We start from the raw sequence: 57671 nt of genomic DNA on the forward strand, positions 1-57671 counted from the left end.
ATTTACCCGCGAATACTTTGTTTCGGCACCAGACCAAATCATGATTATCAAATTGACAAGCAGCCAAAAAGGAGCTTTAAATTTTGATATTAATTCCAGTAGTTTGTTAAAATCAAATGTTTCTGTAAAGGATAATGTGCTTTCAATGAATGGTGTAGCGCCAATTTATGAGAATCCGGATTATCCCGTTGTACCTTCATTTCTCCTTGAAAAAGAAAGAGGAACAAGATTCTCTACTTTGATGAAAATCAAAAATACCGATGGGACAATTGTAAGCTCTGGTACAAGTTTAGGTTTAAAAAACGCAACAGAAGCTTTAATTTATGTGTCAATAGCAACCAGTTTTAATGGTTTTGATAAAAATCCGGCATCAGATGGATTGAATGATAAAGCTATTGCATTAGAAAATTTAAATAAAGCATTTGCAAAAGCATTCGATAAATTAAAACAAACCCATATTGATGATTATCAAAAATTCTACAATCGTGTTAGTTTAAATTTAGGAAAAACGGCAGCTCCAAATTTACCTACAAATGAACGTTTGTTGCGATATGCAGATGGTAAAGAAGATAAAAATCTCGAGATTCTGTATTTCCAATACGGACGTTATTTACTTATTAGTAGTTCCAGAACGATGGGAGTCCCTGCCAATTTACAAGGAATTTGGAATCCATATCTTAATCCACCATGGAGTAGTAATTACACGATGAATATCAATCTGGAAGAAAATTATTGGTTGGCAGAAAACACCAATCTTTCAGAAATGCATTTGCCTCTTTTGAGCTTCATAAAGAATCTTTCTGTAACTGGTAAAATTACCGCGAAGACTTTTTATGGAGTAAATGAAGGTTGGGCATCGGCTCATAATTCTGATATTTGGGCAATGACAAATCCCGTTGGGAATTTCGGAAAAGAAGATCCAAGTTGGGCTTGCTGGCCATTATCCGGGGCTTGGCTGAGTACACATATTTGGGAGCATTATGTTTTTACCCAAGACAAAAATTACCTAAAAAACGAAGGTTATCCAATCATGAAAGGAGCTTCTCAGTTCTTTTTAGGATGGATGATTACCGATAAAAACGGAAATTTGATCACATCTCCATCAACATCTCCAGAGAATAAATACATAGCACCCGATGGTTTTATTGGAGCAACAATGTATGGTGGAACCGCAGATCTGGCAATGATAAGAGAATGTTTTGATAAAACAATCAAAGCTTCAAAAGTACTAGATATTGATACCGAATTTAGATCACAACTCGAAGCGGCACTTTCTAAATTCTATCCCTATCAAATAGGCAAAAAAGGAAATTTACAAGAATGGTATTTTGATTGGAATGATGAAGATCCCAAACACCGCCATCAATCCCAATTATTCGGACTTTTCCCCGGCGATCATATCACTCCAGAAAAAACACCAGATTTAGCAGAAGCTTCTAAGAAAACGCTCGAAATAAAAGGAGACGAAACAACAGGTTGGTCAAAAGGATGGCGTATTAATCTTTGGGCAAGACTTTGGGACGGAAATCGCGCCTATAAAATGTTCCGGGAACTCCTTAGGTACGTTGATCCCGACGGAAAAAAAACAGAGAAGCCAAGAAGAGGAGGGGGAACCTATCCTAATTTATTCGATGCACATCCTCCGTTTCAAATTGATGGTAATTTTGGAGGTGCAGCAGCAGTTGCCGAAATGTTGGTTCAATCAAACGAAAATGAAATTCGATTATTACCTGCTTTACCCGATGTGTGGGAAAGCGGAACTGTAAAAGGTATTTGTGCAAGAGGAGGATTCGGAATTTCGATGGAATGGAATAATAAAATCCTAAAGAAAGTTACAGTATTCTCTAAAATAGGAGGAAAAACAACCCTCATTTGCGGAGACAAAAAACAAAATATTACTTTGAAAAAAGGGCAGAAAATGGAAATAAACTGGTAATAATAAATTTCAAGCCTAATAGGGTTTTAAAATCTGTTAGGCTTTTTTGATTGAAATTATTAGAAGTTATTTTTTTTCAGTTTCAAGAGTTTCGGCAGATTGTTTGGCATGCTCTTCTTTAAAAGTATCGTACCATTTTTCAATAGAAGGATATACAAAAGCTGCCACCTTTTTTATGGGATTATAAAAAAAGGATTTGTCCAGAGTTTCTTTTTTTGCAAATGTATTGTTGAAGTTTATTTTCTCAAAAAGAGCAATAAAAATACTTAGAATTAAGATTGTTTTCAAAACCCTGAAAAAACCTCCACCTAGTTTATTGACCCATCCTAAGAAAGCAAAATCGGCAATTCCGGTAAGGATTTTTGCTAAGAAATAAACACCAATAACTACCAAAATAAAAGTTAGAATAAAAGCAGTGATCTGGATTGTGTTCGGATTCCACGAAACGTGTTTTATGATTAATTCTTTCATTAATGATGAAAATTTTATTGCTAAATAAATCCCCAGTAATAAAGAAATAAAGGAAGCTACTTCTACAAAAAGGCCATTTTTAATTCCTTTGTATAAACTATAAGCCAAAAGTGCTCCCAAAATCATATCTAAAAAACTCATATTTTCTGTTTGTTTTAATGAAAGCGCAAATATAAAAGAATTATCAACTAGGTATTGTCAAATTTCAAGTTCTTATCTTTGTGGGCGGATTTATGTTTTTTAAATCCTATAAACGCCCCAGAACAGAGTTGAAGGGGGCAATTCATAAATAACAATATAAAAATGTCAAGAGATATACAACTTAAAGAACGCTGGGAACAGCTTGTAAATATACTTTCAGAACAATTTTCGCAAGGAGAAAATTTAGATTTAGATGCCATAATTTATTTAATTGGAGTGCAAGAACTCGGGAAATTACACCGTGAATTTAAAAAAGACGAAAAATTAAACCTCATGCATATTGCCATTTGTAGGTTATTAGAACCTTATGGTTTTTATGAATTTGAGTTTTTCGACGAAGAAGGATGGCCACACTACAAGGTAAAAGAAGAATTACCACCACTAAAAGCAGGAGAACAATCGGTTTTAATGAAAGAAGCGATTGTTAGTTATTTTTTAGAAAGAAAAGTTATAGAATAGGTTTCAGTCGCAGTCTTGGTCGCGGTTTTTAGAATTTACTTGATTGTACACCGAAAACTGCGACTGCGACTAAAGACTTTCAACTAAAATTACTAAATTTGTATTCTCAATTACGGAATGAAAATGATAGATAAGATAAAAGAATATATTGGGGAAGCTCAAGCTTTTTCAACAGAAAATAAGGAAGAGTTAGAAGCATTCCGCATTAAGTTTCTTGGAAAGAAAGGTGTTTTAAACGATTTTTTTGCTGAATTTAAAACGGTACCAAATGACCAGAAAAAGGAATTTGGACAGGTTATAAACGCTTTAAAAACAGCAGCCGAAGATAAAGTAAAAGCAATAGTTGAAGCTCTAGAAAGCAAAGAAGAAGTTAAAGGTATTTATGGGGATTTAACGCGTGCTGCCGAGCCAGTGATTATTGGTTCGCGTCATCCGATATCAATTGTAAAAAACCAGATTATTGATATTTTTGCAAACATAGGTTTTAACGTTTCCGAAGGTCCGGAAATTGAAGACGATTGGCATAATTTTACTGCATTAAACCTTCCAGAATACCATCCGGCACGTGATATGCAGGATACATTTTTCATACAAACAAACCCAGATGTTTTGTTGCGTACGCATACTTCATCGGTTCAGGTACGTTATATGGAGAATCACAAACCGCCTATTCGTACAATTTCTCCAGGACGTGTTTTTCGTAACGAAGCTATTTCTTCACGTTCACACTGTATTTTCCATCAGGTAGAAGGATTGTATATAGACAAAGATGTTTCGTTTGCCGATTTAAAACAAACATTACTTTATTTCACTAAAGAAATGTTCGGAAAATCTAAAATTCGTTTACGTCCGTCTTATTTTCCATTTACAGAGCCTAGTGCCGAGATAGATATTTACTGGGGATTAAAAACCGAAACCGATTATCGTATTACCAAAGGAACAGGTTGGCTGGAAATTGGTGGATGTGGTATGGTTGATCCAAACGTTTTGAAAAATTGTGATATAAACCCAGAAGAATACAATGGTTTTGCATTTGGAATGGGAGTAGAGCGTATCGCAATGTTGTTGTATCAAATTGGTGACATTCGTATGTTTTACGAAAATGACGTTCGTTTCTTAGAGCAATTTAAATCGAATATATAATTTAAGTCGAAAGTCATAAAGTCGAAAGTTTCAGAGTATGAGACTTTCGACTTTGTGACTTTATAACTTTAGACTAATATGAAAAAAGATATAATCATACCAGTAGTAGAGAATATTTTTCTGGCAGCAGTTCAGGAATGGAGCGACGATTTTATGGAGAAAGTATGGTATGCTTATCTTATAAATGACAGCGATTTTAATCTGGATAGTGTAATGGTCGTTTCAAAAGCCTTTGGAACAATCGATGGAGAAATGAAAAAAACGTCGCTTTTACGTCATGCTTTTGTAGAAGTTCCCTCGGTTTCGGTAGTAAAAATAGAAATGATAGAAAAAAGTGTGTTGGTTTTAAACAATGAGTTTATGGTTACTTTTTTCATCGGGAATACATTGTACGATAAGAAATTCATTTTTAAAGCACATTCAATCCACGAAGATTTCGCTGAAGAAGTACCTATTTTATTTATAGATGGTGTTATAGTGAAGTAACGAAAATAGATTAAAAGATGAAAGAGTCAAGACAAATAGAAGTCTTGACTCTTTTTTTTATTCTTATAATATAGTAGATACTCTATTTTTTTACCGCAAACCACAACTGAAAACCACAACTGTTTTTCTTGTAGCTATTTTTTACTGTAACTGTAAATTGCGACTCAAAACTGAATTAGTCCAGCACATCGGTAAGTTTTTTAAATACTGATTTAGCATCTTTTCCTTCGTATAAAACGGCATAAACGGCATCTATAATTGGCGTTTTTGCACCATATCCCTGATTCAGTTTATAGGCGCTTTTGGTCGCATAATAGCCTTCGGCAACCATGCTCATTTCCATCATAGCACTTTTTACAGTATATCCTTTTCCAATCATATTTCCGAACATTCGGTTTCTTGAAAATACGGAATATCCTGTAACTAATAAATCGCCCAGATAAGCGGAGTCATTAATGTTACGTTTCATTTTGTGTACTTTCTTAATGAATTTCTTCATTTCACGAATGCCATTGCTCATCATAACCGACTGGAAATTATCTCCATAACCTAATCCATGAGCGATTCCGGCTGCAATTGCGTAAATATTTTTAAGCATTGCGGCATATTCGGTACCAATAATATCATCGGATATTTTGGCTTTTATATAGTTTCCGGATAAGTTTTTGGCAACTACACTCGCTTTACTTGGATCTCCGCATGCAATCGTTAAGTAAGATAATCTTTCAAGAGCAACTTCTTCGGCGTGACATGGACCTGTAATAACACCAATGTTATAATAAGGAATGTCGTATTTTATATGAAAGTGTTCACCCACAATTAAGCTCGTTTCTGGAACGATACCTTTAATTGCAGAGAAGATTATTTTGTTTTCCAGAGAAACAGTAAGTTTTTCTAATTCGGCATTTAAAAAAGCCGATGGAATTGCAAAAATAATATAATCGGCATATTCTACTGCTTCGTTTATATTATTAGTAAGCTTTAGTTTGTTAGTATCAAATTCTACCGAACTTAAGTAATTCGGATTGTGTTTGTATTTATTAATGTGTTCAATAGCAGCGTCATTACGCATGTACCACGAAATTTCAGAAAGATTTACACATAACATTTTTGCAATAGCAGTAGCCCAGCTTCCACCACCAATTACGGCAAATTTTAAATTATCACTCATTATAATTATTAATTTTCATCAAAAGTACTTAATATTATACAAATAGGATAAAAAAATAATGCTAACAAGCTGTTTTGGTATCAAAAGACCATATTATGGAATCTTAAAATTATTCAATTACTATCTGAATTAGAGTTTTTGAGTAAAAATTTAATTTTTTTGCTTTTTTACACAATAAGTTTTTGATTTGTACGTTATAAATAATTATGAATTAGAAGTTTAGTTAAATGAAATTACAAGAAATTGAGTTAGTTAGTTTTGTTTTAGTATTGTGAAAAGGCGTCCTTATAAAGTATAAGAACGCCTTTTCTATTTTATTTAATATTTTAAAAAGGAACTTAATAGCTCATTTCTACAATAGATTTTACTTTATCCAAAGTAATTAATTGTTTTTCTCCTAAACCTTTCCAGCCTCTTTCTTCGAAACGATTTACTATAAAATCGGCTGTTTTATCATAGTCATTTGTGTATTGAGATAGTTTGGTGTCCATTCCCATAGTATGAAAAAAGGCTACAGTATGATTAATTGCTTCTTTTGCGACTTCATCATCCGATCCTGTTAGGTTAAAAATACGTCTTCCGTATTGTGCCAGTTTCCCTTTTTTGGTCTCGAACATTACTTTATATAAACTTGGTCCTATTATAGCCAATGTTCTCGCATGGTCAATACCATATAAAGCAGTTAATTCATGACCAATCATATGCGTTGCCCAATCGCTGGGAACACCTTTTTGGATTAATCCATTTAATGCCATTGTACAGCTCCACATAAAGTTTGAAGCCAAAGCATAATCGGTTGGGTTTTCAACAACTTTAGGACCAACTTCTATTAATGTTTGTAAAATACCCTCGGCAATTCGGTCTTGTAAATAACCTTCATGAGGATAAGTTAAGTACTGTTCCATAACATGCGTATATGCATCTACAACACCGTTTTGTAATTGTCTTTTTGGTAAAGAAGCAATTACAGTTGGGTCACAAATAGAGAATTTAGGAAACAAGGCACTACCACCAAAAGCTAATTTTTCCTGAGTAGCCTGGATTGTTACCACAGCACCAGAATTCATTTCGCTTCCTGTTGCTGGTAAAGTTAAAACGGTTCCAAATGGAACGGCATTTTCTTTAATCAACAAACGTTTTTGAAGAATATCAATTGGATTTCCATCAAAATTAACAGCAGCCGAAATAAATTTTACACCATCTATTACAGAACCACCACCAACGGCTAGAATAAAGTCTATTTTTTCGGCTTTAATAACAGCAACAGCTTTCATTAAAGTTTCAAAATGTGGATTTGGTTCAATTCCGCCAAATTCTACAATATCAAATCCTTTTAGGTTATTGATTACCTGTTCGTGAATTCCGTTTTTAAAGATGCTTCCACCTCCGTAAGCCAATAATATTTTTGCTCCTTGAGGAACAAGATCTTTTAGCTTTTCTATTTGTCCTTTTCCGAAAATTAAATTTGTCGGATTGTATAATTCAAAGTTTAACATAGTTTTTTTTAAAGTTTCTGAGATGCTAAGATTATGAGGTTCTAAGTCTTAGCAACTTTGAGCCTGCCTTAGAATCTTATTTAGTTAATTTTTGTAATAATTTTTCAGCAACTAATTTCGAAGACGCTGGGTTTTGTCCTGTAATTAATAAGCCATCTTCAACTGCGTATGGATGCCAATCTGGACCTTTAGAATAAATAGCTCCTTCTTTTTGTAATACATCTTCTAATAGGAAAGGTACAATTTTGGTTAATCCTACAGCTTCTTCTTCTGTATTGGAAAATCCGGTTACTTTTTTCCCTTTTACTAAAAATTCTCCATTTACTTTAACGTCTTTAAGAACTCCTGGTGCGTGGCAAACAAAACTTACGGGTTTGTGTTGGGTATAAAATGCTGAAATTAATGCAGCAGAGTTTTTATCTTCGGCTAAATCCCATAAAGGGCCATGTCCTCCAGGATAAAAAACTGCATCATAATCTGCTGGATTTACATCGGCTAATTTGATGGTGTGTTTTAATTTCTCTAATAAAACTTTATCGGTATCAAAACGTTTTGTGTCTTCGGTTGCCGATGCAGGATCTGCACTTTTTGGATCTATTGGTGGCTGACCTCCAAGTGGTGTTGCTATAGTTATTTCTACTCCTTTATCTGCAAGAGCATAATATGGTGCCGCAAGTTCTTCGGTCCAGAATCCGGTTTTTTCGCCTGTGTTACCCAATTTATCATGGCTGGTAACAACAAATAATACTTTTTTCATATGTTTTTTATTTACTTTTTGTGCAGTAGTTTTTGCACAGTTTATAGTTAATGCGATAATAACAAATAGAGCAATTTTCTTCATAATGTATTTAATTTTATACAAAATTAGAGTAATTGTGGTATTAGTAAAAATAAAATAAATTATGTTTGTGATAAATATATTTATATCATGGTTAATTTAGAATGGTACAGAACGTTTAAATCTGTCTATAAAAACGGTAATTTTTCTTTGGCAGCAAAAGAGTTATTTATTAGTCAACCAGCTGTTAGTCAGCAAATATCCATGTTGGAAGCACACGTTGGTTACAAGCTTTTTAATAGAAAATCAAAAGGAGTAGAACCAACCGACTACGCTAAGTTACTTAATAATTTGATTATAGATGCCTTAGACCGTCTTGAAAATGTAGAGAATGGGTTTCGTGCCAAAGCATCCGATGCAAATCGATTGATTTCTGTTGGAATTTCCAAAAATCTATTCGCCTGTTTAGGAAGTATTTTGATTTCTAAATTTGATTTTATCGATTTTAGTTTCCATGATAATGATACCCTTTTTGAATTGGTAGATGCCAAAAAACTTGATTTTGCAATTGTTACCAAGCAGTTTGATACTTTCGATACAATTCAGCAAGTTGTTGGTAAAATTAAACTTACTATGGTTGCGTCACCACAATTGGATGCAAGTGAATTTAAATTAAAACTAAAAACTAAAAATTTTCCTGAAATAGAACATTGGCTTAATGAACAGAAATGGTATAGTCACGATGCGAGAATTCCGCATATTAAATTGTTCTGGCTGCATGTTTTTAATAAAAAGAGACCTTCGATGGTTCCTAATTATATTATTCCTAATGAAGGTGAAATGTTAAGAATAGTTTCTAAAAATAACGGAATTGCTGTAACATGGAATTGTAATGCAAGAAAGTATATTAGTGAAAACAAACTCCAACTATTATGGGATAGTAAAGAAATGCCAAGTATTGATGTGTTTTTATTGTCGGGGAAAAATAATAATCTGGGACCTATTTTTGAGACTATTGCAGGAGAGTTAAAGCAAGTTTTAAAATGATTAATTTATTAAAGTTTATAGTGTTATATAGTTAGAACATAAATTATAAGATTGTAGACAAAAGTTACCGATATAATTGATGTAAGTAAATATAAGCACAACCAATTTGCGTTTCAGTTAAATGAACTTAAATCACGTTTATGGTTAAAACAATTTCATTAATATTTATAGTTTAATAGCTATTCGTTTTTAATGAATGTAAATAGTATTTATATTTGTGTAAAATTTACGCATTTGGATTATGATAGAAAATCAAAATATTAGAGTTGCTGTCGATGCGATTGTTTTTGGATATCAAAACAATCAATTGTATGTGCTTTTAATTCAGCAGAAATTCGGATCAAAAGAATCATATTGGGCTTTGCCAGGTGGTTTGGTAAAAAATGATGAGTCATTACAAGAGGCTGTAAAAAGAGAATTGAAAGAAGAAACGAACATCACTGTAAATTACTTTGAACAATTATTTACTTTTGGGGACGATATTTTTAGAGATCCGAGAAATAGAGTAATTTCTGTAGCTTATTTTGCATTAGTCGATTCTTCGAAGTTGAAGATTAAAGCCGATTCGGATGCCGAAAATGTGCAATGGTACAAAGTAGAGGAGATTCCTGCTTTGGCTTTTGACCATAATTTAATTCTAAAAAAAGCAATTGAACGATTAAAAGCTAAACTTACCTACGAACCTATTGGATTTGATTTATTGCCTAAAGAGTTTTTGTTTTCGGAATTGGAGAATTTATATTGTACCATTTTGGAGAAAGAAATTGATAGAAGAAATTTTCGAAAAAAGATCTTAAGCTATGGAATCATCCAGGAAACTGATAATTTTTCTCCCGTTAAGACTGGGAGACCTGCAAAATTATTTAGGTTTAATCAACAGAAATACAATGCGTTATTGAAAGAAGGATTTCACTTTGAAATTAAGTTTGCGTAATTTTTACACAAAACTATTGCGTGCTTAAATATTAAATGTATATTTGCGTATAATTAACGCAAAATAAAAAACCTATGATACTTAATTTAGACCCAAATTTTAGACCTTTCTCAGGTCAAAAAGAAATAGAATTTAAAAGTTTTACTTTTTCCGGAGGAGAACCACATATCAAGATCAATCCTGGTTTTGATGTTAGCAAAAAGATAACAATTACACATCGATTAAATTCATTCAACGATTTAGGATTGTTATGTTTAGCCGTTGATGCATTAAGAAGAATGGATGTGAAAGTTATTGACTTGTTTATTCCTTATTTTCCAGCAGCAAGACAAGATCGTGTAATGATTAAAGGGGAACCTTTATCTGTAAAAGTATATGCGGATGTTATTAATGCAATGAAATTGAACAAAGTATTTGTATTTGATGCACATTCTGAAGTTACTCCAGCCTTGGTAGATAATTGCGAGGTAATCCCGAATCATACTTTTATTGCAGCAGTTATTAAAAAAATTGGAAATGATGTTAAACTGATTTCTCCTGATGGTGGTGCTTTGAAAAAAATCTATAAAGTTTCTGAATTTTTAGGCGGAGTAGATGTTGTTGAATGTAGCAAAAGCCGCGATGTAAAAACTGGAAGATTATCTGGTTTTAAAGTTTATGAAGATAACCTGAATGGTATGGATTGTCTTATTGTAGATGATATATGCGATGGAGGAGGAACATTTATAGGTTTGGCACAAGAACTAGAAAACAAGAATGCCGGTAAACTATATTTGGCAGTAAGTCATGGTATTTTTAATAAAGGTTTTGAGGAATTAGGATCTTTATTTACAAAAATATTTACAACAAATTCTTTCAAAGATTTTGACGGAGAACCTGTTGAAGTAATAAAGTTTTTGTTATAAACTGTTTTTTTTAAGCTAATAAGTTTAAATAAGAGGGTAGAAATTTAACATTATACAATTAAATTTTAAAAACATGGAAGACGAATTAAAACCAAGATTTATTGAGTCTCTAAGAAGAAACAATGATCAAATAAGAGAAGATAGAGCCCGAACTATTGGAGAGGATTCCGAACTAATTTACAGACGTCGAGTTGAAGATATTGAATTAAAAATTAAAAGACTGGAAAGAGAACAAGAAGGTCTTATAGATATAAGCCCGTTGGATAAAAACAGTTTGACTTTTGCAGATTTTCAGCCAGAAGAATTTGTTCAAAAAGATATGGAATTATCTTTAATAATAAGAAATTTGAAAATTCAATTGGAGGTGACAAGAAAGAGATTTGAATATTTATTTGGTAAAACATTTTAATCATGGGAAGTACAAGATATGATTTTGATGCTCGGGATGACAGAGCAAAAAAAGCAGGATATGCATCAAAAGCTGCAAATGATATTTTTATGCAAAATTCTAAAAGAATGGCGCATGATTCAATGAATCCTAAAGGTATTTTTTATAGAGAAGCGAGAGATTCATCGGTACATCCTAATTCTGTTCCTATTATTTTGGGTCTGGATGTAACAGGAAGTATGGGACATATTCCGCACGAACTTATTAAAGAAGGACTTCCTAAATTAATGGGAGGAATCATTCAGGGTGGTGTTCCGGATCCGGCACTTTTGTTTTTAGGAATTGGAGATCATGAATGTGATGGTTATCCTTTACAAGTAGGTCAATTTGAATCTGGAGATGAAGAATTGGACATGTGGCTAACCAGAACATATATTGAAGGTGGAGGAGGAGGAAATGCAGGTGAGAGCTATCTTTTAGCTTGGTATTTTGCCGCATTTCATACAAAAACAGATGCTTTCGAAAAGAGAAATAAGAAAGGAATATTGTTTACAGTAGGCGATGAACCTTGTTTGGAGGTACTTCCTGCTTCGGCAATTAAAGAAATAATGGGTGCGGGTCAGGAAACCTATACACATATTGAATTATTAGAAGAAGCCAAAAAACGTTATGATGTATACCATATTAGCGTGTTACATTCGGATCAGGCAGGACGAGCACATGTTGGATGGAAAGCATTGTTAGGCCAAAATTGTTTATCTACAGGAGACCATAAAGAAATTCCTAATATTATAAAAGGAATTATTTGCGAAAAATTTAAAAAATCAACTTCTGGAACTGTAGACCCAGAAGGATTAGATAATATACAAATGCTTTAATTATGAAGAAAGCTAAAATAGTTATAGGTTTAGGTTTTGGTGATGAAGGGAAAGGTATTACTACCGATTTCCTATCACATCAAAACCCAGAATCTATAGTTGTTAGATTCTCTGGCGGTCAGCAGGCTGCACACACGGTAATGATCGAAGGTCAAAAACATGTTCACTCTAGTTTTGCTAGTGGAGCACTTCGCGGATTGCCATCTTATTTTAGTGAACATTGCACTATTCATCCCTCTTTTTTACTTAATGAAAGGGAAGAATTAAAAGCGAAAGGAGGCAATGTTGAACTTCACATTCATCCATTGGCAAAAATAACAACTCCATTTGATGTTTGGCAAAATAGGAATAATATAAAAAACATAGAACATGGTACTTGTGGTAAAGGAATAGGTGCAACAATGAAAAGGAATGAAGGTCCTTATAAATTGTATGCCATTGACTTGATCGCTCCACGGGAAATGCTTTTGGAAAAACTAAAAGGGATAGCTTATTATTATGGATTTGTAAAAGGGAGAGAAATAGAAAAAGAATTACATTATTTTTTAGAAATTATAGAGAGCATCGATTGGAATATAAGCGATTATAGTTATTTGAACACTTATAATAGTTTGATTTTTGAGGGTAGTCAGGGTATTTTACTTGACATGGATCATGGGGTATTTCCTAATGTAACCTATGCAAATACTACATCTAAGAATGCCTACGAAATATGTAAAAAACTCAAGATCGAAGATAAGAATATTGAGATGTATTATGTTACCAGAAGTTATTTAACAAGACATGGTCATGGCTGGATGAGTAATACAAAAAAACTGGCATTAATAAATAATGATGAAGAAACTTGTGTGTATAATGAATACCAAAAAGAATTGCGCACTGGAGATTTGGATTACGGGTTGTTAAATTATGCATTAAAATTAGACGCTGCTTATACTTCTTTTGCCAAAAAAAATCTAGTAATTACTTGTATGGATCAATTGGATACAGATTTTAGATTTGAGGATTTGGATACTACATTCGAGATGGTTTATGCTTCATTTTCTCCCGATTCTAAACATTTTAAAGCAATTTAGAGTTAAGAAGTAATAAAGTAATCTTTTAATAATTGAATTAAGATGGATGAAAAAATTATAAAAGGAATAAGTAAATTTTTAAGTCTTGTACTTAGACATTCGCCAGAAACCATAAATTTAAAATTAGATGAGAATGGTTGGGCAGATGTAGAAGAATTGATTGCGAAATGTACTAAAAACGGTAATGTGTTAAACGCTGAACTTTTGGATTATGTTGTAGAAAACAATGATAAAAAAAGATTTGCGTTTAATGAAGATAAAACAAAGATAAGAGCAAGTCAGGGACATTCGATTTCGGTTGAATTAAATTTGAAAGAAGTTGAACCCTCTGAGTTTTTGTATCATGGAACTGTTGAGAATTTTTTGGAAAGTATCAAAAAAGAAGGACTTCAGAAAATGAGCCGACAACATGTACATCTTAGTCAAGATAGAGAAACAGCTATTAAGGTAGGAGGAAGAAGAGGAAAGCCAATCATTTTAACTATTAATGCAAAAAAGATGTATCAAGATGGCTTTAAATTTTATTTGTCTGAAAATAATGTTTGGTTAACAGATGTTGTTCCGGTAAAATATATTGAATTTTGATTTTACAATAATTATTAAATAACGAATTAAAACCATGAACCCACTACTATTAACAGACGGTTACAAAGTTGACCACAGAAGACAATATCCAACAGGAACATCATTAGTATATTCTAACTGGACACCAAGAAAATCAAGAATTGAAGGAGTTGAAGAAGTTGTATTTTTTGGATTGCAATATTTTATCAAAAAATACATCATTCAGGATTTTGATTTATATTTTTTTAAACAACCAAAAGAAGAAGTTGTAAAAAAATATTCCCGTAGAATTAATAATTATTTAGGAGAGAATCAAGTTGGAACAAAACATATTGAGGATTTACACGATTTAGGGTATATTCCGATGGTTTTTAAAGCCTTGCCGGAAGGAGCTAGCGTTCCTATTCGTGTTCCTATGTTTACAATGTATAATACAATTCCAGAGTTTTTTTGGTTAACAAACTATTTCGAAACATTACTTTCTGCAGTAGTTTGGTTGCCTTGTAACTCTGCAACAATTGCTAAACAATATAGAAAAGTACTTGATAAATATGCACAGGAAACTTCATCTGTTCCAGAATTTGTTGATTGGCAAGGACATGATTTCTCTATGAGAGGAATGGGAGGAATCGAAGCAGCAGTAACTTCTTCTGCAGGACATTTATTAAGTTTTACAGGTTCTGATACTATTCCTGCTATTGATTTTCTCGAGGAATACTATAATGCTAATTCAGATCTTGAATTAGTTGCCGGTTCGGTAGCTGCAACAGAACATTCTGTAATGTGTATGGGAACTACAGAAGGGGAGTATGAAACTTTTAAAAGGTTAATTTGCGAAGTATATCCTAAAGGAATCGTTTCTATAGTTTCTGACACTTGGGATTTATGGAAGGTTTTAACGGATTATTTACCCCGATTAAAAGAAGAAATCGTTTCTAGAGAAGGTAAAGTTGTTATTAGACCTGATAGCGGAGATCCTGTAGATATTATTTGCGGAAACCCAAACGGTAAAACAGAGCAGGAAAAGAAAGGAGTTATTGAGTTAATTTGGGACGTTTTTGGAGGAACTACAAATAGCAAAGGATATAAAGAATTAGTGCCGCAAATAGGAGCAATCTATGGCGATAGTATTACTGTAGCCAGGGCAACTCAAATTTGTGAAAGACTAAAAGCCAAAGGTTTTGCTTCTACAAATGTGGTTCTTGGGATTGGTTCATTTACATATCAATACAATACGAGAGATACATTTGGATTTGCAATGAAAGCTACTTATGGCGAAGTAAATGGAGAAGGAAGAGCAATCTTTAAAGATCCTATTACAGATGATGGAACCAAAAAATCTGCCAAAGGATTAATGAAGATTGACTTAGTAGATGGTGTATATCATTTAACCGATAATGTTTCTTGGGAAGAAGAGAAAAAAGGAGAGTTAAAAGAAGTCTTTAGAGATGGGAAATTATTAATCGACCATTCTTTGACAGAGATTAGAAATAATGTTAAAAATGAGGAGCTTGTAATTAGCTAAGTAATAAAAGTAAAGCCTAAATGAAATCTACATTTAGGCTTTTTTATTTTATATGAGATTACTTCTTGTAGAAATTATTATGATCAATGTATTCCCAAACTTTCTCGGGTAATAACGGTTGGATATTTTTCCCTTTTTTAATATTATTTCTAATAAAAGTTGAAGATATCTCTACAATCGGCGCATCGATTAAATGAATTTTAGGATGGTTTTTTAATTCTAAATTTTCAACTTCAGATGAAATTCTAGGGTAAACATAGATGTCATAATTTTGAAGAATCACTTCATAATTTTTCCATTTATTCAGTGTTTTTAAATTGTCTTCACCCATGATTAATGAAAACTCATAATCTGGATATTTCTCCTCTAAATGAATCAAAGTGTTTACTGTATAATTGGGCTGTGAGAGTTTAAACTCAATATCCGAAGGTTTTAACTTTGGGAAATTATCTGTAGCAAGATGTACCATTTGTAAACGATGGTAATCATCTAGTAAAGTGTCTTTCTTTTTAAGCGGATTATGAGGCGTAACTACCATCCAGATTTGGTCTAAATCGGTATGTTCTGCCATGTGATTGGCAATAATAAGATGCCCAACGTGCATGGGATTAAAGGTTCCAAAATAAAGACCAATTTTCATAAAAAGTTATTTTGTTTGATGGTTGAAATCGTAATTGACTACATCAATATTCTTGTAGCATTACTATTTCTTTTCCTTTCAAATTGTTCTGTGATATTAAAAAATGTGCTTAATAGCGGTCTTTTTTGCTTATTAAATTGTCAATCGAGAATTTACCACTTCCTGCAGCAAGAAGAAATAAATAAATTAACAGGTACAATATTCCCATCTCTTTAACATCAATTGCGTCAGCTGCGTGAACAACAAATACAGCAATTAACATTGTTACAATTAATGGTATTGATGCTAATCTTGTTGCTAAACCAATTGCAAGAAGAAATGAGCAGATGATTTCTGCAAAAACAGCAAGTCCTAAAGAAAATGTGCTTCCAACTCCTAGCGGATCTGGAAATTCAATTACGCCTCCAGCTAAAAGTGTATTCAATTTTGGCAAACCATGACCAATCATTAATGCTGCAATTGTTAAACGAACTATTAGGGTTATAAGACTTAGGTAGTTTTCTTTTCTTGTTATTTGAAATAATCTAATCATGTTAAATATATTAAGACGGTCCTTTTTATTTTTAGAAATTAATCTTTATTGATAAATTCTTTTACCAATTGATACGCTTCTTCTTTGGCAGTATCTAAATCGTAGTTTTTAATGATTTTATCAAACTGTGGTGCTGTAGCAAGCTCTACAGATGCTTTTGCAATACGCATATTGATTTTGTCATCACTTTCGGTAGAGCGTTTTTTCAAGCGTATTTTTAGCTCATCGATACTTGGTGGTTTTACAAAAACAGCAAGTGTTTCTTCTGGGAATTTATGCTTGATACGCAATCCACCAGAAACGTCAATGTCAAAAATAACATTTTTTCCCAATGCCCATATACGTTCGATTTCGCTTTTTAAAGTTCCGTAAAAATTATCACGATATACTTCTTCCCATTCCAAGAAGTCTTCGGCTTTGATATGTTTCTTAAATTCTTCTAATGAAATGAAATAATAATCTGTTCCATGAACTTCTTCTCCGCGTGGGTCGCGTGAAGCTGCCGAAATAGAGAATTCTAAATTCAAGTCTTTTTTTCCTAATAAATGCCTAACTATAGTTGTTTTTCCTGAACCTGAAGGTGCTGAGAATACTATTAATTTTCCTTTTTTCATTCTGTTTTAATTTCAATTAATTTCTCATTAATGGTAATTGTCTTTGCAATTTTTGTATCAGAACCATTTTCAGATAGTTTAAACTTTTTAATGTATTTTACGTCATTCTTTATCTCTTCATAATAAACATTGTTCAGGCAACTTTCAATTTCTGCCCTTTGAATGGTTATTAGACTAAAATTAGAATCGTAGTTTAGTATTGTATATCCAGCTTCACTACCGGCACCACACATTCCTTGTATATTGAATCTCGAATTGTAGTCAAATTTCAATAATATTTTAGTACCTGTAGCTGTGTTTGTAAAATTTACTAATTCAAAATCCCTGTCATAAATCCCTAAATCTGTAAGGTTAATATTCTTATTAATCTTAGGGTTTTTTATGTTTAAAAGCTGATATTCTTTCAAAATTGAAATATCCTGATTGAAAAGTTCTAGCTTTAATTTCTTCTTTCCATCAGTCCATTCATTGCCGGATTTATCATCTTCAGAATAACTAAACTTTTCGTCAAACCCGGTTAAATTCTTTAGTATATCTATTTTCTCCCAAATCGTTCCTTTAGATTCAAAATTTAAAACCTGATTTTGCTGTTCTTTAGTTTTGAATGAATATAAGGTAAGTCCACCGTCATAAATTCCTACCAGCGGGATTTTTTTCTTTATATTCTCATAATAATACCACCCTTTAACAGAGTATATTCTCATGTGATCTTCTGAAGAATTGTAAAAATTAAGATATACAGAGATTGGATATTTGCCATCAATCGAACCGGTCATTACTTTTTCTTCAGTTCGAATATTCTGTAACTCAATTTTCAAATTTTGAGCAGATAAATGAAATAAAGTCATAAGTAGAAAAGCCAGTAAGAGAAATGTTTTTTTCATGAATCTATCTATAGTACATTCAGAACTTGTTCTTTTATTTTTTCCAATTCATCTTTCATCATCACGACTAATTTTTGCATTTGTGCATGATTTGATTTCGATCCCATGGTATTAATTTCGCGTCCCATTTCTTGCGTTATAAAACCTAATTTTCTACCATTGGCTTCCGTACCGTTAATAGTTTCAAGGAAATAATCAAGGTGATTGGTAAGGCGTACTTTTTCTTCGGTTATATCTAATTTTTCAAGATAATAAATAAGTTCCTGTTCAAAACGATTCTCATCAACATTTACTTTTAGTTCTGAGATTGCAGTTTGCAAACGATCTTTTATTGCCTGAACACGTTCTGGGTCTAATGCCAAAGCATCTGTCATATACTGACGGATGTTTGCTATTCGTAATTGAAACTCTTTTTCAAGAGACTCACCTTCATCTTTTCTAAAGGTTAGAATGTTTTGCAGGGCTTCTTCAATTACAGTTTGAATTTGCTCCCAGTCATTTTCGTCAATTTCATCGCGTTCCGTTTTCAATGTATCAGGCATACGAATGGCCATTTTCATTAATTCGGTTTCATCAGCATCTGGATTAACTTCTTTTAGTTGAGCGATGTAAATTTTTACGATAGGTACATTTACTTTCGTAGATGTTTGCTCAGAAGTACTTTCGATAAAAATAGAAAAATCTACTTTACCTCTTTCTAATTTTAATGCAATCTGATTGCGTAAACCCAACTCCATTTCCCTGTAAAGTGAAGGCATTCTAACATTAAGGTCAAGACCTTTACTGTTTAATGATTTTACTTCTACGGTAATTTTTTTTGTTGGTAATTGCAAAGAGGCTTTGCCGAACCCTGTCATGGATTGTATCATATAATTGGGATGTAAAGGGGCAAAGATAATGAAATATTTGCTGTATTGTTATCGAGGATTATTTGGTTAAAACCTTCATTACCTGCAATATATTTTGTTGGGAATTTCCGATGTATATTTTTTCGTCAATTATAAATACCGGACGGCTTAGGAAAGTGTAATGCTCCAGGATGTATTTTTTGAAATCGGCTTCTGTCAAAGATTTGTTTTTTAAATCCATTGACTTGTATAGTTGTGCTTTTTTGCTGAATAAAGCTTCATAACTTCCAGAGAGTTTATACATTTCCTCAAGTTCGGCTTCTGTGATAGGATTTTGTTTGATATCGTGAAAAATCAAATCAGCATCTTTAGGTAATCCTTTTATGATTTTTCTGCAAGTATCGCAAGATGCGAGATAGTATATTTTATTCATGGTGTCGAAGTTTTAGATACAAAGAAAATTCATTTAATGTTGAAAATGTTTATTTTTATGAAAAAAAACATAACGATGAATCAAACATTTGAAGCAACGAGAGTAAGTAGAAAATTATTCTCAAATTTTTTCGATACTTATTCTTTAGAGCAATTAAATAAAATTCCTGAAGGGTTTAATAATAATTTAATTTGGAATATTGCTCATGTGATTGTTACACAGCAACTTTTGGTATACAAATTATCAGGATTACCAATGTTAGTTTCAGATGAATTAGTAGATAAATATAGAAAAGGAACAAAGCCGGAAGGGGAAGTCTCTCAGGCAGAACTTGAAGAAATTAAATCATTGCTTTTTTCAACTATAATCCAAACAGAGGAGGATTATAATGCTAAAATATTTAAAACATATAGTGAATTAACTACAAGTCTAGGTTTTACGTTTAAAAGTATCGACGATGCGTTATCTTTTAACAACTACCATGAAGGGCTTCATTTAGGAATTATGATGAGTATTAGAAAATTTATTTAATTTTTTCTATTGTTTCGATAGTAACTTTCATTGCACCGGCACCTTTACTTTTGGAGATATCCATAAATGCACGTTTTGATAAATCAATTTCGCGTGTTTTTACGAATGGGCCTCTATCTGTAATTTCTACAATTACCGATTTTCCATTGGCTTCGTTTGTTACTCTTACTTTAGTGCCAAATGGGAGTTTTTTATGTGCGGCAGTATATTTATTATTGTTGAAACGACTCCCGTTTGCTGTTTTTTTTCCGTTAAAACGATCTGCATAATAAGATGCGTGAGCAGATTTTTTGTAAACTTTTAATTTAGAATTTTTATCTATTGTTATAGAGTCATTTTCTATAATAGGAGGTGCCGATGTAACTTTGTTTTTTGAATTTTTTAAAGTATCCTGAATTGTTTTTGGTTCAGCTGGTTTGGTTTGGCTTGTAATATATGTAAAACCACAACTTAAAGTGATGATAAGGATTGATAGTATGACGGTTGTTTTATTACTCATAAATTTTATTTTTAAGATGGATATACTTACACAAATAATATGCCGAAATAAAAAAAAGCCCTAATTACAGGGCTTTTTTTATGCTTTTAGAACCATAAGTTCCATGGTAATCTGCTTAATATCAGTAATAATCCTAATCCGTAAAAAATAGCAAATGTTTTAAATTTAGAATCACTTGCAATAAGCTTTTTATGTTTAGACCATCCAATAGTTATCAAAATAATAGCTATAATATTGATTAAGGGGTGTTCTAATGATGTAAGTCTGAGTTGTGGGTTTGTCATTTGTCCAAAAGCTGCTTTACCAAGTGGTGAAACAAAATAAAGGATTAAACCAATTAATAATTGGGTATGAGTAGCAATTAAAGCAAAAAGACCAATTTTACGATCGGTAGGGGTGAATTCTTTTTTTGAGGTTAAACCAATGATTGCATTTATAACAGCAACCAATAAAAGGATTAAGACAATGTATGCCCATCCCGAGTGAAATTTTTGTATGAAATCGTACATAGAACTAAAGTTTTTTAAACAAATATAAACAAAAATGTGGCATAAAAAAACGGCATTAAGCTAAAAAGCCAATGCCGTTTTTGTTAATTATTTATGCTGCGATTCCTAGAAATCGTAACGTAATGTAAAGTTCCAAGTTCTTCCAAAACCAAAGAAAACTTGATTTGTAGTTGCAACTCCATTGTAAAGCATTCCGTTTGAAGCGTATGTTCCTTTTGATCCAATTGGTTGTGTTCCTGATACAGGAAGGTTGTCATCTGCAAAAGTGTTAGTTCTAGACTCTGCAATGTAAGTTTTATCTAATACGTTGTTCACGTTTAATCTAAAGTTTACTGAGTTGTCTTTGTTTTTACCTACTAACATTTTGTATGAAAAACCAGCATCCATTGTTCCATAAGATGGCAATTGTAAAGATCCTTTATTGTCTGGAGATGAAAAGTTAATAGGGTTTATTCCAGCATACAATTTGTCATTAAAATTGTAATTTGCATCAACACTTACTCTTGTTACTACTTCATAAGAAGCTCCTAAAGAAGCTGTCAATTGAGCAGCATCACCTACTTTTACTTTGTCCATGTATGCAATATTACCTACGTATCCAGGAACTGGAGTATTATCTGCTTGGTAATAAGCATTAACAGTTGCATTTCCTTTATATTCCCAAATTCCATAAGAGAACATTCCGTTTACTTTTAATTTATCTGTTATGTTTGAGTTCATTTCAACCTCTACTCCAGAGTGTACTTCATTAAGACCGATGTATTCTGTGTAAGTTGTGTTTCCAATAATTCCAGGAGAATCCGGAAGTGCATTTCCTTTTAAGTATCTATCGTTCCAAGTTGTATTGTAAGCGTTTACAGTAGCATTGAAAAAACGAGAACGGAATCCGTATCCAATTTCAAAACCAGTAATTTTTTCGTTAGTAAGATTAGGGTTTACTGTAGATTTGTTATTAGGATAAACAGCATTAAAGAATGGTTGTTTAGAGTAATAACCTGCATTTACATATACATTATTCTTTTCGTTAAGGTTGTAGTTTGCTCCTCCTTTTACGTTACCTCCTAAGATGTTTTTGTAATCTGTAGAAGCTAATGGGTCAGTTGGTAAGTAAACAAAATCATCTTCTCTTTTGTATCCTTGTTGAGAAACTGCTCCTTGAACGAATGCGGTTAATTTATCTTTAGAGTACTCAAGTTGAGTAAAAGCTCCGTACCATCTTACTTTTCCAGTACTGTTAAATGCAATTTTGTCGTATTCTTTCTTTTGGAAAGGATTCCATTGTACATCTGTTGGGTAAGTTGATGTAAGGTGTCTACCAGCTGGTTTCAAGCTAGCCATAGAATTGTCAAAAAATTCTCCTCCGCCTAATAAGTCATTTACAACTGTATAGTGATATCCGATATAAGTTCTAGCGTCAACACCAAAATCTAAAGTTAAGTTTTTGCCTAATTTTTTATCTAAGTTTATGATAGCTCCATACCAGTCATGAGAGTTGATAGAAGAAGTTTGAGAAATCCCTGATGTAGTGTTGTATACATAAGGAGATGCAGTAGTTCCTAATCCTGTTCTACCAGTACTAGAACTGTTTTGGTAAACACCACCAATTTGTGTTCTTGTTCGGTTAGCTCCGTTAAAGTTAACTTGACCTTGACCTGAGTTCCAAGCTTGGATTTTGGTATAATCTACCATACCGTTTGGCATTAAGAATGCAGAACTGTTGTATGATAATCCTCCGATACCACCTGTAGCACTTGCTCCAGCTCCACGTCCCCATGATCCGTAAAGGATAGAAGATAGTTTAGTAGTTTCGTTGATTTTATAATCCCAGTTAAGAGATGCAACTGGCTTGTGGTAGTAATTTTTTCTAATGTTGTACTCGTCACCATTTAAATATCCTGCATCAGCATTATATCTTGTATTTGGATCATCTTTAGAGCCGTATTTTTGGTAAGTTTCAATTGTAGAAACTGTAGATCTTTGGTTGTGCCATTGTGGAGATCCAGTTACAGTAAGTTGAAAATCGTGTTTGTTATTTTTAGTAGCATATCCTAAAGCAACGAAATAATTTGTTGCATCAAATTGAGTACCGTTAATATATCCGTCTCCGCTAGTTTTAGATAATAATACAGAAGCAGAAAGACCATTAGCTAGTTTTCCAGTATTGTAAGATCCTTGAACTTTTAAGTAATTTGCATTACCGAATCCAGAAGATACAGATCCTCCTTCTTTCATGTCAGAAGCTTTAGTTACAATGTTTATTGTTCCCCCTACAGAAGAAACTGCAAGTTTAGAAGAACCTAAACCTCTTTGTACCTGCATTGCAGAAGTTACATCAGAAAGTCCAGCCCAGTTACTCCAGTAAACAGTTCCACCTTCCATATCATTGATCGGCATACCATTTATCATAACTGCAATGTTTTTTTGGTCAAATCCACGAATGTTAATTCTTGAATCTCCATAACCACCGCCTCCTTTTGTAGCATATACAGATGGTGTGTTTCTTAAGATTTCAGGAAATTCCTGAGTTCCTAATTTAGCTTGAATTTCGGTTGCTTTAATAGTAGAAACTGCAACAGGAGTTTTTCTGTCTTTAGCAATATCGACTACGCTACTTTTCACAACAATCTCATCTAATTGATTAGAGTTTGATGTTAAAACGATAGCTCCTAAATTCATTGTTCCTCCTTTAGAAACAGAAAATTTAACTGTTTTTGAGTCGTAACCCAGGTAAGAAATAACTATTTCTCCTGATGCTACTGAAGTGTTGATAGAAAATTTACCATCAAAATCGCTTGAAGAAGCGTCTGATGATCCTTTAACTACAGCATTTGCTCCAGGTAAAGAATTAGAACCATCGGTAATAGTACCTGTGATTTTTCCTTGCGAAAATACGGTTGAAACTATCATGAACAATAGTCCTGTGAGTAACCAATTTTTCATTGTCTTCATTTGTTATTTAGTTAATTGTTTTTGGCAAAATTATAACAATTTAATCGGATAATGTTATCAAAACGTTAAGAAAATAATGTTTTGCATAATCTATTGAAGATTAAAATGATTTTCTTGATTTATAGTAAGAAAAACAGCATTTTTTTGAATTTTATAGATTGTTTTTTGTTAAAATTGTAAAGATAATCAATGAGTACTTGAAAAGAAATGTTAAAACTAGGTAAAGGGAATAACTTGATAATTAGTATTATGAGAAAAAGCTTATTGATTCCATATGAATCAATAAGCTTTTAGCTGTTTTTGTTATTAAGATGTAACTTACTACTTATTCTTCAAAAAATGATTTAGTAAGAAAGAAGTAGAACTGTCATGATTTTTAACAGTTTTAGTGTTGATTTCTTCTAAGATAGAATTGGCCAATTGTTTGCCTAATTCTACTCCCCATTGATCATAACTAAAGATATTCCAGATAAGACCCTGAACAAATATTTTATGTTCGTATAGAGCGATTAATGAACCTAGAGATTTAGGAGTTAGTTTTTGTATTAATAAAGTATTTGTTGGTTTGTTGCCAGTAAATACTTTAAAAGGTAATAAGAATGCGGCTTTATCTGCAGCAAGTCCTTGTTTGTCAAATTCAGCTTGAACTTGTGCTGCTGTTTTTCCGTGTAATAAAGCTTCAGTTTGAGCAAAGAAGTTCGACATCAATTTGTCATGATGATCTTCATTACCGTATAAGGGTTTTATAAATCCTATGAAATCAGTTGGAATTAATTTTGTTCCTTGGTGTATTAACTGGAAGAATGCGTGTTGCGAGTTTGTTCCAGGTTCACCCCAAATAATAGTTCCAGTTTGGTAGTTAACAGGCTTCCCGTCACGGCCAACGCTTTTTCCATTACTTTCCATAGTTGCTTGTTGCAAGTAAGGAGCAAGTTTTGATAAATATTGAGTGTATGGAATTAGCGCTTCGCTCTCGGCTCCAAAGAAATTATTATACCAAACACTTAATAAAGCTAGAATTACAGGAATGTTTTGGTCAAACTCTGCCGATTTAAAATGTTCGTCCGTTTCATTAGCACCATCTAATAATTGGTTATAATTATCAAAACCAACTGCTAGGCTAATGCTTAAACCAACTGCACTCCACAAAGAGAAACGTCCGCCAACCCAATCCCACATCGGGAAAACATTGTCTGGGTTAATCCCAAATTCAGTTACTTTTTGAATATTTGTTGATACAGCCACGAAGTGTTTTGCTATATCTTCCTGATTAGCCGATTTTAAAAACCATTCTTTTATAGTTTCAGAATTGGTTAGTGTTTCCTGAGTTGTAAAAGTTTTTGAAACAATTACAAATAGTGTTGTCTCAGGGTTTAGCTTCTTAATAACTTCATTTACGTGATCGCCGTCTACATTCGAAACAAAATGAGTGGTTAATTGGTTTTTGTAAAACTGTAAAGCTTCTACAGCCATAACAGGGCCTAAATCTGATCCTCCAATTCCAATGTTTACAATATCGGTAAATGTTTTTCCTGTAAAACCTTTTCTTGAACCAGAAGTAACTTCGTGAGTAAAAGTTTTTATTTTGTTTTTTACTTCGTAAACTTCAGGAATTACATTTTCTCCATCTACTTTTATAACAGCCGATTCTGGCGCACGTAAAGCAGTGTGTAAAACAGCTCTGTTTTCGGTTTGATTAATTATTTCTCCACCAAAATATTGAGATATAGCATCTTTTAATCCAATTGAATTTGCTAATTCTAATAAAAGAGAGATAGTCTCCTGATTAATATTGTTTTTAGAATAATCGACTAAAAAGTCATTCCATTGCAAGTTAAATTTTTCAACACGAGCATTGTCTTGTTGAAATAATTCTTGTATAGTAGTTTCGTGAATTGCGTTATAGTGGTTTTGTAGATTTTTCCACGCTTCAGTCCCAGTTGGGTTTGTTGTGTTTAAAGCCATTTTTTGTTTTAATTGAAAATTCGGTTATTAAAACACAAAAATACTGAAATTAGTTTTTAATAGAGTAACGCTTCACAATTATGTAGCGATTAGTTACGAAAACGTTTTATGAGATTATTAGTTTTGAATTCTTGTAGTTATTATGATGGCGCCATCATTTTCTTTTTCATTATATATTATGCGACTACTGTTCTTGTTTAAGAAGTCTAAACTTATGATATCAGATTTTTTGAGAGGTAATAATATGGTGTCTTGTTTTTTGTTGTATTCAAAAGGAATTCCGTTTATTACAATTAAAGGCGATTTGTCAATTTGATTTTCATCAAAGGCTTGATTGACTAATTCTAAGACAAAATATTTATTTTCTTTTGTGTCGTTTAAAATAAAAGTATGAGGATTAGAACAACCGAATACTATTGTTGACGAAAGTATTGATAAAATTCGTTTCATTAATTGATTATGATTTAGTGAAAAGTTGTTTTTAAGTAAAAGTTTTTACCAAATCTTCCACCAAGGTTTTTTATTCACCTCAATTGTTTTTTTAGTCATATTGATTTCTATTCTCTTTTGAGGTTCAATTTTAATTTTAGAATCATCAAAAAACATTTCGCCATTTTCATTCATTCCAATTGGAGTTTTTGTTCTTTCTTTCCAATCGTTAGTTTGTAGTTCTGGGATTAGCGGACTGTTTCTTTTATTAAAGAATTTTTCTTTTGCTTTTTCTGTAATTTCTTCTTCTAGGTTTGAAGATGAGTTTTTAAAGAGTGTTAATGAATTGTCTGGAATATTTAAAAGAAAAACTTGTGTTTTATTTTCAATTCTTTGAATATCCAATACTTTAAAATAAGCAACAGTATCTAAAAGAAAGTGACCAATATTTGCTGAATCGGCGTTGAATATTGATAAGTCTTTTGCATGAGCACTTGCAATTAAATATCTGAAATTTCCCGAAAGTCCACCTCCAATAGAACTCATATCAGTAAAACCTTTTTCTTGAATTATCTGTCCGACTTTGTAGTTTGAAATTAAATCCTCAGGCAAATTTGTATCTCTGTAAAATAGTTTTAAACCAGAAAAAGTTTCATTATAAATTGCTTTAAGACGGTCATTTTTCATTGTTTCTATCTATTTTAAAGAATGTGGTTCCAGTAAAAATTATAAATTCCCAATGCTATCCAGCTCTCTTTTTAGTGGTGCTATTTGCTTTAAGAAACGTTCTTTGTTTTTGCCAGTCATTGATTCTCCTGTAGGTAAATTCAATTTCAATGCATCTACTTGTACGCCATTTTTCCAGAAACGATAACAAACGTGAGGACCAGTTGCCAGACCTGTACTTCCTACCAATCCGATAGTTTGACCTTGTGCAACATGCTGTCCGCGTTTTACTAATATTCGGGACATATGTAGGTATTGGGTAGAATAAGTACCGTTGTGTTTTACTTTTACAAAATTTCCGTTTCCGGCTGTATAGCCAGTGTTTTCTACAATTCCAGCTGCAGTTGTAGATATTGGGGTTCCTGTAGGGGCGGCATAGTCAGTTCCTTTGTGTGCTTTCCAAGTGTGTTGTACGGGATGGAATCTATTGCTGGTAAACCTGGATGTAATTCGGCTGAATTTTATTGGTGTTTTTAGAAAGAAATTTTTAAGTGTTTTTCCTTCATCATCATAATATTCTATTTTGCCAGAAGTTGTATCTTGTTCAAATGGAAACGCGTAAACAATTTTTCCTTTATATTCAAAGAAAGCTGCTTCCAGATCTTCAACACCATCATAAATAGAATCATTTATGAAGCGTTCTTTGAAAATTAAGCCGTAACGGTCTCCTTTTTTAAGTTTGAAGAAGTCAATAGACCATGCAAATATTTTGGTAATTCGGCTTGCTAATGCAGTTTCTACGCTTTCATTTCCTAAAGTTTCTGATAGGGAGCTTTTTAGGACGCCACCTATTATTTTTCGTTTCAGTATAACTGGCTTTACTTTTTTATATGCTTTGGCAATACTATCGCGTAAATCGACTACATAATAAGTTAATGCGTCGGGTTGGTATATAAAAACTTGTAAATCGTTTGTTTTGTTTTTTGATCTAAGAAGTGTGTATGGTTTGTGATATCGGATTGTTCGAACATTAAATGAATCTTTAATTTGTTCTACAATGGTGTATACTTGTTTGTTTCCAATATTTTGACCTTGTATAATTGTTCCGAAGGTTTCGCCTTTTTCTATAGTGTCGTTTACTACATTATAGTCAGCATAGTTAAAGCCAAATTCCTTTTTTTGTGATTTTGGTTTTATAACTTTAGTTTCAATTTTATCCGTTGTTTTATTACATGATACGATTAAAAATAACATTATTATAATTGCTGATATTCGTTTCAAACCTATTCTTCTTTATTAATTAAACTTCTTTTTCATTTCCCCAATTGGCCAATTCTTCGGTGCTCCATAATTCAGGGAAAAATATCCTGCGTTGGAATTTTGGGTGCATGTATTTTTGCCAATCGCTTCCGCCAGTAGCTTCTCCATTGCCTTTTCCGCTTTCAAGAATATATTTTATTGCAGTGTTTAAGTGTTGCATTACCCAGGTAATATTTACTGTGTGATCGTAATGGCGCATTGCCTGAACTAGTGTTGGGTTTTTTTGGTCTTTTTCGGGAAGTTGTTTGAATTTTTGCCAAATATTTTTGGTCTTGTATTCTTTCATTTGAGTCAAAAATTGCGCTTTGTATTTTTTTTCAAATTCTTGAAGTAAGTACGATTTTTGACCTGTTTGGTAATCTTTTCCTGCGGCTTGCCAATATAAATGCTCAAAGCTGGTTTCCAAATCAGTATTAGCATCAAATTTGTCTTTGTATCTGCGGTCTGTTAAGTTGATTATGTCGGTAGAAGAAAATTCGATTAATCTGTATTGTGCACTTTGGAACCCGCTTGCAGGCGTTAGTGTATTTCGGAACTTCATATATTGATCGACTTCCATGCCGTTTTCCATAATGCTAAAAGAGTTGGTTAGCATGTCGAAATAACGGGTAATTCGGGAAAGACGTTCAGTAAAAAAATCTGCTTGAATATTTTCGACTTCCGAAATTTGATCGATTTCCCAAAGAATCATCTTAAAAATTAATTCATTTACTTGATGGTACATAATAAATACCATTTCGTCAGGAAGTGTTGTTCTTTGTATTTGAAGATTTAATAACGCATCGGTTTGGATATAATCCCAATACGTAATAGGTTTAGACCAAAGCAGACCTTCTAATTGGACATCTGTTTTTTGGTTTATAGCGTGGTATTTTTTATCAATTTCTTTTAAAATTGATTCTGAATTATCAGTGATATTCATTATTTTTTTACTTTAAATGGATTTTTTAATCCTTTGAATGCGTCCAAATCGGCTTTTATTGATCCTACAGCAAGATCAGCTTTTATTCGAACGGGTAATTTGTTATCGTCGTCTGTTATCCAAAGTGTTAGACTTTCTTTTTCTTTAAAAACCCGACCTGATTGTACCAATGGTTTAAAAATCATTGTCGAAACGGTTCCAAATTTAGTTGTAATATCTTCACGACCTACGAATTTTAACTTAAATTTTGTTGTTTCATCATCAAAAAACATGTCAATTGATATTGATTCCCCCGATTTTAGTTTGTCTATATTAGGATGATTCCTCAAATAGTAAAATGAGGACATGATATCTTGTACGTTTTTGCCAACAATAATAGTTTTTTCGGCTTTATGTTTGTAGTCTTTTACAAGCACACGACCTTCGGTCTGGTTAAAAAAACCTTCTTGATCTTTGGTGTATCCTCCTTCGTCTATTTTTCGTACAAATTGATATGGGTTTCCTGTTTCTTTATCAAAATAGCTTTCATAAAGATCATCTACTTTAAAGAAAAATCGAGACATTCCGGTTGTATATCCTTTGCCTACGGCATGAAATACCTTTTTATTGTTCACGATGGCTTCTTTTACTTCCAGAGTTGCGTATCCAGCATTTATAATGCCATAATGTATTCTGAATTTGAACCATTCGCCGACGTCAAAAGAGTCTTCTTTTTGAGTGTCAAAGCTAAGTGTGAGGATTACAAATATGGAGAGGATTAGTTTTTTCATATGATTCTTTGACAATTTATAAAATAAATGCAAATTCTATTCCAAATGTATTAAAACAAAAAAACTCAGTCAAGGAATGACTGAGTTTTTATGCTATTAACTAACCAAAAAACTATAAATTATGAAATTTATATCAATTTAGGAAGGAAACCACCCCCTCCTGTTTTGCGAGTGCAAAGATAGATACAAACACATTAAAAATAATAGTAAAAAAGTGAGTTTAACATAACATTTGCAAAAAAAGCATCGGTTTAAAGAGGATTTTTTCACATAATGTATAAAAAAAGCTTTTTTACAGCGTTCCTCGCAATTCTTGTTCTCTCTCGATTGACTCAAAAAGAGCTTTAAAGTTCCCCGCGCCAAATCCTTTGGCTCCCATTCTCTGGATAATTTCAAAAAATAGGGTTGGACGGTCTTGAACAGGTTTTGTGAATATCTGTAATAAGTACCCATCTTCGTCTGCATCGACCATAATGGCTAATTTTTCGATTTCATTCAAATCTTCTTTCATCATATCCATATGAACTCCTAAACGTTCTGGAATCGCTTGATAATAAGTATGTGGTGGTGCAGATAAAAACTCAACTCCTCTAGATTTTAATTCAGATACAGTTTTGATGATATCATCTGTAGCAATAGCGATATGTTGGATTCCAGGTCCACCATAGAAATCTAAATATTCCTCTATTTGTGATTTTTTCTTTCCTTCGGCAGGTTCGTTGATTGGGAATTTAATTCTTCCGTTTCCATTACTCATTACCTTACTCATCAATGCAGAGTATTCGGTATTGATTTGTTTGTCATCAAATGATAAGAAGTTAACAAACCCCATGACATCTTCATAGAACTTTACCCAAGTATTCATTTCGTTCCAACCTACATTTCCTACCATGTGATCAATGTATTTTAATCCTGTTGGTTCTGGATTATAGTCTGATTTCCATTCTTTGTAACCTGGTAAGAAAACACCATTATAATTTTTTCTTTCTACAAAAATATGAACGGTTTCGCCATAAGTATAAATTCCAGAACGAACTACTTCGCCAAATTCATCTTTTTCAACCGTTGGTTCCATAAAGGAACGTGCACCACGTTTCATAGTTTCTTCGTAAGCACTTCTGGCATCTTCAACCCAAAGAGCTGCGACTTTTACACCATCTCCATGTTTTTTAAGATGTTCATGGATAGGGGAGTCTTGTGTTAAAGGGGTGGTTAAAACAATTCTAATCTTATCTTGTTTTAGCACATAAGATGCTTTGTCTCTTACTCCAGTTTCCAATCCTGCATAGGCTAATGACTGATATCCAAAAGCGGTTTTATAATAATGTGCCGATTGTTTTGCATTTCCTACGTAGAATTCTACATAATCGGTTCCTAATAATGGAAGGAAATCTTGTGCTCCTTCAAAGATTTTTTCTAATCCGTATTCTACTGATTTTACTTCTTTTGACATGATGTTTATTTGTTTAATCGGTTAAGCGTTTATTTGATTAAGCCGAAATTGATGTTTAAATGTTTTTTTACCGTAAAGTGCGCAAAGGTTTTTTATAAGTAAGATTTTGTAAAAACACGAAGGACGCAAGGTTTTGCGAACTTGTATAAATAAAATATCATTAGAAAATCTTTGCGAACTTTGCGTAAAATCCTTTGCGGACTTTGCGGTTAGATCGATTTGTTAATTATTCCACCCAAGATTTGTAATATTGTCCATCGTCAATTCCCATTGCTTCTTCGGTTACCATTAATGGACGGAAAGTATCGACCATTACTGCTAATTCCTGGGTTTCTTTGTGACCAATACTTCGCTCCATTGCGCCTGGTGCTGGACCATGCGGAATTCCTTTTGGGTGTAAAGTGATATGACCTTGCTCAATATTGTTACGACTCATAAAATCTCCATCAACGTAGTAAAGTACTTCATCTGAATCTATATTGCTGTGGTTATAAGGTGCCGGGATTGCTTTTGGGTGATAATCGTAAAGTCTAGGGCAGAATGAACAAACTACGAACGTAGCTGTCTCAAAAGTTTGATGTACTGGTGGTGGTTGGTGTACACGTCCAGTTATAGGCTCGAAATTATGAATTGAGAATCCGTATGGGAAATTATAGCCATCCCATCCCACAACGTCAAAAGGATGTGTTGCATAAACTACTTCGTGCATCATGCCTTCTTTTTTGATTTTAATTAAAAAATCACCTTTTTCATCGTGTGTTTCTAATTCATTAGGCAAAATAAAATCGCGTTCGCAAAAAGGAGAATGCTCTAAATGCTGACCTGATTCGTTTTTGTATCGCTTTGGAGTGTAAAAAGGAGAAAATGATTCTACGTAAAACAATCTATTTTCTGAGGTTTCAAAATCTATTTGATATATAATTCCTCTTGGGATAATAAGGTAATCTCCATATTCAAATGGGATATTTCCCATCATAGTACGTAATTTTCCTTTTCCTTTATGGATGAAAAGCATTTCATCGGCATCGGCATTCTTATAAAAATACTTTTTAAGTGATTCTTTTGGAGCTGCCAATCCTATAGTACAATCTTTATTAACAAGCATTGCTTTTCGACTGTCTAAAAAATCATTCTCTGGTTTTAGTTCAAAACCTTTTAATAAAAGTGATTTTATGTTCTTACCGATTGCAATCTTAGGTTCTACAGAATAAGAATTTAAAATTTCCTTTACCTGTGTAGGTCTGTGAACGTGATATAACAATGAGGAATGTCCGTGAAAACCTTCGGTTCCAAACAGTTGTTCGTAATATAAACCTCCGTTAGGTTTTTCGAATTGGGTGTGTCTTTTTTGGGGAAAATCTCCAAGTTTATGATATAATGGCATGGCTTTTCTATTAGATAATTTGTAAATTAGATAATTCGAAAAATTTGAATTGTGTGAACAGATAATTAGCTTATTTTCTAAATTGACTAATTACCCCAATTCGAAACCATTATTCAGGATTTCTCTTGATAAGGAATTGAAGATACTCTAATAAACCTGTCCATTTTGTTTTCATTATAACAAATGTCGTAATTTTTATTAATCAAAATTACATATTATATTATTTATAACACAAATTATTTCTAAAAATCTAAATTAAAACACAAATCCTATTTTAAACCATGTGTAACCTTTTGTGTTCTCTGGAGACCAGGAATATTTTATTTCTATCGGTCCTATTATTGTTTCTAAGCCATAACCTACGGCATATCCTGTATACTTTGGTACTGATACCCACTCTACACCTTCAAAAATATTGTTTCCTAGGTTCGCGAAGTTAGCTGCGAAATTAACGTGATTCTTTTTGAATATTTCATAGTCAAAAGTTGCTTCTGCTTTTATAACGCTATTTCCTGCAAGACTTAAAAAGTCATACCCATAGAAGTAATTAAAATTATCTAATTTATAATAACCATAACCACCTAAAACATAATTAAAGAAAGGGACACTTGTTTGTCCAAAAGTTAGTCCTGCATTGGCTTTAAATACAAAAGTAGCTCTATTGAATAGCGTTTTTGCAATTCCAATTTCGGCTTTTGCAGTAGAGAAAGGTTCGAAAGTTTTCGTGTAATTTGAAGAATATAAATAAGACTGAATGTTACCCGAAAAATACCAACCTCTTCTAGGAAAATCTTTATTATCGAAAGTGTCATAATTCATATATCCGAACAAACTAAAATAACTGCTTTTATCTATATTAGGATCTACGCTGGTTGATGTTTCGGAGTTTATCTTTAAATATTTATACTCGACTCCACCTCCAATTAAGAATTTTTGAACAAAAAGAGTTTGAAAATAAGCCTGATTATTTATATCCATAAAATCCACATTGACTAAATTTGGATCTGGACTATTATTAAGTGGGCTGCTTAATTCATTGGTTATGTTTCGGTTAAACTGTGTTAGTCTTGATTTAAATCCAAAACTAATATTGAATCCATTCTCTATATAATAATCAAAATTATATCGAAAATTATCTCCTAACATAACATCCAATGAAGTGATATCATTTTTAAAAAGTGTTTTTTTATGGGTAAGATTTACCAATATTGCACTTTTATAGAGTCCGTCATAATGCAAACCAAATTTTAAATAGGTTTGTGTTGGGTTTTCTTTTAAAGTTAAGTTTAAGTCATCATTCTTATTCTCTGGATCCAATGAATATGAAATGGCACTAAAGTTTTGGGTGGCATTAATATTGTTAACCCCTTTTAAAAGATCTTTATAAGTAATTTTAGATCCGGATTTAAAACGCAGTTTACTTGTGATGTATTCGTTTGTGTAATTGTCTAAGTGGTTGCAGTTTATGTTCTCAATATCCAAGGTGTCCGAAGCTACTTTTAATGGTGGTTTTTTATAATAACCTTGTTTTTCGACCAATGCTTTAATCTTTTCGTAAACGGCAAATGTAGCGTCTTCTCCTCTTCGGATAATTTGCTCTCCTTTATCGAATGAGATTACGCCATATTCTTTAATATCCGGTTTAATATAGATATCGGTGTTTTTTATTTTTCTCTTCATCTTGTCAATGGACTGAAGATTGGTAATTTGTACCAATATACGGGTGGCGTCTTTAAGTCTTTTTCGGTCAAGTAAGTCATCTTGGACATCTACGCCTATAATAATATCTGCACCTAAATTTCGAACTTCTTTTATAGGATAGTTATTTACTACACCACCATCTACGAGAAGTTTTCCGTCTATTTCTACAGGTGAGAATAAGGAAGGAAATGCTGCGCTGGCAATCATGGCTTGTGCCAAATTACCTTTGTTTAGCAATACTTCCTCGCCAGTTTCGATATTGGTAGCGATGCATAAAAATGGAGTTGGTAATTGATTGAAATCACGAACATGCCTAACGTTTCGAGTAAGACTACTTAATAAATTGTAGTTGTACATTCCTTTGGAAAGTGCTTCGGGAATACCAATTTTAAAATTACTAAAGGGTAAAATTATGGCATATAATTCATCATTTCTTTTTTCGTAAAAGTTCTTGGATGACCTTGGGATATAATCATTTATTAAGTCATCAAAATTGGTTCTCTTGAAAATAGAATCAATTTGGGTTGCATTATAACCAGATGCATAGAGTCCGCCAATTATAGATCCCATGCTCGTTCCGCCAATATAATCGATTTTTACACCTGCTTCTTCCAGAACTTTTAAAACGCCTATGTGAGCAAATCCCTTGGCGCCACCACCACTTAATACCAAACCAATTTTTGGACGATAAGAATCATCGGTATTCATTTTTTGTATGGTGTCTTGTGCAAATATATTCTGAGAGAAACTTAGTGCTATTAAAATAGTTAATGTTTTTATGCCCCAGATGGGAATGGAAAACTGCGAGTGAAGAAAAGCTATTTTTTCTTGTATAAAAAGAGCGACCCAAGAAGCTCCTTTTTTTACAATAGAAAAAAAGATTTTTAAGCGAGTATTTGAAATGGACAGCTGGATGAGGCTCATAGAAATAGCTGGTTTGTTTTGTAAAAGTCGGAAATATTATTGAATTTTATATGTCATTCTTGTTTTAATAACATTATTTCTTTAATAAAATCAGGTTTTTATTTTTGTCAAATTTCCAAATATCTGTGTGCCATCTTGCTCCACCTCGGCAACTGGATTGAAGGGTTTTCTTCTTTTTGTTAATTTGAATATCACAAAATTCATCACATTCTGGTGCAAATTTCGAAGATTGCCGCAATTTTTTAAATAACCCGTTTTCAGGGTTATAGATGAATATTTGATATATTGTATAGACACCCATACCGTCATCCAGATGATAACATGCAAAATCATGATATCCATCAAAGTTATAATCTTCAATAGCAATTTGAGTTTGTTTATCTGTTATAGATGTTTCAATACTGTCTATAACTTGAATTTTATTGTTTCTTGAAGTAGTGATTTCCAATTTTTCAAAATTATTAATTGGATTTATCTGTATTTGTGTTTTATCCTTTTGTTGAAATTTTAGAATTTCTTGACCATTAGAAAGAGAAGAAACTAATAATATTACACCAAAAAGGAATATTCTTAAATAATTCATTCTGGCTTTTGATTGTAAAATTCGACAATTTTTTTTGCTTTTGATATTCCTATAACTTCCGAAATTTCTTTCTCGGTTGCTAGTTTTAATCTCTTAACACTTTTGAAATGTTGAATCAATGTTAGCATAGTTTTTTCGCCAATTCCCGGAATACTTTCAATAGAGGAGTTTAGTGCTGCTTTACTACGTTTGTCACGGTGAAATGTAATTCCGAATCGGTGTGCTTCGTTCCTTAATTGCTGAATGATTTTTAACGTCTCAGATTTTTTATCCAAATACAAAGGAATGGAATCCCCGGGGTAAAATAATTCTTCAAGACGTTTGGCAATACCAATTATGGTGATTTTACCGCGTAATCCAAGTTCATCAATACTTTTTAAAGCCGATGATAATTGCCCTTTTCCACCGTCGATAATTATCAATTGTGGTAATGGTTCCTTTTCTTCAAGTAATCGCTTATAACGACGATATACGACTTCTGTCATAGATGCAAAATCATCAGGACCTTCGACAGTTTTTATATTAAAATGGCGGTAATCTTTCTTACTCGGTTTTCCGTCTTTAAAAACTACACAAGCAGCAACCGGATTGGTTCCCTGAATATTGGAGTTGTCAAAACATTCTATATGACGCGGTTCTACAGGTAAGCGTAAATCTTTTTGCATTTGCGCCATAATACGTTTGGTATGACGATCAGGATCTACTATTTGTAATTGTTTTAGTTGTTCTATTCGATAAAACTTAGCATTTCGAATTGATAGATCCAGAATTTGTTTTTTGTCACCCAATTGTGGAACCGTGACTTTTATGTTTTCGCCCAAATCAACTTCAAAGGGAACTATGATTTCTTTTGATAGTAATTGAAAACGCTCTCGAAGTTCGATTATGGCAAGTTCCAGTAATTCGGAATCGGTTTCGTCCAGTTTCTTTTTGATTTCCAAAGTATGGGAACGGATAATCGAACCATGTGAAATTTGGAGAAAGTTTACATACGCTGCACTTTCATCCGAAATTATCGAAAACACATCGACATTGGTAATTTTTGGATTTATAATGGTTGATCTCGACTGATAATTTTCGAGGACTTCTATTTTTTCTTTTATTTTTTGAGCTTCTTCAAAACGTAAATCTTGTGCCAATTGGGTCATAAGACGTTTGAAATCTTTCATGCTTTCTTTGAAATTTCCTTTCAGAATTTCGCGAATTGCATCAACCTGTCTTTGGTAATTTTCAAGTGTTTCTAATCCTTCGCAAGGACCTTTGCAATTACCAATATGAAATTCCAGACATACTTTAAACTTTCCGCTATTAATATTCGATTGACTCAAATCATAATTGCAAGTTCTTAATGGATATAGTTCTTTAATAAGATCCAGAATTGTATGTACGGTTTTAAAACTGGTATACGGACCAAAGTATTCTGAGCCGTCTTTAACCATTCTACGCGTAGAAAAAATACGAGAAAAGGGTTCTTTTTTGATGCAAATCCAAGGGTAACTTTTGTCATCACGCAGCAATACATTATAACGGGGCTGCAATGTTTTTATAAGATTGTTTTCTAATAAAAGAGCATCGGTTTCTGTAGGGACAACAATGTGTTTTATAGTTACAATTTTCTTGACCAAAACATTAGTTTTCGCCGTATCATGTATTTTATTGAAATAAGAAGAAACTCTTTTTTTTAAATTTTTGGCTTTGCCTACATATAATATTTTTCCGTCTTTATCATAATATTGATATACGCCAGGATTATCTGGTAAAGTCTGAATTTGAAGTTCGAGAGTTGGTTTTTGCATTCTGTTTTTATTTCGGGAGCTTGAAACGATGTGAGTTTTAAAATCGCGCTTTATATGATTTCTCAAAGCACACGTTGAATTAACTTCAAATTTACGAATTCCAAATAATAATTTCTATATTTAGCTTTTATTATTGAATATGAGAAATAGTAAACCGTTGGTAATTTTTGGAGAATCCATTTTACCAGGTGAAAGTAAAACCATCAATGTCGAAATTGCCCGACTACACACCACAACCAAACTTAATATTCCTGTTATTGTAAGGCGTTCTAAAGTTGAAGGACCTGTTGTTCTTTTTTCTGCAGGAATTCATGGTGACGAAATTAATGGTGTCGAAATTGTACGTCAGATAATTAGCAAGAAAATCAATCGTCCATTAAGAGGAACCATCATTTGTATTCCTGTTATAAATATGTACGGTTTTGTAAATAAAGCCCGTGAGTTCCCCGATGGTCGTGATTTGAACAGGGTTTTTCCGGGAAGTAAAAAAGGCTCATTGGCAAGTAGATTTGCGTATCATATTGTTACCGATGTTTTACCGGATGTTGAATATGCTGTCGATTTTCATGCTGGAGGAGCAAGTAGATTTAATGCTCCGCAGATTAGACTTTCTGAAAATAATCCTGATTTAAAAGTTCTAGCAGATGTATTTAGTGCACCTTTTACATTATATTCTAAAAATATTTCGGGTTCGTTTAGAAGTATAAGTGAAAAATTGAAAGTAAAAATGCTACTTTTTGAAGGTGGAAAATCCTTGGATATTAACCATGACATTGCTAATATTGGTATAGATGGTGTTAAGCGCTTGCTTACTCATCTGGAAATGTTAGATCCCAATCATGTTGTAGAAGCACCCGAAGAACCTTCGATTTATATTGAAAAATCGGTTTGGTTGCGAGCAAAGTGTTCTGGATTATTACACGACTACAATACAATTGGTAAGTTTGTCAAGAAGGGAACTATTTTGGCAATTATTACAGACCCTTTTGGTAAGTTTGAAAGAAAGGTAAAAGCGCCGCATGATGGTTATATTATTAATGCCAACCATTCGCCAATTGTGTATGAAGGTGATGCTATTTATCATATGTCCAAAACCAATCTAGATGATGATGACAACTAAGAAGGAATTGCGTTTGCAAAAAAAAATCTTAAGAAAACAATTTACAGAAGATCAAATTGATGAGATGAGTTTGGTAATTGCCAACAAAGTGCTTTCATTACCAATTTGGGAGAAAACTTATTTTCATGTTTTTTTACCAATTATAGAACATAAAGAAGTTAATACCGAATTTATTTTGCACTTGCTCGCAGGAAAAGACAAAGAAATAGTAGTTTCCAAAAGTGATTTCGAAACTCATAAAATGACTCATTTCTTGCTTACAGATAATACTAGGATTAAAAAGAATGAATATAATATTCCTGAGCCTGTTGATGGTTTGGAAGTTCCATCGAGTAAGATTGATGTTGTTTTTGTGCCGCTTTTAGCTTTTGATACTTCTGGAAATAGAGTAGGGTATGGTAAAGGATTCTACGATAAGTTTTTATCCGAATGCAAACCAGAAACTATAAAAATTGGGCTTTCTTTCTTTGAAGCCGATATCGAAATTACTGATGTTTTTGAAGGGGATATAAAACTCGATTATTGCGTGACGCCTGAGATAGTTTATAAGTTCTAGGTTTTTTACCGCAAATATTCGCAAAGAAATGGGATTTAGATTGTGGTGAATTAAGGTTCGCAAAGTTTAAAATTTTGAGCAAAAAAATAAGACTCCTTAGAGCCTTATTTTTGAAAGTCTTATATTTCTTATTTAACCTGATGGTTAAAACTATTTCACTTCTTTAACGGCCGGAGCTTCTATCCAACCTTCGGTTCCATCGGTTAATTCGATTTTTTTCCAGTTTTGTAATGACTCTTTTACGTATACTTTTGTTCCTTCATGAAGTGTAAAAATAGGAGATCCAGCCTTTTGAGGTTCGCTACGTACTTCGGCAATTTCTGCAAATACTATTGCGGGTTTTTCATTATCAAAATGGCTTTTTTCTAAAAACCCTGCAGTTAAACTCACTAGTAAAGCTAGTAATACTAAAAACATTCCAATAAAGAAAATTCTTTTGGAACGGGTAAGTTGAGAAAAATAATATCCAATAAAGCAAAGTAAGAATGCAGAGGCAATACCTACTGAAATCCATGCCCAGGTATTGTAATCATATTTCCCTGTGAAGTTTCGGATGAGTTTTGCAAAACCAACTTTAGGAACTTCTTTTATTTCATCAATAGTTAGTTTTTTTGCAAATTTTAAATTATTTAATGTCTCTACGTGATTAGGATTCAACACCAAAGCTTTTTCATAATTGTATATTGCAGGTGCCACTTTATTTAGCTTGTAATAGCAATTACCTAAATTATAATACAATTCGGCCGATTGTTTTTTATCAACTTTTATAACGTTTTCATACTCTTGTGCCGCTTGTTCGTATTTTGATTCCTGGTATAAAGTATTCCCTTTTTCAAAGCTGCTTTGAGCAAAGAAAAGCTGGGATAATAATAAGAATAGGTATAAAAGAATATTTTTCATTTTATTTATATGTAATAAGAGTTTCAATTTTGGGAATCTTAATTCGACTTAAGTTAAAACGGATCTCTTAGTGTGCTTTTTGGTTAAAAACCATATTAGACTATTTGTTTTTCTAATTCTGAAATTATCAATACAGCTTTATCAAAATCTTGTTGAATTGAAGCGCTGGATGCTGGTGCATATCTAGCAAATTCACAGTTCTCTGTTAAATTAATAAAGTTCTGAACCGATTCTGGATTTGCTTTTCTGGACAATAAAAGGTCTTTGATATTATCTTTGCTCATCTCCGAAGTTTCAATATGTAATTTGGCTTTTAGGAAATTATGCATTGCTTTCTCAAGCGCAATATAAAAAGGCTCTTTATTGTTGATTTGTTTTTTAGCTTCCGATAAATATTTCTTGGCTAGTTTATTGTTCATTTTAATTCTGTTTCCAGTAATATCGCCATCTATTGCTTCTTTTTTCTTCTTAGCCAAAACAATAATTGGTAGTATCAGGAATGGTAAAAATAACAAGCTATAATACAACGTCGAACCATAAAAATCATTTTTCACTACTGATGTGAAATTACTTTTTAGTTTGATATATTTAAATTGTTCAGTAGCCGATATTTTGTTTTTTGCAGTTGGACTTGAAGCAACATTTGCATCCGATGGTGTTGGACCATCAAGAACGTTCACCATTATTTCTGGAGAACTAATTGTTTTATAGCTTCCAGTGTTTAGATCAAAATAGGAAAATTGCATCGGTTTTATAGCATAGTTCCCTTTGTATTGAGGAATAATGGTATAAGTATCCGAAACCTTTCCAGACATTCCACTAAGCGTTGTGTTTACTTTTTCATCATGTACAGGGTCATACATTTCCAATGCATTTGGTACAACAGGTTTTGGTAAAGTAAATAATTTCATGTTTCCGCTACCAGCTGCACTAACAACTAACTCCAGACTTTCTCCGTTTTTTAATGTAGTTTTGGATGGAGTTACTTTAAAATCAAATTTACCAACAGCACCCGAAAAACCTTCTGGTTTACTAACTTCAGGAAGTGGTTTTACATTAATCGTTTTTGCTCCTGCAGATACTCGTTTGTTACCTTCGGTTAAGACAACCTGACCGAACATATTTCTTCGGTTTGTAGGTATTTGAACTCCAATATCCAGAGACAAAGGTTCGATAACTAATTTTCCTGATTTTTGAGGATATAATACCGTTTTTCTAAGCACAACAAAACGATATTGTTGCCCTTTAAACATGCCTTCTTCGGCAACAAGTTGTTTTATATCAATGTTTTGATTCCAGAAATCATTGTATTTAGGCTTTTCTAATTCCTTAAATCCAGAAATACCGATGTTGTTGAAATATAGTTTATAAATTACCGTAATAGGTTCGTTTATATATGGGTTTGTTTTGGATATATCGGCAACTAAATATAAATTATCATCTACAGATATTTGCTGTGGATCATTTGGATCTCTTTCTTGTGCTACTGCGGCAGTAACATTTATTTTTATAGGAGATGTTTTGTAAACTTGTCCGTTGTATTCTATGGCAGCTTGTCTTATGACAAGAGTTCCTTTTTGATTTGGTAATAAATAGTAAGAATAGATTTTTTCGAATGAACTTCTTCCATTTACCCATGACTGACTCACTTGTTGACTAGGTCCCGCAACAATTCTAAAACCATCGAATGAAGGCTGAACAAAGTTATCGCCATCAACGTTCATCATGAAGTCAATTCGAAGTCTTTCGTTTAGGCCAAGCGTAGTTTTGCTTACTCTGGCTTCAAATTGAACTTGAGCCATAAGCCCTTGGAAACTTAATAGTAATAGAATTAAATATCTTTTCATTACCTGTTTAATCGTTTTTTTTAAATCGTTTAACTGTTTAATCGTTTAACCGTTTGTTGTCTATGTAAATAAACAAATAAACAATTAAACGATTCAACTTTGTTTACCAGTCTTTCTCGGTTTTTTTAGGAGCGCCTTTTACTTTTTGGGCATTTACTTTATCCTGGATTTTCTTTTCTTCGTTATTTACTGCGTCAAGAAGATTTTGTAAACGTTCTTTAGAAATTCCGCCTGGCGTTGGTTTTGGTTCTCCTTTATTGTCATCTTTTTTAGGATCACCTTTATCGTCTTTTCCGTCCTTTTTGTCTTTATTTGGATCGCCCTTGTCGTCTTTCTTATCTTTATCCTTATCTCCTTTGTCGTCTTTTTTATCTTTGTCGCCGTCTTTTTTATCGTCTTTCTTGTCCTTATCCTTATTTTTATCTTTATTCTTATCGTCTTTAGGAGGATTTTCTTTTAGCATTTTCTTTGCCAATGCATAATTGTAACGTGTTTCATCATCGTTAGGGTCATTTCGTAGTGCATTTTTATAAGCTTCGACGGCTTGACCATAGTCTTTCTCCTTCATGAAAACATTACCAAGATTATGAAACGCTTTGTGTTTTTGAGACGGAGTTTTGGCGTTTTTTATAGCTTTTGCATAAGCAAATTTAGCTTCACCAACTTGATTTTGCTTATAGATGGCATTTCCTAAGTTATAAGGTGCAACTGTACGATTTGGGAATTTAGATTGCGAAATTCTATAATCAGCTTCAGCATCTACAAATTTATTCTGTTTATATTCTTCATTAGCTTTAGGCAACGCTTTGTCCTTTTCTTGTGCCGAAACAGCCAAAGAAAGCGTTAATAAAATATATAGAAGTAAATTTCTCATTCTAATTTTTTTGTTTTTGTTTCTTCCTAAGAAGTATTTAAATTTTGGTTGTCAGGAATCCACTTTTTTCATGTGGGTTTCAAACAATGATAACTGTTTTGAAATAACTATTTTTTTTCGTTAAATAAATTCAACTCTTTTACCCAATTTGTTTTTCTTTCCAATAAGAAAAGATCAATGAATAACAATACAAATGCTATACCAATAAACCACTGAAACTGTGATTGAAAATCGGCCATTTGTGTAGCTTCAAATTCTGTTTTTTGGATATTATCTAAAGCGTTTTTTACATAATCCAAAACCTCTTTGGTATTACCGCCATAAACATAACCACCTTTTGTAGCTTTTGCAATAGCTTTTAAACCTTCTTGATTTAATTTCGTAATAACGACTTCATTATTATTATCTTTTTGGAAACTTTCGACAACACCATTTTTTTTCAAAGGGATTGTAGCACCTTTTTCGGTTCCAACACCAATAGTAATGATTTTCATTCCTAGTTTGTTAGCCTCTTCTGCAGCAGCTTCAGCTCCTTCTGAATGGTCTTCTCCATCAGAAATCAAAATCAATAGTTTACTTGTTTTGCTTTTTTCGTCAAAATAAGTAGCCGATAATTTTATGGCTTCATCAAGTGATGTTCCTTGTGATGAAACCATCTCAGGGTTCATACTTTGCAAGAACATTTTGGCAACACTATAATCGGTTGTAATTGGTAAAACAGGAAAAGCACTTCCGGCATAGGCTACGATTCCTATTCGGTCATTGCCTAATTGGTTAATGATTTGTGAAACCAGTTGTTTACTTTTTTCTAAACGGCTTGGAGCAACATCTTCTGCAAGCATACTCTTGGAAACGTCTACTGCAAACACAATATCGATCCCTTCGCGTTTTACAGTTTCCATTTTTGTTCCAATCTTTGGATTAACCAAACCTAAAATCAATGCAGCCAAAGCTAAAAGGATAACTCCTAATTTTAAAAATGGTTTAAAAACAGAATGTTCTGGAGTTAGTTTTTTAACTAAATCCAAATCCCCAAACTCGCGTTGTTTTTTTCTTTTCCAATACATATTGATAAGAAAAACGCACACCAAAATTGGAAGTACTATAAGAAGGTATAAATATTTTTTTTCGTCTAATTCCATTTTTTAATTCTAGTTTCAGTTTTTAGTTTCAGTTTCCAGTTCTTTACTGTAACTGTAACCGAAGACTGAAATATTAAATAAAGCTCCTGTAAACAGTATTTCGTAATCCAATTTCCAATAATAGTAATAATCCGGCTAATATCACAAAAGGTCTGTATTTTTCATCGTAATCATAAAATTTTAATTCTTCGATTTCGGTTGTTTCCAGTTTGTTAATCTCATTATAGATAGAAGCTAATTTTTCATTGCTTGTAGCTCTAAAATATTTCCCTCCAGTTTTATTTGCAATAGTTTTCATCATTTGCTCATCAATTTCAACTTTCATCATTCTGAATAAAAATTGACCGTTTGGAGCAATTGCATAAGGGAATTCGGCCATTCCATTAGTTCCAATTCCAATTGTATAAACCTTGATTCCGTATTGTTTAGCAATGTCTGCTGCAGTATCTGGTTCGATGAATCCAGCATTATTAACACCATCTGTCATCAGTATGATTACTTTACTTTTGGCTTTACTGTCTTTAAGTCTGTTTACGGCAGTGGATAATCCCATTCCGATTCCAGTTCCATCAACTAAAACATTGTCGTATTTTATACTTTTAATAGCTTCAAGGATAATAGCTTTATCACTTGTTACGGGTGTTTTTGTATAGGCTTCAGATGCGTATAAAACAAGCCCAATTCTATCGTTAGGTCTTTCGTTAACAAAGTCGGCGGCCAGTTTTTTAAGAGCTTGCATACGATCTGGTTTTAAATCTCGTGCAAGCATACTTCCAGAAACGTCTATTGCCATTACAATATCAATTCCTTTTGTCGTTTTGGTTTTATTGCTTACATCTACGGTTCTTGGTCTTGCCAATGCAATTATCAAAGAGCTTAAAGCCAAAATTCTAAATACACCCAGAAAAGGCTTTAGTTTTGCTAATAAGGATTCTGAAGATTTAAAACCTTGCAATGAACTCATTTTTAATGTTGCCGATTGCTGATTTCTTTTCCAGAATAACCAAGCAATTGCAATGGGAATCAAAAGAAACAACCAGAAAAACTCAGGGTTTAAAAAAGTTATTTTATCCATTAATTAGTTGCTTTTTTTAGTTCTACAGAGTTTAATATGCGGTCTGCAATATCATTGGCATAAGTATCTCCTTCTTCGTGGAAAATCATTATTTGTTGTAATCCGCCTTCTTGGCTAAATAAAAGGATCTCGTAATACATTTTGGTACTCGATTTACTACCTTCATCTACATTAGAGAAGGTTCCATACCCTTTAATTCCACGAATACCTTCTTTGGTTTCGAAGTCTTCTTGTTTTACAATCATATTTCTAGCGCCTTGAGCTTCTATAGTTTTTATAGTGACTTCAAGTGATTTTGGTAAGTCAATTGGAGTTTCTTGTTTGTATTTTAAAGTAGAAATCATCAATGAGAAATTATCAACAAGACTTCCATACCCAAAAGATTGCATTTCTTTAATTAAAGCCAAACCATCTTTCGGTAGGGTTTTAGTTAAATCCATTCTTTTTAAAACCTTAGGAGTTTCTATTAGTATACCAGGATTTCCATACTCACTTTTTACCCATTCTCCTTCTAATAATTCCTTAGATGGATGTCCGATAATATTATCTTTTACATAAGTAAACCCTTTTGTAGCGATGAAATATCCTGTAACAAGAAAAATTAAAAATAAAACAGCTGCTACAGATAAAGCAATACGTTTATTGCGTTTTTTCTGTAATTGTATTTTTATTTGTTTTTGCCTTTGTGCTTCATTTAGTAAAGTATCTTCTTCTACAGCTACTTCTACAGGAATAGCATTGTCAAGAGTAAGAATTGCTTTTTGTATTTTATTTCGGTCTTCGGTAATTTCAAAATCTAATGGTTTTGATTTTGCAAATTTCACCAAATCGGCTTGTTTTAATACGCGCTCTAAGTTCTCGACAGTTTCTGGCGTTAACGTCATTTTCTTTTTTACCGATGCAGCTCTAATTCCTTGTATAAGCTCAGATGTGGTACTTTCCATTGCTGGAATTTCGATTGCTTCCTCGATATAATTTCTGGCAATATCGGTTAGTTCACTATAATAAGCTTTAACTTCCCCTTTTTGCCAAAGTTCTTTTTTCTCCAATGTATTAAGCAAACTAGTTGCTTTTTCAATTGGGGTTTTATAAATCTCTTCTTCTATTTTTTTCTGTTGTCTTTTTTTGATGAACCAATATACCAAAGCACCGATTCCTATGATTAAAGCGAGAATCAACAGGTATTTCCACCAATCACCAATTCCATCTTCAACTTTAGTAATGTCCTTAATGTCATACATTTTTTGTTGCAATGTATCTACTTTTACACTTGCAACTTCTACTCGAATAGAATCAGTTAGATATGGTTTTTTGTCAATAAGGATTTGAATACTTGGAATTGTATACTTTCCAGAATCAAACTGCGTTAAACCATACTTTTTAATCAATTCATACTGGTCATTTTTTCTGACAGTATCAATTGGATACGATTTAATTACCTCAAGAGGTCCGATATTTTTAAGTTTAGGAAAAACTACTTTCGACTTAGCATCGACAGTAGTTTTAAGGGTTAACTTAAACTCTGCTCCAATTTTATTTTTAGTAGTATCTATGCTAGTCACAATTTGTTTTTGTTGTCCAAAAACAGTTGCTGTAAGCAAGAATAAAAATATGTAAAGTTTTAATTTCATTTGATTTTTTGATTTCAGATTTTAGTCTAAAACGGATGCTTAAAAATGGAACGCTGATGAGACAGATTTAAGCGGATTTTATTTTTAATTTTTCTCTTCAAATTATGTTTAAAATCTATTGATCTAACAATCTAAGAAGTCTAAATAATCTAATTCTTTATCTCGATTTAAAATAGCCTAATAATTTGGTTACATAACTTTCATCTACACGAGTATTTACTACACCAGCACCGGATTTGCTAAAAGTTTCTTTAAAATAAGCTACTTTACTACGGTAATGTTTTTCGTAATTAGTACGTATTGTTTTGGAACCTGTATTGATTAATTGTGTTTTTCCCGTTTCGGCATCAAGCATTGAAACCATTCCGAGATTTGGTATTTTTTCTTCTCGAATATCATATACTCGAATACCTGTAATATCGTGTTTTTTGGATGCAATTTTTAATGTATGTTCATAATCTTCCGACATGAAATCTGAGATTATAAAAACGATAGCTTTCTTTTTTTGTGTACCCGATAGGAACTTTAATGCCTGAGCAATATCGGTTTTATGACTTTTAGGTTCAAACTCGATTAATTCACGGATAATACGTAATACGTGTGATCTTCCTTTTTTAGGTGGAATATACAATTCGACTATATCCGAGAACAACATCAAACCTATTTTGTCATTGTTTTGCGTTGCCGAAAAAGCCATTGTAGCAGCAATTTCGGTTACGATATCTTTTTTGAACTGATTCTTGGAACCAAAACTTTCAGAACCCGAAATATCTACCATAAGCATCATGGTAAGTTCGCGTTCTTCTTCAAAAACTTTTACGTGGGCTTCATTGTAGCGAGCGGTTACATTCCAATCGATAGCACGTATATCATCGCCATATTGGTACTGACGCACTTCGCTAAAAGTCATACCGCGACCTTTAAATGAAGAGTGATATTCTCCCGAAAAGATATGATTACTTAATCTTTTGGTTTTGATTTCTATTTTACGTACTTTTTTTAATAGCTCTTTTGTATCCATTTTTAATTTGTTTAAAGTTTAAGAGTTTAATGTTTCAAGTTCGGTATGGAACAATTTGAAACATTAGACATTAAACAAATTTTTAAGGTACTTCAATCTCGTTTACAATTTTATTGATGATGTCTACAGAAGTGATGTTCTCAGCCTCTGCTTCATAAGTAATACCTACTCTGTGGCGTAATACATCATGAACAACTGCACGTACATCTTCTGGGATTACATATCCACGACGTTTTATAAAAGCGTAACATTTTGCCGCATTGGCTAAGTTGATACTTCCACGTGGAGATGCTCCAAAACTGATAAGTGGTTTTAAATCAGCTAATTTATATTTTTCAGGATAACGAGTTGCGAAGATAATATCAAGAATGTATTTCTCTATTTTCTCATCCATGTAAACTTCACGAACAGCTTCTTGCGCACGTAAAATTTGCTCTACCGAAACAACAGGATTTACTTTCTCGTAACTTCCTTTTAAATTCTGGCGAATAACAAGGCGTTCTTCATCCATTTTTGGATAGTCAATTACGGTTTTAAGCATAAAACGGTCAACTTGAGCTTCTGGAAGTTGGTATGTTCCTTCTTGCTCAACAGGGTTTTGCGTTGCAAGTACTAAAAACGGACGGTCTAGTTTGAAAGTAGTATCCCCAATAGTAACTTGTTTTTCTTGCATCGCCTCCAAAAGTGCCGATTGTACTTTGGCAGGAGCACGGTTAATCTCATCGGCAAGGACGAAATTAGCAAAAATTGGTCCTTTTTTGATAGAAAATTCATTTGCCTTGATGTTGTAAATCATCGTACCAACAACATCGGCAGGTAATAAGTCGGGTGTAAATTGGATACGGCTGAACGAACCTTGCACTGCTTGAGACAGCGTGTTTATCGCTAATGTTTTGGCTAATCCAGGAACACCTTCAAGTAAAATATGGCCTTGACCGAGGAGTCCGATTAATAAACGCTCGACCATATGTTTCTGGCCCACAATAACTTTGTTCATTTCCATTGTGAGAAGGTCTATAAAAGCACTTTCTCTTTCGATTTTTTCATTGATCGCTCTAATGTCTAAAGTCGTTGTATTTTCTTCCATATAAATATTTTTAAAACCTTGAATTTAATGCCTTACTTTTGAGAGTGCAAATTGAATATTTTTTGAGAAGTAAGATGTTAAAGAATGGTTAAAACTTCGACCAAAGCTCTAATTTTAAGGACGAATTGTGATTCTATTTTTATATTTTTAAGAACTTTGATGATTATGCTTTAGAAAGCGAGATTTATTACTACAAATAATGTTATATTACCATGAGCAAAACGCTATTATCGCCTATAATTGTGGGCACTATGAATTGGGGAGTTTGGGATAAAAATCTAACTCCAAAAGAAATGGAAAACCTAATCCAAGTATGTTTAGAGAATAAAATAACAACTTTTGATCATGCCGATATTTACGGCTCATACACTACCGAAGCCGATTTTGGGAAAGCATTCGCAGCAAGTAAAGTTTCGAGGGAAAAATTACAACTGATCTCTAAATGCGGAATTCAGATGATCGCTGAAAATAGAAATAATAAAATTAAGCATTACGATTATTCAAAATCACATATCATCTGGTCTGTAGAGAATTCGTTAAAGAACTTGAAGACAGATTATTTAGATGTTTTTTTATTGCACCGACCAAGCCCTTTGATGCAAGCTGATGAAATTGCCGAAGCAGTTGAAAAACTTAGAAATGAAGGCAAAATTGTTGATTTTGGTTTGTCGAATTTCACATCTTCGCAGACAGAATTAATTCGCCAAAAAATAGATGTTAGTTATAATCAGGTACAATTTTCGGCTACGAATTATGAACCTATGATCGATGGTAGTTTTGATTATATGCAAACACACGGAATTCGTCCGATGTCGTGGAATCCATTAGGGACAATTTTTAGAGAAGACAACAAACAAACACGAAGATTGAAAAAACTATTGGCAGCATTAGTTTCAAAATATAGTTTAGGTTCTGATACCATTTTGTTAAGCTGGATTTTAAGACATCCTGCAAACATTATTCCGATAGCAGGAACGGTAAACGTTGCAAGGATTCAGTCGTTAATGAAAGCGGTAGAATTAGAATTGGAAAAAGAAGATTGGTTTGCAATCTGGTCAGAAAGTATGGGTGACGATGTGTCTTAGTTTTTAGTATTCAGCTAAATCCATTAAAAAAATATGTGCCACAGATTAAGAACTCTAATGATTTTAATCTGTGGTTAAAAAAATAAAATATCAGAATGAAAAAAACAGCTTTGATAACTGGGGCGACAAGTGGTATTGGTAAAGCCACGGCGCAGATATTGGCCAGAAATAATTATAAAGTTATTCTTTGCGGAAGAAGGCAAGATCGATTAACGGAACTGGAAAAAGAACTTTCGGAATATACTGAAGTGCATACTTTGGCATTTGATGTTCGTGATAAAGAAGCCGTTTTGGAACGTATAAATTCTTTGCCAGAATTTTTTTCTGTTATTGATGTTCTTATTAATAATGCAGGAAATGCACATGGATTGGATCCAATTCAAACTGGCAATTTGGACGATTGGGATGCTATGATTGATATAAATGTAAAGGGACTTTTGTATGTTTCTAAAGCGATTATTCCGCAAATGACAGCAAGAAAATCAGGGCATATTATTAATATTGGTTCAACTGCTGCGAAAGAAGTTTATCCTAACGGAAATGTATATTGTGGTACAAAACACGCTGTTGATGCGATTAGTCAGGGAATGCGAATTGATTTGAATCCTTTTGGGATTAGAGTAGGAGCAATCCATCCAGGAATGGTTGAAACCGAATTTAGTCAAGTACGTTTTAAAGGCGATGCCGATAGAGCTTCGAATGTTTATAAGGGTTTTGATCCGTTACAAGCAGAAGATATTGCGGATATTATTCACTTTGTGGTTTCAAGACCATATCATGTAAATATTGCTGATCTAGTAGTTATGAGTACCGCACAGGCGTCATCAACAATTGTTAAAAGAGATTAATTAGATAATTAGACTTACTTAGATCGTTAGACTAATAGTTTTTTAGATTAATAAATATTACAACAGTCTAAAAATCTATTTGACGAGCAATCCAATAATCAGACAATCCAATTATCTAAGAAGTCTAAAAATCTAACTATCTAAGAAGTCTAAATAAATGATCAATAAGCGCCTTTTAATAAAAAATCTACTCGCACATAATGATGAGAGTAGTTTTTATGATAAAAAGAGGCAGTTGAATTTGCATTCTCGTGAAGGTAAAGCAAAGTTTTTAAAACATATTTGTGCATTGTCAAATTCGAATCCCACGAATAATTCCTATATCGTAGTGGGTGTTGAGGATCATGATAATGAGATTGTAGGTGATGATTTTTTTGATGACAGCCGAATTCAGAATCTGGTCAATGCTTTTCTTGAAAATCCACCTAGAATTCAATATGAAAATGTTCCTTTTCCTAATCTCCCAAAAGATAAGGTGATAGGATTGGTTACGATTAAGCCTAAAAGTAAAACATCTTATTTTAAAAAAGGGATTCATACCATTGTTGCCAATAGTGTTTTTATAAGGCGAGGTAGTAATTCGGTTCCGGTTGAAGGGGAAATTGAGAAAAATTACCAGAATACCGAAACTGTAATCGGAATAGAAAATAATTCACGTAATAGTATTGAATATACTTTGGATGGTGTAATTGATTTTATGAATTTTCGGCATAAAGATATGTCGCCAAAATATAAAGTCTTCAAAGAATTATTTGTGATTTGCTGGGCTGGAGTTCCTAAGCAATCTCGAGATAAAACATTTTTGTCCCGAGTTGATATTGAGTTGATAAATGAACAAATTAAGCTATTTTATTCGGCTCAGGATGTGGTAACGATTACTTACGACGAAGATAGTTTTACTATTCTCGAATATGTTCCTTTAGGATTAAATGATAAAACTAGTTATTATCCGCTTGAGCAGCAAACAATGCATTTTTTTGATAATGGCTACTATAAAATCGATCGTGAAATACTCTTTCAGCCGCCGGAATTTAATCGAAAAATGCTGCATCATATATATAATTCTAACGTAGCATTACTAGTTAAATTACAAAAAGGACAGACTTTGTCGGATCGTGAAGTGGTAGATTTAGAAAATTTACCATCTACTTTTATGATTTGTTATCTTAATGGTTTTGAAGATGCAAAACAAAAATTAATTGATGCAAAATTGCTTTTAAAGCCTTTTACACAAGTATATTTATCTTTTAAAGAAGCTTTACGAATTTTAAGAAAGATGAAATATGATATTTAGTGAGAAAGGTGCTTAGGTTCAAAGAGACAAAGGTTCAAAGGTTTCTGTAGAGACGTAATGCAGTGTGTCTAATTTTTTGTAGATGAGAACCAGTAAGTTTGTCTCGCAAAGGTTTTCCGTAGAGACGCACCGTAGTGCGTCTAACTTATAAAGTTCTACATTTTTAAATTTAAATAAGAATTATTTGAAAACTAAATAATCATTTATTTGAGTATATGGCAACAATAATTCTTTAGGCCCATCTGCATACGAAGCAGCTTCATACGAATTGTAATAAAGTAGAAGTCCATCTTTGGTATAAAAAATATTTAAGGGCAGATTAAATTTTTCATTTTCGAACATTAATCCAGTTGCATTTATACTTCCATTGGTAGGGATTTTATATTTAGTTCGGAATTGTTTTTCGGCGAAAGCCTTGAAATCTTTTTCGCTTTTGAATAATTGATTCGTTGTAATTGATTTACCTGTTTTGGGGTTAAACAACAAAGAACGATATCCTTGGTATCCATGAGCACCACCAGTAAATGTATAATGGTTAATCTTTATATTTAAAATACTATCAGATTGGTATTCTAGATTGCCTTCAACTTTGGCCTCCCAGCCAAACTTATCATCAGGGAATTTTGTGTGCATTTCTTCGTAAGAGTTAATAAAAGAAGCAGTCAAATCATTATAGTCGGTAGATTGGAATGGTTTGTCTCCAAAATAAATAATTTCTTTTAAAACAGAAAATACTTTTTTATTGATACTGTCTGAAATAATTGGGATGTTTTGGGCAATAGGAATTTTTAAGCTAATTTTTGGGCAATTGCTTTTGCAAGGTAGAGTTGATTTCTTTTCGAATGTTTCTTCTTTAAATGAAAGTTCTTTGGAGCAACTTGTTAGAAACAAAAATGTTACGAGTAAAAAAGTATAATGTTTCATCTTAAAAAGTGTTAATTAAATACAAAGGTATTAACTTGTAACTTGATTAAAATAAATTAAAGGGTAAATTTGTAGCGCATTTTAGTGCTTTAAAAATATAAAGATATGAAATTCAATACGAAAGTTATACATGGTGGACAACATCATGATCCAAGTACAGGAGCTGTTATGCCTCCAGTGTATCAAACATCAACATTTATCCAGACAAGCCCAGGACAGCCTCTAGGAGATTATGAATATAGCAGAGCGTCAAATCCAACGAGAACTGCTCTGGAAAATGCTTTGGCAAGTATCGAAAACGGAACACGCGGATTGGCTTTTTCATCAGGATTAGCAGCGACTGATTGTGTTTTGCGTTCGTTTAAAGCTGGAGATGAAATCATAGCAATGGATGATTTATATGGAGGGACATATCGTATGTTTACTCGTATATATAAAGATTCTGGAATAAAATTCCATTTTGTAGATATGAATGATATCGCAAAATTTAAATCTTTGATAAACGAAAATACAAAATTGGTTTGGGTAGAAACACCTACAAACCCGTTGATGAAATTGGCAGACATTCAGGAAATTGCCAAAATTACGAAGGAGAATAAAATATTATTTGCAGTTGATAATACATTTGCAACACCATATTTGCAAAAACCATTAGATTTAGGAGCGGACATTGTAATGCACTCTGCAACCAAATATTTAGGAGGACATTCGGATGTTATTGCAGGAGCTTTAATTGTAAAAGACGAGGCTTTAGGAGAGCAATTGCATTTTCAACAATTTGCTACAGGTGCAACTTTAGGTCCAATGGATAGTTTCTTGGTGTTAAGAGGAATTAAAACACTTCATTTAAGAGTGCAAAGACATTGTGAAAATGGAGAGAAAGTGGTGGAGTTTTTAAATAACCATCCTAAAATTAAAACGGTTTATTATCCAGGTTTGCCAGATCACCCTTTTCATGAAATTGCCAAAAAGCAAATGAAAGCTTTTGGCGGAATGGTTTCTTTTACTTTTACTTCTGGTAAGAAAGAAGACTCGATTGTTTTCTTAGAAAAGTTAAAAGTATTTACTCTGGCAGAGTCTTTGGGTGGAGTAGAGTCTTTGGCAAATCATCCTGCTTTAATGACTCATGCTTCGATTCCTGCAGATAAGAGAGCGGAAGTTGGAATTACCGATGATTTGGTTCGATTAAGTGTAGGTATAGAAGACGCGGAAGATTTAATTGCCGATTTAAAACAAGCATTAGAATAAGATTAATTAAGATATATACAAAAAAACCAACATTTAAGTGTTGGTTTTTTTGTATATATTTAAAAATCTAAGTAATATGCGTATCCAAAGGTAAACCAAACTTGCGCATCGTTGGATTTATTTTCTTTGTAAATTTCTTTGTTTGGGTTTAATCCATCCACCCAATCCGAGTTGTAATATTGGAATCTGGCTTCGAATAATAGGTCATGTAAAGGAGCTAATTTATAATGCACCCCAATTCCGGTAGTAAATGATAAAACGGTTCCGCTTTGGTTTGAAAAACCATGTGCATGACCATCTGATGGAGTTAGGTATTTATAAAAGGTGGTTGCTGGATTTCCTAAAGGTCCTAGTTTTGAACTTGCTTTGGCGTTGTAATAACTAACTTGTATTCCTGCACTTATATAAGGGCTGAATGCACCAATTGTATTTTCGAAATCATGAATTTTCATAAATGGAGAATACTCTAATTGTGTGCCAATATTTGCCAAAGATGTGCTTCCACTCATGGCTTTAAGTTGTATAACACCTATTTTATTAGGGTTGCCATTAACTGTTTCTCCAAAATGATGTAGATTAGTATGACTGTAGGAGATTTCAGAGCGAACTTTAAAATGTTCATTGAAATAAGTTTCATGTTTAGCATTGTACGAAAAGTTTAAAAAATGTACAAGCCCAATTCCAAATCCTGTATTTCCAACATTTGTAGTATAGTTGTTTCTTTGACCGTAATCAGATTTGAAAGATACAGGTCCAGAAATAATACCAATTTCATGTGCTAGTTTAGATTGTGCTACGGTATTATGTAAAAAAGTAAACGAAATTAATAATGAGAGGGCTGTCTTTTTGAACATTAGGTTTAATTTTCTAATCGCGACAAAGATATAAAAACATCATTCAAATCATAAAAAAATCATAAAAATAATATTAGTAAGGAAGTGTGTTGTTTTAACTCTAATACTATAACGTTTTCGTGTAAAACATTGCATCAAAAATATGTATTTTAAAAATTTAGTATTAATAATATAATTCTATCCATAATTTATAAAATATCAACCCCAATTTCTTTATAAGACGTATATTTGTAGAAAATAACAAAAAGCCGCTTTTATGTGAGTTTTCTGTTGTTTGGTTGAGTAAATAATAGAATTAATTTATTTGATAATTTTTTTATAAAATGAAACAAAAAATAAATGAATTTATGGCTCTTGTAGAGTCAAAAAATCCAAATGAACCTGAGTTTATTCAAGCAGTTAGAGAATTTGCCGAAACGGTAATTCCATTTATTGCTGAACAAAAAAAATATGATGGTAAGAACTTGCTTCTTAGAATCGCAGAGCCAGAACGTTCTATAATATTTAGAGTGCCGTGGGTAGATGATAAAGGAGAAATTATTGTTAACAGAGGTTTTAGAATTCAGATGAATTCGGCTATCGGACCATATAAAGGAGGAATTAGATTTCATCATACGGTAAATTTATCTGTTTTAAAGTTTTTGGCTTTTGAGCAAGTATTTAAAAACAGTTTGACAACACTTCCTATGGGTGGTGGAAAAGGAGGTTCTGATTTTGATCCTGAAGGAAAATCTGATGGCGAAATCATGCGTTTCTGTCAATCATTCATGACTGAGTTATGTCGTCATATTGGACCAGACTTAGATGTTCCTGCTGGAGATATTGGTGTTGGAGCCAGAGAGATTGGTTATTTATTTGGTCAATACAAAAGAATTAAAAATGAGTTTACTGGAGTTTTAACTGGAAAAGGAATTGCTTATGGCGGTTCATTAATTAGACCAGAAGCTACAGGATATGGTGTTGTGTATTTCACAGACCAAATGTTACGTACTATCGGACATGAAATTAAAGGAAAAAGAGTTGCGATTTCAGGATTTGGTAACGTTGCCTGGGGTGTAGCTTTGAAGATAAATGAATTGGGAGGGAAGTTGGTAACAATTTCTGGACCTGATGGGTATATCTATGACGAAGAAGGAATTTCTGGAGAGAAAATCGAGCACATGGTCGAAATGAGAGCAAGTGGAAACAATAAAGCTGAGCTTTATGTTAAGAAATATCCAAATGCTCAATTCCATAAAGGAAAAAGCCCATGGGAAGTAAAAGTAGATATTGCTATTCCATGTGCAACACAAAATGAATTGAACGAAGAAGATGCTAAGAAATTAATTGCAAATGGCGTTATATGTGTTACTGAAGCAGCAAATATGCCATGTACACTTGATGCAATAAAACAATTTGTAGGTAAGAAAGTTCTTTTTGCTCCAGGAAAAGCAGCAAACGCTGGTGGAGTTGCGGCTTCTGGATTAGAAATGACTCAAAATTCAATTCGTTTAAACTGGACAAGTGAAGAAGTGGATGTTAGATTAAAAGATATAATGATAGGAATCCATAACCAATGTAAGAAATACGGTGTTGGTGCAGATGGCTACGTAAATTATGTAAAAGGAGCTAATATTGCTGGATTTGTAAAAGTAGCAGATGCTATGCTTGCTCAGGGAGTAGTGTAGTCCTTAAAAATAAAATTAAATGCCTCCATTCGGATTTTCGAATCGGAGGCATTTTTTTATTTATAGCAGAACAAAATTCAAATACTTTCGTTTGTATTATATTTGTGAAACCAATTTTAGGTATAAATAATGGAAAAAAAGTTTTTTTACATCTTGTTCTTATTGTTGATGCAATTAGGTTTTGCACAAAACAAATTGCTGTGGCAAGGTTATTTCTCTTATAACCAGATTAAAGATATTTCAGATTCTCCTGCAGTAATTTATGCAGCTACAGAAAATGCATTGTTTTCTAAAAATATAACGACAAATATAATCAAGACAACAAATACTGTTGATGGTCTTTCGGGGCAAACTATTTCGTCTTTATATCATAGTGAATCGTTTCGTAAAACACTTATTGGATATGAGAATGGATTGATGATAGTTATTAATGAAGTTGATGGAAGTATCGTAAAAGTAGTCGATATCATTAATAAACAACTTCCTGCCAATCTAAAAAAAATAAATCATTTCATGGAATATAATGGAGTAGTTTATGTTTCATGCGATTTTGGAATTGTTCAGTTTAATCTAAAGACATTGCAATTTGGAGATACTTACTTCATTGGAGATAATGGAACTCAGATTAGTGTAAGACAAACTACAATTTTCGACGGATTTATCTATGCAGCTACTAATAGCGGAATAA

The 57671-nt window shown here is 32.8% G+C and carries 55 protein-coding genes (2 of these 55 running past the window's edge); 21 read left to right on the forward strand and 34 right to left on the reverse strand.

Features of this window, described 5'->3' with window-relative positions:
* Window positions 1-1936 carry the 3' portion of a glycoside hydrolase family 95 protein gene (locus OIU83_RS08710; protein WP_264205864.1) on the forward strand. It extends 473 nt beyond the left edge of the window, so only the last 1936 of its 2409 coding nucleotides appear in the window; the start codon falls outside the window, past its left edge; the stop codon is at window positions 1934-1936.
* 66 nt (window positions 1937-2002) lie between these two features.
* On the opposite strand, the gene OIU83_RS08715 is transcribed toward OIU83_RS08710, so the two are convergent.
* Window positions 2003-2548 carry a CvpA family protein gene (locus OIU83_RS08715; protein ID WP_264205865.1) on the reverse strand — a complete coding sequence of 182 codons (546 nt, stop codon included), beginning with the start codon at window positions 2546-2548 and terminating at the stop codon, window positions 2003-2005.
* Between the two features lie 162 nt (window positions 2549-2710).
* Between OIU83_RS08715 and OIU83_RS08720 the strand changes: the two genes are divergently transcribed.
* The 3 genes from OIU83_RS08720 (at window position 2711) to OIU83_RS08730 (ending at window position 4696) form a co-directional block, all read left to right on the forward strand.
* Window positions 2711-3067 (forward strand): hypothetical protein, encoded by a 357-nt coding sequence (locus OIU83_RS08720; RefSeq protein ID WP_264205866.1) that lies wholly within the window; start codon window positions 2711-2713, stop codon window positions 3065-3067.
* A 123-nt stretch (window positions 3068-3190) separates the two neighbouring features.
* Window positions 3191-4210, forward strand: coding sequence for a phenylalanine--tRNA ligase subunit alpha (pheS, locus tag OIU83_RS08725; RefSeq protein ID WP_264205867.1), 1020 nt, complete (start codon window positions 3191-3193; stop codon window positions 4208-4210).
* Window positions 4211-4288: 78 nt separating this feature from the next.
* Entirely contained in the window at window positions 4289-4696 is a 408-nt protein-coding gene (locus OIU83_RS08730; protein ID WP_264205868.1) for a hypothetical protein, read from the forward strand.
* Window positions 4697-4871: 175 nt separating this feature from the next.
* Here OIU83_RS08730 and OIU83_RS08735 read toward each other — a convergent pair whose 3' ends face one another.
* The 3 genes from OIU83_RS08735 to OIU83_RS08745 all read right to left on the reverse strand — a co-directional run bounded on the left by OIU83_RS08735 (window position 4872) and on the right by OIU83_RS08745 (window position 8204).
* Window positions 4872-5867 carry an NAD(P)H-dependent glycerol-3-phosphate dehydrogenase gene (locus OIU83_RS08735; protein WP_264205869.1) on the reverse strand — a complete coding sequence of 332 codons (996 nt, stop codon included), beginning with the start codon at window positions 5865-5867 and terminating at the stop codon, window positions 4872-4874.
* Window positions 5868-6205: 338 nt separating this feature from the next.
* Window positions 6206-7363, reverse strand: coding sequence for an iron-containing alcohol dehydrogenase (locus OIU83_RS08740; protein WP_264205870.1), 1158 nt, complete (start codon window positions 7361-7363; stop codon window positions 6206-6208).
* A 76-nt stretch (window positions 7364-7439) separates the two neighbouring features.
* Window positions 7440-8204, reverse strand: coding sequence for a type 1 glutamine amidotransferase domain-containing protein (locus tag OIU83_RS08745; protein ID WP_264205871.1), 765 nt, complete (start codon window positions 8202-8204; stop codon window positions 7440-7442).
* Window positions 8205-8291: 87 nt separating this feature from the next.
* Between OIU83_RS08745 and OIU83_RS08750 the strand changes: the two genes are divergently transcribed.
* From OIU83_RS08750 to OIU83_RS08785, 8 genes are all read left to right on the forward strand, one after another.
* Window positions 8292-9188 carry a LysR family transcriptional regulator gene (locus OIU83_RS08750; RefSeq protein ID WP_264205872.1) on the forward strand — a complete coding sequence of 299 codons (897 nt, stop codon included), beginning with the start codon at window positions 8292-8294 and terminating at the stop codon, window positions 9186-9188.
* Between the two features lie 241 nt (window positions 9189-9429).
* Window positions 9430-10122, forward strand: a complete 693-nt coding sequence (locus OIU83_RS08755; RefSeq protein ID WP_264205873.1) for an NUDIX hydrolase — start codon at window positions 9430-9432, stop codon at window positions 10120-10122.
* 74 nt (window positions 10123-10196) lie between these two features.
* Window positions 10197-11027 (forward strand): ribose-phosphate diphosphokinase, encoded by an 831-nt coding sequence (prs, locus tag OIU83_RS08760; protein ID WP_264205874.1) that lies wholly within the window; start codon window positions 10197-10199, stop codon window positions 11025-11027.
* A 73-nt stretch (window positions 11028-11100) separates the two neighbouring features.
* Window positions 11101-11436, forward strand: coding sequence for a hypothetical protein (locus OIU83_RS08765; protein WP_264205875.1), 336 nt, complete (start codon window positions 11101-11103; stop codon window positions 11434-11436).
* 2 nt (window positions 11437-11438) lie between these two features.
* Window positions 11439-12293, forward strand: coding sequence for a hypothetical protein (locus OIU83_RS08770; protein ID WP_264205876.1), 855 nt, complete (start codon window positions 11439-11441; stop codon window positions 12291-12293).
* A 2-nt stretch (window positions 12294-12295) separates the two neighbouring features.
* A complete protein-coding gene (locus OIU83_RS08775) occupies window positions 12296-13369 on the forward strand; it encodes an adenylosuccinate synthetase (RefSeq protein ID WP_264205877.1) in 1074 nt (357 codons plus the stop codon).
* A 42-nt stretch (window positions 13370-13411) separates the two neighbouring features.
* Window positions 13412-13954 carry an RNA 2'-phosphotransferase gene (locus OIU83_RS08780; protein ID WP_264205878.1) on the forward strand — a complete coding sequence of 181 codons (543 nt, stop codon included), beginning with the start codon at window positions 13412-13414 and terminating at the stop codon, window positions 13952-13954.
* A 34-nt stretch (window positions 13955-13988) separates the two neighbouring features.
* Window positions 13989-15458: a nicotinate phosphoribosyltransferase gene (locus OIU83_RS08785; RefSeq protein WP_264205879.1), complete on the forward strand. Its 1470-nt coding sequence runs from the start codon at window positions 13989-13991 to the stop codon at window positions 15456-15458.
* A gap of 58 nt (window positions 15459-15516) precedes the next feature.
* Here the strand turns inward: OIU83_RS08785 and nadD are convergent, their stop codons facing one another.
* The 6 genes from nadD to OIU83_RS08815 form a co-directional block, all read right to left on the reverse strand.
* The gene (gene nadD, locus OIU83_RS08790; protein WP_264205880.1) at window positions 15517-16098 is read right to left on the reverse strand and encodes a nicotinate (nicotinamide) nucleotide adenylyltransferase; all 582 of its coding nucleotides are present in this window, start codon (window positions 16096-16098) and stop codon (window positions 15517-15519) included.
* A gap of 109 nt (window positions 16099-16207) precedes the next feature.
* The gene (locus OIU83_RS08795) at window positions 16208-16630 is read right to left on the reverse strand and encodes a DoxX family protein (protein WP_264205881.1); all 423 of its coding nucleotides are present in this window, start codon (window positions 16628-16630) and stop codon (window positions 16208-16210) included.
* A gap of 38 nt (window positions 16631-16668) precedes the next feature.
* Window positions 16669-17244: a guanylate kinase gene (gene gmk, locus OIU83_RS08800; protein WP_264205882.1), complete on the reverse strand. Its 576-nt coding sequence runs from the start codon at window positions 17242-17244 to the stop codon at window positions 16669-16671.
* On the reverse strand, window positions 17241-18128 hold the full coding sequence (locus tag OIU83_RS08805) for a hypothetical protein (RefSeq protein WP_264205883.1): 888 nt from the start codon (window positions 18126-18128) through the stop codon (window positions 17241-17243). Before OIU83_RS08805 ends, gmk begins: the two co-directional genes overlap by 4 nt.
* A gap of 8 nt (window positions 18129-18136) precedes the next feature.
* Entirely contained in the window at window positions 18137-18997 is an 861-nt protein-coding gene (locus OIU83_RS08810; protein ID WP_264205884.1) for a YicC/YloC family endoribonuclease, read from the reverse strand.
* Between the two features lie 58 nt (window positions 18998-19055).
* Window positions 19056-19409, reverse strand: coding sequence for an arsenate reductase family protein (locus OIU83_RS08815; RefSeq protein WP_264205885.1), 354 nt, complete (start codon window positions 19407-19409; stop codon window positions 19056-19058).
* 57 nt (window positions 19410-19466) lie between these two features.
* On the opposite strand from OIU83_RS08815, the gene OIU83_RS08820 reads away from it, so the two are divergent.
* Window positions 19467-19940 (forward strand): DinB family protein, encoded by a 474-nt coding sequence (locus OIU83_RS08820; RefSeq protein ID WP_264205886.1) that lies wholly within the window; start codon window positions 19467-19469, stop codon window positions 19938-19940.
* Here the strand turns inward: OIU83_RS08820 and OIU83_RS08825 are convergent.
* From OIU83_RS08825 to uvrC, 14 genes are all read right to left on the reverse strand, one after another.
* Entirely contained in the window at window positions 19933-20439 is a 507-nt protein-coding gene (locus OIU83_RS08825; protein ID WP_264205887.1) for a septal ring lytic transglycosylase RlpA family protein, read from the reverse strand. The genes OIU83_RS08820 and OIU83_RS08825 overlap by 8 nt on opposite strands.
* An 86-nt stretch (window positions 20440-20525) precedes the next feature.
* Complete coding sequence (locus tag OIU83_RS08830) at window positions 20526-20948, reverse strand: hypothetical protein (RefSeq protein ID WP_264205888.1); 423 nt, start codon at window positions 20946-20948, stop codon at window positions 20526-20528.
* Window positions 20949-21053: 105 nt separating this feature from the next.
* Window positions 21054-23897, reverse strand: coding sequence for a TonB-dependent receptor (locus OIU83_RS08835; protein WP_264205889.1), 2844 nt, complete (start codon window positions 23895-23897; stop codon window positions 21054-21056).
* A gap of 321 nt (window positions 23898-24218) precedes the next feature.
* Entirely contained in the window at window positions 24219-25862 is a 1644-nt protein-coding gene (gene pgi / locus OIU83_RS08840) for a glucose-6-phosphate isomerase (protein WP_264205890.1), read from the reverse strand.
* 117 nt (window positions 25863-25979) lie between these two features.
* Complete coding sequence (locus OIU83_RS08845) at window positions 25980-26312, reverse strand: hypothetical protein (RefSeq protein ID WP_264205891.1); 333 nt, start codon at window positions 26310-26312, stop codon at window positions 25980-25982.
* Between the two features lie 45 nt (window positions 26313-26357).
* Window positions 26358-26978, reverse strand: a complete 621-nt coding sequence (locus OIU83_RS08850; protein ID WP_264205892.1) for a hypothetical protein — start codon at window positions 26976-26978, stop codon at window positions 26358-26360.
* A 39-nt stretch (window positions 26979-27017) separates the two neighbouring features.
* Entirely contained in the window at window positions 27018-28211 is a 1194-nt protein-coding gene (locus tag OIU83_RS08855; RefSeq protein ID WP_404827672.1) for a M23 family metallopeptidase, read from the reverse strand.
* A gap of 46 nt (window positions 28212-28257) precedes the next feature.
* Window positions 28258-29199 (reverse strand): tryptophan 2,3-dioxygenase family protein, encoded by a 942-nt coding sequence (locus tag OIU83_RS08860; RefSeq protein WP_264205894.1) that lies wholly within the window; start codon window positions 29197-29199, stop codon window positions 28258-28260.
* A complete protein-coding gene (locus OIU83_RS08865) occupies window positions 29199-29969 on the reverse strand; it encodes a DUF3108 domain-containing protein (protein ID WP_264205895.1) in 771 nt (256 codons plus the stop codon). Before OIU83_RS08865 ends, OIU83_RS08860 begins: the two co-directional genes overlap by 1 nt.
* Before the next feature lie 292 nt (window positions 29970-30261).
* Complete coding sequence (gene hppD / locus OIU83_RS08870) at window positions 30262-31422, reverse strand: 4-hydroxyphenylpyruvate dioxygenase (protein ID WP_264205896.1); 1161 nt, start codon at window positions 31420-31422, stop codon at window positions 30262-30264.
* 226 nt (window positions 31423-31648) lie between these two features.
* Entirely contained in the window at window positions 31649-32806 is a 1158-nt protein-coding gene (locus OIU83_RS08875; protein WP_264205897.1) for a homogentisate 1,2-dioxygenase, read from the reverse strand.
* Window positions 32807-33061: 255 nt separating this feature from the next.
* Window positions 33062-35215: a patatin-like phospholipase family protein gene (locus tag OIU83_RS08880; protein WP_264205898.1), complete on the reverse strand. Its 2154-nt coding sequence runs from the start codon at window positions 35213-35215 to the stop codon at window positions 33062-33064.
* A 289-nt stretch (window positions 35216-35504) separates the two neighbouring features.
* Window positions 35505-36014, reverse strand: coding sequence for an XAC2610-related protein (locus tag OIU83_RS08885; protein ID WP_264205899.1), 510 nt, complete (start codon window positions 36012-36014; stop codon window positions 35505-35507).
* The gene (gene uvrC / locus OIU83_RS08890; protein WP_264205900.1) at window positions 36011-37810 is read right to left on the reverse strand and encodes an excinuclease ABC subunit UvrC; all 1800 of its coding nucleotides are present in this window, start codon (window positions 37808-37810) and stop codon (window positions 36011-36013) included. The genes OIU83_RS08885 and uvrC overlap by 4 nt, the downstream gene beginning before the upstream one ends.
* A 139-nt stretch (window positions 37811-37949) precedes the next feature.
* Between uvrC and OIU83_RS08895 the strand changes: the two genes are divergently transcribed.
* On the forward strand, window positions 37950-38930 hold the full coding sequence (locus tag OIU83_RS08895; protein ID WP_264205901.1) for a succinylglutamate desuccinylase/aspartoacylase family protein: 981 nt from the start codon (window positions 37950-37952) through the stop codon (window positions 38928-38930).
* Window positions 38917-39486, forward strand: coding sequence for a 5-formyltetrahydrofolate cyclo-ligase (locus tag OIU83_RS08900; protein ID WP_264205932.1), 570 nt, complete (start codon window positions 38917-38919; stop codon window positions 39484-39486). The genes OIU83_RS08895 and OIU83_RS08900 overlap by 14 nt, the downstream gene beginning before the upstream one ends.
* Before the next feature lie 150 nt (window positions 39487-39636).
* Here the strand turns inward: OIU83_RS08900 and OIU83_RS08905 are convergent, their stop codons facing one another.
* From OIU83_RS08905 to OIU83_RS08940, 8 genes are all read right to left on the reverse strand, one after another.
* Window positions 39637-40386: a tetratricopeptide repeat protein gene (locus tag OIU83_RS08905; RefSeq protein ID WP_264205902.1), complete on the reverse strand. Its 750-nt coding sequence runs from the start codon at window positions 40384-40386 to the stop codon at window positions 39637-39639.
* Between the two features lie 95 nt (window positions 40387-40481).
* The gene (locus OIU83_RS08910; RefSeq protein WP_264205903.1) at window positions 40482-42233 is read right to left on the reverse strand and encodes a BatD family protein; all 1752 of its coding nucleotides are present in this window, start codon (window positions 42231-42233) and stop codon (window positions 40482-40484) included.
* Window positions 42234-42336: 103 nt separating this feature from the next.
* Window positions 42337-43107, reverse strand: coding sequence for a tetratricopeptide repeat protein (locus OIU83_RS08915; protein WP_264205904.1), 771 nt, complete (start codon window positions 43105-43107; stop codon window positions 42337-42339).
* A gap of 107 nt (window positions 43108-43214) precedes the next feature.
* Entirely contained in the window at window positions 43215-44249 is a 1035-nt protein-coding gene (locus tag OIU83_RS08920; protein WP_264205905.1) for a VWA domain-containing protein, read from the reverse strand.
* A gap of 73 nt (window positions 44250-44322) precedes the next feature.
* A complete protein-coding gene (locus OIU83_RS08925) occupies window positions 44323-45324 on the reverse strand; it encodes a vWA domain-containing protein (RefSeq protein WP_264205906.1) in 1002 nt (333 codons plus the stop codon).
* Window positions 45324-46955 (reverse strand): hypothetical protein, encoded by a 1632-nt coding sequence (locus tag OIU83_RS08930; protein ID WP_264205907.1) that lies wholly within the window; start codon window positions 46953-46955, stop codon window positions 45324-45326. Before OIU83_RS08930 ends, OIU83_RS08925 begins: the two co-directional genes overlap by 1 nt.
* Before the next feature lie 157 nt (window positions 46956-47112).
* Complete coding sequence (locus OIU83_RS08935) at window positions 47113-47976, reverse strand: DUF58 domain-containing protein (protein WP_264205908.1); 864 nt, start codon at window positions 47974-47976, stop codon at window positions 47113-47115.
* Window positions 47977-48058: 82 nt separating this feature from the next.
* Window positions 48059-49063, reverse strand: a complete 1005-nt coding sequence (locus tag OIU83_RS08940) for an AAA family ATPase (RefSeq protein WP_264205909.1) — start codon at window positions 49061-49063, stop codon at window positions 48059-48061.
* Between the two features lie 212 nt (window positions 49064-49275).
* Between OIU83_RS08940 and OIU83_RS08945 the strand changes: the two genes are divergently transcribed.
* The 3 genes from OIU83_RS08945 to OIU83_RS08955 all read left to right on the forward strand — a co-directional run bounded on the left by OIU83_RS08945 (window position 49276) and on the right by OIU83_RS08955 (window position 52290).
* Complete coding sequence (locus OIU83_RS08945; RefSeq protein ID WP_264205910.1) at window positions 49276-50148, forward strand: aldo/keto reductase; 873 nt, start codon at window positions 49276-49278, stop codon at window positions 50146-50148.
* Between the two features lie 95 nt (window positions 50149-50243).
* Window positions 50244-50996, forward strand: a complete 753-nt coding sequence (locus tag OIU83_RS08950; protein ID WP_264205911.1) for an SDR family NAD(P)-dependent oxidoreductase — start codon at window positions 50244-50246, stop codon at window positions 50994-50996.
* 157 nt (window positions 50997-51153) lie between these two features.
* On the forward strand, window positions 51154-52290 hold the full coding sequence (locus OIU83_RS08955) for an ATP-binding protein (RefSeq protein WP_264205912.1): 1137 nt from the start codon (window positions 51154-51156) through the stop codon (window positions 52288-52290).
* A gap of 180 nt (window positions 52291-52470) precedes the next feature.
* Here OIU83_RS08955 and OIU83_RS08960 read toward each other — a convergent pair whose 3' ends face one another.
* Window positions 52471-53214 carry a DUF3298 and DUF4163 domain-containing protein gene (locus tag OIU83_RS08960; protein ID WP_264205913.1) on the reverse strand — a complete coding sequence of 248 codons (744 nt, stop codon included), beginning with the start codon at window positions 53212-53214 and terminating at the stop codon, window positions 52471-52473.
* Between the two features lie 105 nt (window positions 53215-53319).
* Here OIU83_RS08960 and OIU83_RS08965 point away from each other — a divergent pair, with 105 nt between their 5' ends.
* Window positions 53320-54462, forward strand: coding sequence for a cystathionine gamma-synthase (locus OIU83_RS08965; RefSeq protein WP_264205914.1), 1143 nt, complete (start codon window positions 53320-53322; stop codon window positions 54460-54462).
* A gap of 59 nt (window positions 54463-54521) precedes the next feature.
* On the opposite strand, the gene OIU83_RS08970 is transcribed toward OIU83_RS08965, so the two are convergent.
* Entirely contained in the window at window positions 54522-55316 is a 795-nt protein-coding gene (locus OIU83_RS08970) for a THC0290_0291 family protein (protein WP_264205915.1), read from the reverse strand.
* Window positions 55317-55639: 323 nt separating this feature from the next.
* On the opposite strand from OIU83_RS08970, the gene gdhA reads away from it, so the two are divergent.
* On the forward strand, window positions 55640-56983 hold the full coding sequence (gene gdhA, locus OIU83_RS08975) for an NADP-specific glutamate dehydrogenase (RefSeq protein ID WP_264205916.1): 1344 nt from the start codon (window positions 55640-55642) through the stop codon (window positions 56981-56983).
* A 129-nt stretch (window positions 56984-57112) separates the two neighbouring features.
* A protein-coding gene (porZ, locus tag OIU83_RS08980) for a type IX secretion system anionic LPS delivery protein PorZ (protein WP_264205917.1) crosses the window boundary here: on the forward strand, window positions 57113-57671 show its start. It continues 1727 nt past the right edge of the window; 559 of the gene's 2286 nt are visible here — the first part of the coding sequence; the start codon lies at window positions 57113-57115; its stop codon lies beyond the right edge, outside the window.

This window comes from Flavobacterium shii (assembly GCF_025847235.1).
Taxonomy (GTDB): Bacteria; Bacteroidota; Bacteroidia; order Flavobacteriales; family Flavobacteriaceae; genus Flavobacterium; species Flavobacterium shii.

Excerpts from the sequence above, each read along its gene's own strand:
- OIU83_RS08735 (WP_264205869.1), bottom strand. The coding sequence starts at position 5,867 with ATGAGTGATAATTTAAAATTTGCCGTAATTGGTGGTGGAAGCTGGGCT.
- OIU83_RS08955 (WP_264205912.1), top strand. The coding sequence starts at position 51,154 with ATGATCAATAAGCGCCTTTTAATAAAAAATCTACTCGCACATAATGAT.
- OIU83_RS08880 (WP_264205898.1), bottom strand. The coding sequence starts at position 35,215 with ATGAATACCGATGATTCTTATCGTCCAAAAATTGGTTTGGTATTAAGT.
- OIU83_RS08905 (WP_264205902.1), bottom strand. The coding sequence starts at position 40,386 with ATGAAAAATATTCTTTTATACCTATTCTTATTATTATCCCAGCTTTTC.
- hppD (WP_264205896.1), bottom strand. The coding sequence starts at position 31,422 with ATGTCAAAAGAAGTAAAATCAGTAGAATACGGATTAGAAAAAATCTTT.
- OIU83_RS08895 (WP_264205901.1), top strand. The coding sequence starts at position 37,950 with ATGAGAAATAGTAAACCGTTGGTAATTTTTGGAGAATCCATTTTACCA.
- OIU83_RS08750 (WP_264205872.1), top strand. The coding sequence starts at position 8,292 with ATGGTTAATTTAGAATGGTACAGAACGTTTAAATCTGTCTATAAAAAC.
- OIU83_RS08945 (WP_264205910.1), top strand. The coding sequence starts at position 49,276 with ATGAGCAAAACGCTATTATCGCCTATAATTGTGGGCACTATGAATTGG.
- gdhA (WP_264205916.1), top strand. The coding sequence starts at position 55,640 with ATGAAACAAAAAATAAATGAATTTATGGCTCTTGTAGAGTCAAAAAAT.
- OIU83_RS08865 (WP_264205895.1), bottom strand. The coding sequence starts at position 29,969 with ATGAAAAAACTAATCCTCTCCATATTTGTAATCCTCACACTTAGCTTT.
- prs (WP_264205874.1), top strand. The coding sequence starts at position 10,197 with ATGATACTTAATTTAGACCCAAATTTTAGACCTTTCTCAGGTCAAAAA.
- OIU83_RS08940 (WP_264205909.1), bottom strand. The coding sequence starts at position 49,063 with ATGGAAGAAAATACAACGACTTTAGACATTAGAGCGATCAATGAAAAA.
- OIU83_RS08805 (WP_264205883.1), bottom strand. The coding sequence starts at position 18,128 with ATGAAAAAAACATTTCTCTTACTGGCTTTTCTACTTATGACTTTATTT.
- OIU83_RS08950 (WP_264205911.1), top strand. The coding sequence starts at position 50,244 with ATGAAAAAAACAGCTTTGATAACTGGGGCGACAAGTGGTATTGGTAAA.
- OIU83_RS08935 (WP_264205908.1), bottom strand. The coding sequence starts at position 47,976 with ATGGATACAAAAGAGCTATTAAAAAAAGTACGTAAAATAGAAATCAAA.
- OIU83_RS08715 (WP_264205865.1), bottom strand. The coding sequence starts at position 2,548 with ATGAGTTTTTTAGATATGATTTTGGGAGCACTTTTGGCTTATAGTTTA.
- OIU83_RS08885 (WP_264205899.1), bottom strand. The coding sequence starts at position 36,014 with ATGAATTATTTAAGAATATTCCTTTTTGGTGTAATATTATTAGTTTCT.
- OIU83_RS08775 (WP_264205877.1), top strand. The coding sequence starts at position 12,296 with ATGAAGAAAGCTAAAATAGTTATAGGTTTAGGTTTTGGTGATGAAGGG.
- OIU83_RS08925 (WP_264205906.1), bottom strand. The coding sequence starts at position 45,324 with ATGGATAAAATAACTTTTTTAAACCCTGAGTTTTTCTGGTTGTTTCTT.
- OIU83_RS08785 (WP_264205879.1), top strand. The coding sequence starts at position 13,989 with ATGAACCCACTACTATTAACAGACGGTTACAAAGTTGACCACAGAAGA.
- OIU83_RS08900 (WP_264205932.1), top strand. The coding sequence starts at position 38,917 with ATGATGACAACTAAGAAGGAATTGCGTTTGCAAAAAAAAATCTTAAGA.
- OIU83_RS08960 (WP_264205913.1), bottom strand. The coding sequence starts at position 53,214 with ATGAAACATTATACTTTTTTACTCGTAACATTTTTGTTTCTAACAAGT.
- OIU83_RS08850 (WP_264205892.1), bottom strand. The coding sequence starts at position 26,978 with ATGAAAAATGACCGTCTTAAAGCAATTTATAATGAAACTTTTTCTGGT.
- pgi (WP_264205890.1), bottom strand. The coding sequence starts at position 25,862 with ATGGCTTTAAACACAACAAACCCAACTGGGACTGAAGCGTGGAAAAAT.
- OIU83_RS08765 (WP_264205875.1), top strand. The coding sequence starts at position 11,101 with ATGGAAGACGAATTAAAACCAAGATTTATTGAGTCTCTAAGAAGAAAC.
- OIU83_RS08770 (WP_264205876.1), top strand. The coding sequence starts at position 11,439 with ATGGGAAGTACAAGATATGATTTTGATGCTCGGGATGACAGAGCAAAA.
- OIU83_RS08845 (WP_264205891.1), bottom strand. The coding sequence starts at position 26,312 with ATGAAACGAATTTTATCAATACTTTCGTCAACAATAGTATTCGGTTGT.
- OIU83_RS08795 (WP_264205881.1), bottom strand. The coding sequence starts at position 16,630 with ATGATTAGATTATTTCAAATAACAAGAAAAGAAAACTACCTAAGTCTT.
- OIU83_RS08825 (WP_264205887.1), bottom strand. The coding sequence starts at position 20,439 with ATGAGTAATAAAACAACCGTCATACTATCAATCCTTATCATCACTTTA.
- OIU83_RS08830 (WP_264205888.1), bottom strand. The coding sequence starts at position 20,948 with ATGTACGATTTCATACAAAAATTTCACTCGGGATGGGCATACATTGTC.
- OIU83_RS08855 (WP_404827672.1), bottom strand. The coding sequence starts at position 28,211 with ATGTTATTTTTAATCGTATCATGTAATAAAACAACGGATAAAATTGAA.
- OIU83_RS08920 (WP_264205905.1), bottom strand. The coding sequence starts at position 44,249 with ATGGAATTAGACGAAAAAAAATATTTATACCTTCTTATAGTACTTCCA.
- OIU83_RS08910 (WP_264205903.1), bottom strand. The coding sequence starts at position 42,233 with ATGAAAAGATATTTAATTCTATTACTATTAAGTTTCCAAGGGCTTATG.
- OIU83_RS08720 (WP_264205866.1), top strand. The coding sequence starts at position 2,711 with ATGTCAAGAGATATACAACTTAAAGAACGCTGGGAACAGCTTGTAAAT.
- OIU83_RS08820 (WP_264205886.1), top strand. The coding sequence starts at position 19,467 with ATGAAAAAAAACATAACGATGAATCAAACATTTGAAGCAACGAGAGTA.
- OIU83_RS08915 (WP_264205904.1), bottom strand. The coding sequence starts at position 43,107 with ATGAGAAATTTACTTCTATATATTTTATTAACGCTTTCTTTGGCTGTT.
- nadD (WP_264205880.1), bottom strand. The coding sequence starts at position 16,098 with ATGAAAATTGGTCTTTATTTTGGAACCTTTAATCCCATGCACGTTGGG.
- pheS (WP_264205867.1), top strand. The coding sequence starts at position 3,191 with ATGATAGATAAGATAAAAGAATATATTGGGGAAGCTCAAGCTTTTTCA.
- OIU83_RS08780 (WP_264205878.1), top strand. The coding sequence starts at position 13,412 with ATGGATGAAAAAATTATAAAAGGAATAAGTAAATTTTTAAGTCTTGTA.
- OIU83_RS08745 (WP_264205871.1), bottom strand. The coding sequence starts at position 8,204 with ATGAAGAAAATTGCTCTATTTGTTATTATCGCATTAACTATAAACTGT.
- OIU83_RS08755 (WP_264205873.1), top strand. The coding sequence starts at position 9,430 with ATGATAGAAAATCAAAATATTAGAGTTGCTGTCGATGCGATTGTTTTT.
- OIU83_RS08815 (WP_264205885.1), bottom strand. The coding sequence starts at position 19,409 with ATGAATAAAATATACTATCTCGCATCTTGCGATACTTGCAGAAAAATC.
- OIU83_RS08965 (WP_264205914.1), top strand. The coding sequence starts at position 53,320 with ATGAAATTCAATACGAAAGTTATACATGGTGGACAACATCATGATCCA.
- OIU83_RS08970 (WP_264205915.1), bottom strand. The coding sequence starts at position 55,316 with ATGTTCAAAAAGACAGCCCTCTCATTATTAATTTCGTTTACTTTTTTA.
- OIU83_RS08930 (WP_264205907.1), bottom strand. The coding sequence starts at position 46,955 with ATGAAATTAAAACTTTACATATTTTTATTCTTGCTTACAGCAACTGTT.
- OIU83_RS08730 (WP_264205868.1), top strand. The coding sequence starts at position 4,289 with ATGAAAAAAGATATAATCATACCAGTAGTAGAGAATATTTTTCTGGCA.
- uvrC (WP_264205900.1), bottom strand. The coding sequence starts at position 37,810 with ATGCAAAAACCAACTCTCGAACTTCAAATTCAGACTTTACCAGATAAT.
- OIU83_RS08810 (WP_264205884.1), bottom strand. The coding sequence starts at position 18,997 with ATGATACAATCCATGACAGGGTTCGGCAAAGCCTCTTTGCAATTACCA.
- OIU83_RS08875 (WP_264205897.1), bottom strand. The coding sequence starts at position 32,806 with ATGCCATTATATCATAAACTTGGAGATTTTCCCCAAAAAAGACACACC.
- OIU83_RS08835 (WP_264205889.1), bottom strand. The coding sequence starts at position 23,897 with ATGAAGACAATGAAAAATTGGTTACTCACAGGACTATTGTTCATGATA.
- gmk (WP_264205882.1), bottom strand. The coding sequence starts at position 17,244 with ATGAAAAAAGGAAAATTAATAGTATTCTCAGCACCTTCAGGTTCAGGA.
- OIU83_RS08860 (WP_264205894.1), bottom strand. The coding sequence starts at position 29,199 with ATGAATATCACTGATAATTCAGAATCAATTTTAAAAGAAATTGATAAA.
- OIU83_RS08740 (WP_264205870.1), bottom strand. The coding sequence starts at position 7,363 with ATGTTAAACTTTGAATTATACAATCCGACAAATTTAATTTTCGGAAAA.